This is a genomic window from Natronobeatus ordinarius, from assembly GCF_024362485.1.
Taxonomy (GTDB): Archaea; Halobacteriota; Halobacteria; order Halobacteriales; family Natrialbaceae; genus Natronobeatus; species Natronobeatus ordinarius.
This window is the reverse complement of record NZ_CP101456.1, coordinates 3,507,075-3,564,745: the sequence shown is the minus strand read 5'-3', so window position 1 is coordinate 3,564,745 and position 57,671 is coordinate 3,507,075. Positions and strand designations below refer to the sequence as shown.

The 57,671-nt window shown below is 55.2% G+C and carries 48 protein-coding genes and 7 pseudogenes (2 of these 55 cut by a window edge); 32 read left to right on the top strand and 23 right to left on the bottom strand.

Features of this window, described 5'->3' with window-relative positions; all coding sequences use genetic code 11:
- Nucleotides 1-913: the 3' portion of a cytochrome ubiquinol oxidase subunit I gene (locus tag NMQ09_RS17990; RefSeq protein WP_255191957.1), read on the top strand. It extends 515 nt beyond the left edge of the window; the window shows 913 of its 1,428 coding nt (coding positions 516-1,428); its start codon lies beyond the left edge, outside the window; it ends in the stop codon at nt 911-913.
- Nucleotides 914-917: 4 nt separating this feature from the next.
- The gene (locus tag NMQ09_RS17985) at nt 918-1,985 is read left to right on the top strand and encodes a cytochrome d ubiquinol oxidase subunit II (RefSeq protein WP_086887514.1); all 1,068 of its coding nucleotides are present in this window, start codon (nt 918-920) and stop codon (nt 1,983-1,985) included.
- A 439-nt stretch (nt 1,986-2,424) separates the two neighbouring features.
- On the opposite strand, the gene NMQ09_RS17980 is transcribed toward NMQ09_RS17985, so the two are convergent.
- Nucleotides 2,425-3,105, bottom strand: coding sequence for an IS6 family transposase (locus NMQ09_RS17980; RefSeq protein ID WP_255191956.1), 681 nt, complete (start codon nt 3,103-3,105; stop codon nt 2,425-2,427).
- A gap of 117 nt (nt 3,106-3,222) precedes the next feature.
- Here NMQ09_RS17980 and NMQ09_RS17975 point away from each other — a divergent pair.
- Nucleotides 3,223-5,012, top strand: a pseudogene (locus NMQ09_RS17975) (transposase).
- Between the two features lie 317 nt (nt 5,013-5,329).
- Here NMQ09_RS17975 and NMQ09_RS17970 read toward each other — a convergent pair.
- From NMQ09_RS17970 to NMQ09_RS17960, 3 genes are all read right to left on the bottom strand, one after another.
- A complete protein-coding gene (locus NMQ09_RS17970) occupies nt 5,330-5,749 on the bottom strand; it encodes a DUF7970 domain-containing protein (RefSeq protein ID WP_255191955.1) in 420 nt (139 codons plus the stop codon).
- On the bottom strand, nt 5,746-6,636 hold the full coding sequence (locus tag NMQ09_RS17965; RefSeq protein WP_255191954.1) for a ParA family protein: 891 nt from the start codon (nt 6,634-6,636) through the stop codon (nt 5,746-5,748). The genes NMQ09_RS17970 and NMQ09_RS17965 overlap by 4 nt, the downstream gene beginning before the upstream one ends.
- Nucleotides 6,637-7,663: 1,027 nt before the next feature.
- The gene (locus tag NMQ09_RS17960; protein ID WP_255191953.1) at nt 7,664-9,310 is read right to left on the bottom strand and encodes an NAD(P)/FAD-dependent oxidoreductase; all 1,647 of its coding nucleotides are present in this window, start codon (nt 9,308-9,310) and stop codon (nt 7,664-7,666) included.
- A 338-nt stretch (nt 9,311-9,648) separates the two neighbouring features.
- Between NMQ09_RS17960 and NMQ09_RS17955 the strand changes: the two genes are divergently transcribed.
- Nucleotides 9,649-10,422 carry a helix-turn-helix transcriptional regulator gene (locus NMQ09_RS17955; RefSeq protein ID WP_255191952.1) on the top strand — a complete coding sequence of 258 codons (774 nt, stop codon included), beginning with the start codon at nt 9,649-9,651 and terminating at the stop codon, nt 10,420-10,422.
- A 221-nt stretch (nt 10,423-10,643) separates the two neighbouring features.
- Here the strand turns inward: NMQ09_RS17955 and NMQ09_RS17950 are convergent, their stop codons facing one another.
- The 3 genes from NMQ09_RS17950 to NMQ09_RS17940 form a co-directional block, all read right to left on the bottom strand.
- Nucleotides 10,644-11,858, bottom strand: coding sequence for a Cdc6/Cdc18 family protein (locus NMQ09_RS17950; RefSeq protein WP_255191951.1), 1,215 nt, complete (start codon nt 11,856-11,858; stop codon nt 10,644-10,646).
- Between the two features lie 711 nt (nt 11,859-12,569).
- Nucleotides 12,570-13,913: an ISH6 family transposase gene (locus tag NMQ09_RS17945; protein WP_255191950.1), complete on the bottom strand. Its 1,344-nt coding sequence runs from the start codon at nt 13,911-13,913 to the stop codon at nt 12,570-12,572.
- Nucleotides 13,914-14,220: 307 nt separating this feature from the next.
- Nucleotides 14,221-15,423: a Cdc6/Cdc18 family protein gene (locus tag NMQ09_RS17940; RefSeq protein WP_255191949.1), complete on the bottom strand. Its 1,203-nt coding sequence runs from the start codon at nt 15,421-15,423 to the stop codon at nt 14,221-14,223.
- A 1,467-nt stretch (nt 15,424-16,890) separates the two neighbouring features.
- On the opposite strand from NMQ09_RS17940, the gene NMQ09_RS21245 reads away from it, so the two are divergent.
- The 4 genes and pseudogenes from NMQ09_RS21245 (at nt 16,891) to NMQ09_RS21110 (ending at nt 18,888) form a co-directional block, all read left to right on the top strand.
- Nucleotides 16,891-17,325: a DUF8030 family protein gene (locus NMQ09_RS21245; RefSeq protein ID WP_486637667.1), complete on the top strand. Its 435-nt coding sequence runs from the start codon at nt 16,891-16,893 to the stop codon at nt 17,323-17,325.
- A gap of 98 nt (nt 17,326-17,423) precedes the next feature.
- Nucleotides 17,424-17,903, top strand: a complete 480-nt coding sequence (locus NMQ09_RS17935) for a DUF7342 family protein (RefSeq protein WP_255191948.1) — start codon at nt 17,424-17,426, stop codon at nt 17,901-17,903.
- Nucleotides 17,904-18,171: 268 nt separating this feature from the next.
- Nucleotides 18,172-18,375: pseudogene (locus NMQ09_RS21115) on the top strand (toxin-antitoxin system TumE family protein); the annotation flags it as partial.
- Between the two features lie 93 nt (nt 18,376-18,468).
- Nucleotides 18,469-18,888: an HVO_A0114 family putative DNA-binding protein gene (locus NMQ09_RS21110; protein WP_345781303.1), complete on the top strand. Its 420-nt coding sequence runs from the start codon at nt 18,469-18,471 to the stop codon at nt 18,886-18,888.
- 12 nt (nt 18,889-18,900) lie between these two features.
- Here NMQ09_RS21110 and NMQ09_RS17925 read toward each other — a convergent pair whose 3' ends face one another.
- Nucleotides 18,901-20,550, bottom strand: a complete 1,650-nt coding sequence (locus NMQ09_RS17925; RefSeq protein ID WP_255191946.1) for an MBL fold metallo-hydrolase — start codon at nt 20,548-20,550, stop codon at nt 18,901-18,903.
- 514 nt (nt 20,551-21,064) lie between these two features.
- Between NMQ09_RS17925 and NMQ09_RS17920 the strand changes: the two genes are divergently transcribed.
- The 17 genes and pseudogenes from NMQ09_RS17920 (at nt 21,065) to NMQ09_RS17845 (ending at nt 32,809) form a co-directional block, all read left to right on the top strand.
- The gene (locus NMQ09_RS17920; protein WP_255191945.1) at nt 21,065-22,480 is read left to right on the top strand and encodes an ATP-binding protein; all 1,416 of its coding nucleotides are present in this window, start codon (nt 21,065-21,067) and stop codon (nt 22,478-22,480) included.
- Between the two features lie 174 nt (nt 22,481-22,654).
- A complete protein-coding gene (locus tag NMQ09_RS21105) occupies nt 22,655-23,008 on the top strand; it encodes a DUF8105 family protein (RefSeq protein ID WP_345781272.1) in 354 nt (117 codons plus the stop codon).
- 6 nt (nt 23,009-23,014) lie between these two features.
- Nucleotides 23,015-23,335, top strand: a complete 321-nt coding sequence (locus NMQ09_RS17915) for a DUF8158 family protein (RefSeq protein WP_255191944.1) — start codon at nt 23,015-23,017, stop codon at nt 23,333-23,335.
- Between the two features lie 125 nt (nt 23,336-23,460).
- On the top strand, nt 23,461-23,841 hold the full coding sequence (locus NMQ09_RS17910; RefSeq protein WP_255191943.1) for a ribbon-helix-helix domain-containing protein: 381 nt from the start codon (nt 23,461-23,463) through the stop codon (nt 23,839-23,841).
- Nucleotides 23,838-24,409 (top strand): annotated as a pseudogene (locus tag NMQ09_RS17905) (hypothetical protein). The gene NMQ09_RS17910 and the pseudogene NMQ09_RS17905 overlap by 4 nt, the downstream one beginning before the upstream one ends.
- Nucleotides 24,410-24,425: 16 nt before the next feature.
- Nucleotides 24,426-24,596: a hypothetical protein gene (locus NMQ09_RS17900; RefSeq protein ID WP_255191942.1), complete on the top strand. Its 171-nt coding sequence runs from the start codon at nt 24,426-24,428 to the stop codon at nt 24,594-24,596.
- A 567-nt stretch (nt 24,597-25,163) separates the two neighbouring features.
- Nucleotides 25,164-26,012, top strand: a complete 849-nt coding sequence (locus NMQ09_RS17895; protein ID WP_255191941.1) for a DNA-binding protein — start codon at nt 25,164-25,166, stop codon at nt 26,010-26,012.
- 374 nt (nt 26,013-26,386) lie between these two features.
- The gene (locus tag NMQ09_RS17890) at nt 26,387-26,713 is read left to right on the top strand and encodes a hypothetical protein (RefSeq protein ID WP_255191940.1); all 327 of its coding nucleotides are present in this window, start codon (nt 26,387-26,389) and stop codon (nt 26,711-26,713) included.
- 275 nt (nt 26,714-26,988) lie between these two features.
- The gene (locus NMQ09_RS17885) at nt 26,989-27,279 is read left to right on the top strand and encodes a DUF8069 family protein (protein WP_255191939.1); all 291 of its coding nucleotides are present in this window, start codon (nt 26,989-26,991) and stop codon (nt 27,277-27,279) included.
- Nucleotides 27,279-27,614, top strand: coding sequence for a DUF7558 family protein (locus NMQ09_RS17880; protein WP_255191938.1), 336 nt, complete (start codon nt 27,279-27,281; stop codon nt 27,612-27,614). Before NMQ09_RS17885 ends, NMQ09_RS17880 begins: the two co-directional genes overlap by 1 nt.
- 93 nt (nt 27,615-27,707) lie before the next feature.
- Nucleotides 27,708-28,067, top strand: coding sequence for a MarR family transcriptional regulator (locus tag NMQ09_RS17875; protein WP_255191937.1), 360 nt, complete (start codon nt 27,708-27,710; stop codon nt 28,065-28,067).
- Nucleotides 28,064-28,405 (top strand): PemK-like protein, encoded by a 342-nt coding sequence (locus NMQ09_RS17870; RefSeq protein WP_255191936.1) that lies wholly within the window; start codon nt 28,064-28,066, stop codon nt 28,403-28,405. Before NMQ09_RS17875 ends, NMQ09_RS17870 begins: the two co-directional genes overlap by 4 nt.
- Before the next feature lie 170 nt (nt 28,406-28,575).
- Nucleotides 28,576-28,857: a PadR family transcriptional regulator gene (locus NMQ09_RS17865; protein WP_255191935.1), complete on the top strand. Its 282-nt coding sequence runs from the start codon at nt 28,576-28,578 to the stop codon at nt 28,855-28,857.
- Nucleotides 28,858-29,000: 143 nt separating this feature from the next.
- Entirely contained in the window at nt 29,001-29,939 is a 939-nt protein-coding gene (locus tag NMQ09_RS17860) for an ArdC-like ssDNA-binding domain-containing protein (RefSeq protein ID WP_255191934.1), read from the top strand.
- Nucleotides 29,940-30,014: 75 nt separating this feature from the next.
- Complete coding sequence (locus NMQ09_RS17855; RefSeq protein ID WP_255191933.1) at nt 30,015-30,536, top strand: DUF7342 family protein; 522 nt, start codon at nt 30,015-30,017, stop codon at nt 30,534-30,536.
- Nucleotides 30,533-31,096 carry a hypothetical protein gene (locus NMQ09_RS17850; RefSeq protein WP_255191932.1) on the top strand — a complete coding sequence of 188 codons (564 nt, stop codon included), beginning with the start codon at nt 30,533-30,535 and terminating at the stop codon, nt 31,094-31,096. The genes NMQ09_RS17855 and NMQ09_RS17850 overlap by 4 nt, the downstream gene beginning before the upstream one ends.
- Nucleotides 31,097-31,663: 567 nt before the next feature.
- Nucleotides 31,664-32,809: a Fic family protein gene (locus tag NMQ09_RS17845; RefSeq protein ID WP_255191931.1), complete on the top strand. Its 1,146-nt coding sequence runs from the start codon at nt 31,664-31,666 to the stop codon at nt 32,807-32,809.
- A gap of 185 nt (nt 32,810-32,994) precedes the next feature.
- On the opposite strand, the pseudogene NMQ09_RS21240 reads toward NMQ09_RS17845, so the two are convergent.
- The 3 genes and pseudogenes from NMQ09_RS21240 to NMQ09_RS17835 all read right to left on the bottom strand — a co-directional run.
- Nucleotides 32,995-33,122, bottom strand: a pseudogene (locus NMQ09_RS21240) (DUF8008 family protein); the annotation flags it as partial.
- A gap of 28 nt (nt 33,123-33,150) precedes the next feature.
- The gene (locus NMQ09_RS17840) at nt 33,151-36,093 is read right to left on the bottom strand and encodes a UvrD-helicase domain-containing protein (protein ID WP_255191930.1); all 2,943 of its coding nucleotides are present in this window, start codon (nt 36,091-36,093) and stop codon (nt 33,151-33,153) included.
- Complete coding sequence (locus NMQ09_RS17835; RefSeq protein ID WP_255191929.1) at nt 36,090-38,510, bottom strand: PD-(D/E)XK nuclease family protein; 2,421 nt, start codon at nt 38,508-38,510, stop codon at nt 36,090-36,092. Before NMQ09_RS17835 ends, NMQ09_RS17840 begins: the two co-directional genes overlap by 4 nt.
- A gap of 360 nt (nt 38,511-38,870) precedes the next feature.
- Here NMQ09_RS17835 and NMQ09_RS17830 point away from each other — a divergent pair, with 360 nt between their 5' ends.
- The 3 genes from NMQ09_RS17830 (at nt 38,871) to NMQ09_RS17820 (ending at nt 41,002) form a co-directional block, all read left to right on the top strand.
- Nucleotides 38,871-39,713 (top strand): DUF8172 family protein, encoded by an 843-nt coding sequence (locus NMQ09_RS17830; RefSeq protein ID WP_255191928.1) that lies wholly within the window; start codon nt 38,871-38,873, stop codon nt 39,711-39,713.
- A 472-nt stretch (nt 39,714-40,185) separates the two neighbouring features.
- On the top strand, nt 40,186-40,410 hold the full coding sequence (locus NMQ09_RS17825; RefSeq protein WP_255191927.1) for a HalOD1 output domain-containing protein: 225 nt from the start codon (nt 40,186-40,188) through the stop codon (nt 40,408-40,410).
- A gap of 139 nt (nt 40,411-40,549) precedes the next feature.
- On the top strand, nt 40,550-41,002 hold the full coding sequence (locus NMQ09_RS17820; protein ID WP_255191926.1) for a hypothetical protein: 453 nt from the start codon (nt 40,550-40,552) through the stop codon (nt 41,000-41,002).
- Nucleotides 41,003-41,076: 74 nt separating this feature from the next.
- Here the strand turns inward: NMQ09_RS17820 and NMQ09_RS17815 are convergent, their stop codons facing one another.
- From NMQ09_RS17815 to NMQ09_RS17795, 6 genes and pseudogenes are all read right to left on the bottom strand, one after another.
- A complete protein-coding gene (locus NMQ09_RS17815; protein ID WP_255191925.1) occupies nt 41,077-42,168 on the bottom strand; it encodes a tetratricopeptide repeat protein in 1,092 nt (363 codons plus the stop codon).
- A 97-nt stretch (nt 42,169-42,265) separates the two neighbouring features.
- Nucleotides 42,266-42,714: pseudogene (locus tag NMQ09_RS17810) on the bottom strand (HVO_A0114 family putative DNA-binding protein).
- Between the two features lie 24 nt (nt 42,715-42,738).
- A pseudogene (locus tag NMQ09_RS21100) lies at nt 42,739-43,132 on the bottom strand (toxin-antitoxin system TumE family protein).
- 357 nt (nt 43,133-43,489) lie between these two features.
- Nucleotides 43,490-44,356, bottom strand: a complete 867-nt coding sequence (locus NMQ09_RS17805) for a DUF8008 family protein (RefSeq protein ID WP_255191923.1) — start codon at nt 44,354-44,356, stop codon at nt 43,490-43,492.
- Nucleotides 44,357-44,637: 281 nt separating this feature from the next.
- Nucleotides 44,638-45,099, bottom strand: coding sequence for a hypothetical protein (locus NMQ09_RS17800; RefSeq protein WP_255191922.1), 462 nt, complete (start codon nt 45,097-45,099; stop codon nt 44,638-44,640).
- Nucleotides 45,096-45,494, bottom strand: a complete 399-nt coding sequence (locus tag NMQ09_RS17795; protein ID WP_255191921.1) for a hypothetical protein — start codon at nt 45,492-45,494, stop codon at nt 45,096-45,098. Before NMQ09_RS17795 ends, NMQ09_RS17800 begins: the two co-directional genes overlap by 4 nt.
- Nucleotides 45,495-46,230: 736 nt before the next feature.
- Here NMQ09_RS17795 and NMQ09_RS21235 point away from each other — a divergent pair.
- Together NMQ09_RS21235 and NMQ09_RS17790 are read left to right on the top strand one after the other, a co-directional pair.
- A pseudogene (locus NMQ09_RS21235) lies at nt 46,231-46,383 on the top strand (GIY-YIG domain-containing protein); the annotation flags it as partial.
- 26 nt (nt 46,384-46,409) lie between these two features.
- Nucleotides 46,410-48,251, top strand: coding sequence for a DUF262 domain-containing protein (locus NMQ09_RS17790; RefSeq protein ID WP_255191920.1), 1,842 nt, complete (start codon nt 46,410-46,412; stop codon nt 48,249-48,251).
- Between the two features lie 357 nt (nt 48,252-48,608).
- Here the strand turns inward: NMQ09_RS17790 and NMQ09_RS17785 are convergent, their stop codons facing one another.
- The 4 genes from NMQ09_RS17785 to NMQ09_RS17770 all read right to left on the bottom strand — a co-directional run bounded on the left by NMQ09_RS17785 (nt 48,609) and on the right by NMQ09_RS17770 (nt 53,713).
- Nucleotides 48,609-49,361: a hypothetical protein gene (locus NMQ09_RS17785; protein ID WP_255191919.1), complete on the bottom strand. Its 753-nt coding sequence runs from the start codon at nt 49,359-49,361 to the stop codon at nt 48,609-48,611.
- 150 nt (nt 49,362-49,511) lie between these two features.
- Complete coding sequence (locus NMQ09_RS17780) at nt 49,512-49,928, bottom strand: hypothetical protein (RefSeq protein WP_255191918.1); 417 nt, start codon at nt 49,926-49,928, stop codon at nt 49,512-49,514.
- 107 nt (nt 49,929-50,035) lie between these two features.
- Nucleotides 50,036-52,948, bottom strand: a complete 2,913-nt coding sequence (locus NMQ09_RS17775) for a helicase-related protein (protein ID WP_255191917.1) — start codon at nt 52,946-52,948, stop codon at nt 50,036-50,038.
- A 306-nt stretch (nt 52,949-53,254) separates the two neighbouring features.
- Nucleotides 53,255-53,713, bottom strand: coding sequence for a winged helix-turn-helix domain-containing protein (locus NMQ09_RS17770; protein ID WP_255191916.1), 459 nt, complete (start codon nt 53,711-53,713; stop codon nt 53,255-53,257).
- A gap of 144 nt (nt 53,714-53,857) precedes the next feature.
- Here NMQ09_RS17770 and NMQ09_RS17765 point away from each other — a divergent pair, with 144 nt between their 5' ends.
- Nucleotides 53,858-54,496 (top strand): DUF7509 family protein, encoded by a 639-nt coding sequence (locus tag NMQ09_RS17765; protein ID WP_255191915.1) that lies wholly within the window; start codon nt 53,858-53,860, stop codon nt 54,494-54,496.
- 22 nt (nt 54,497-54,518) lie between these two features.
- Here NMQ09_RS17765 and NMQ09_RS17760 read toward each other — a convergent pair whose 3' ends face one another.
- On the bottom strand, nt 54,519-55,256 hold the full coding sequence (locus NMQ09_RS17760; protein WP_255191914.1) for a hypothetical protein: 738 nt from the start codon (nt 55,254-55,256) through the stop codon (nt 54,519-54,521).
- 477 nt (nt 55,257-55,733) lie between these two features.
- Between NMQ09_RS17760 and NMQ09_RS17755 the strand changes: the two genes are divergently transcribed.
- Complete coding sequence (locus NMQ09_RS17755; protein WP_255191913.1) at nt 55,734-56,219, top strand: hypothetical protein; 486 nt, start codon at nt 55,734-55,736, stop codon at nt 56,217-56,219.
- Between the two features lie 215 nt (nt 56,220-56,434).
- Here NMQ09_RS17755 and pglZ read toward each other — a convergent pair whose 3' ends face one another.
- A protein-coding gene (gene pglZ / locus NMQ09_RS17750) for a BREX-5 system phosphatase PglZ (protein ID WP_255191912.1) crosses the window boundary here: on the bottom strand, nt 56,435-57,671 show its 3' portion. 956 nt of this gene lie beyond the right edge of the window; the window shows 1,237 of its 2,193 coding nt (coding positions 957-2,193); the start codon falls outside the window, past its right edge; it ends in the stop codon at nt 56,435-56,437.

Sequence of the window (57,671 nt, the reverse complement as noted above, 5' to 3'; positions counted from 1 at the left end):
ACTCGTACTCACCGATCCCATTGCGGCGTACTTCACCCCGCGGCTGTTCTGGATGTACGTCCACATGCAGAACGCCGCGGTGATCTCCGTGACGCTCTTCGTCGCCGGCGTCGCCGCCTACTTCGTCTGGACGAACCCCGACAGCGAACCCTGGCGCGGGACGCTCAAGCTCTCGGTCGGCGTCCTCGCGATCACCTCGATCTTCCAGGTGATCCACGGCGACATGTACACCCGTCACGTCGTCCAGACCCAGCCGATGAAGTTCGCCGCGATGGAGGCGCTGTACGAGACCAAAGAGGGCGCCCCGCTGCACCTCCTCGCGTTCCCACGGAACCTCGCGGACATCACCGACCCGCGGGCCGAGGAACTGTTCACGGTCAGTATTCCATATCTGGCGTCGTTTCTCGCCGAGGCCGATCCGACCGGGGTCGTCTACGGCCTCGAGGAGTTCGATGTGCAGAACCCGCCGGTCGCGTACGTCTTCTGGTCGTTCCGGACGATGGTGTTTCTCGGCTTCTGGTTCATCGCCCTCGGCCTGTGGGGCGTCTACCGGATGCGCAAGGGGACGCTCTTCGAGCGGGGCCGGTTCCTGAAGGCGCTGATGGCGTCGATCCCGCTCGGCTTCGTCGCGACCATCGTCGGCTGGTACGTCACCGAGATCGGCCGCCAGCCCTGGATCATCCAGGACGTCCAGCTTACGAGCGAGGGGGTCTCTCAGACGCTCACATCGACCCAGATGACGATCTCGCTTTCCGCCTTTGCGATCGCCTACGCGATCCTCGTCGTTCTGTTCATCCGGGTGATCAAATGGATCGTCGACGACGAACTCGAGCGCGTTCTCGAGGACGACTTCGAACGGGTCGAGCAAGAACGGACCGACGACCAAGCGCCGAGTGGCTCCGGTGAGGTGTGAGCGCGTGACGACCAACTTCCCGATCATGGCGGACGTGACTCGAGTCGATACCGTATTGTTCGGCCCCGTCGTTCCCGTCGACGAGTACCTGATCCCGTGGTTGCCCGAACTCTGGTTTGGTATCTTGCTGTTTACCCTCGGGATGTACGTGTTCCTCGATGGCTTCGACTTCGGGATTGGTATGCTGTACGGAACCCGCGAAGACGAAGCCGAACGCGACCTGTTGCTCTCGATTTTCGGTCCGGTCTGGGACGCAAACGAGGTGTGGCTCGTCGCGTTCGGGACGGTGCTGTTCGCCGCCTTCCCGCCGGTGTACGCCTCGCTGCTCAGCGATCACTACCTCCTCGTCTTCGCGATCGTGTTCGCGTTGATCCTGCGGGGGATCACTCCCGAGCTTCGCGAACAACGAGACGAACCAGAGTGGGTGCGTGCCTGCGACCGAGGCTTCGTGGTGGGCAGCACGCTTTCGCCGTTTTTCATCGGTACCCTCGCTGGAAGCTGGGTCTTCGGGACTGGCACGATCGCACTCCCGAGTGTCTTGACCGGTGTGGCCGTTGTCTTTCTCTCGGTGGCCAGCGGGGCGGCCTACGTCGCGATGAAGACAACCGACACGCTCCGTGAGGAGATGGTCAGATACGGACTGTACGCCGCCGCGGGCTACCTGCTCAGTGTCGTTGTGTTGCTCATTACCGTTTTCCTCACCGATCCACTCGGCGTCCGCGAGACGCTTCTTTCGACCCCGGTTCTGGCGGTCGTCCTCGTGACGGTCGTCTTCCTCGGTATCGGCGTCGTGGCAGCAACCCGGGACGCACTCGAGGTTACGTGGTGGTTTTACGCCACCGGCGGCGTCGCGTTCGCGCTGATTACGCTCGTCGCGATTTTGCTGTACCCGGATCTGTACCCCGCTACTGGAACGACGGTCCGTGAATCGATCATCTCGCCGCTGGCGCTCAACGTCCTCACAGTCGTCGTGATCCCTGTCCTGTTCCTCGTGTTAGCGTACTTCCGGTACCTGTACACGGTGTTTTCAGGGCCGGTCGAACACGAGGACGGATACGGAACCTCCGACTGATTCGATGGAAACACTGCTACGTCAAAGAGCGAGAATCAAGCATGGGGCGCACGAGACCGACGAGAGGTCTGTACCACAGAGCACGTTGCACTGAATGGTCCCAGTGCATAGGAAGCCGAACCATGGACGTTACAACCCGACTGTCGTCGGGTACGATTGTCGGGAAAGCCCGAGTAGGAGACTCTCAGGTTCGCGCACCGGCATCCTGTAGAGAAGACACTGATCAAGAAGCGGACGCCGTTGCGCTTACCTCCAGATCGTGATTGCAATCACCAATCACGAGCCAGGAGACAATTCAAGACGTGAGAAACTCAAGACATGGTCTAGATCCTATGACACACTCTAGTTACCCGATAGTCATCACTTGATTAGAGGTCGTAACAACGTCAAGGAGATCAGACATTGTTGAGATCGGATAAATATCTCCCTCGGGCACTGTCTAGTTCAGCACCTCCTCAGCTGGCGTTCGGCCATTGAGCGCTTGATTCGGTCGATCGTGGTTATAGTGGTGTCTGAAGCGTCTCAGCCAGCGTCTTGCGCTGGCCGGACTGCCCCGCCAGAAGGAGTGAAAGCGGTCGATCCGCATTGAGACAGTTTGAAACCACTTTTCGACGTGGTTTCGGTCGCTGTAGTTGAGTTGACCGCTCAATTCGTGGCGCGCGAGGGCAGTCAAATAGCCGCCAGCATCGACGAGAAACTCTGCCTCGTCGATCTCGTGTTTCTCGATGAGTCGGTGCAAGAACGCCGCCGCGGGGTCAGTCCCGCGGCGGCTGAACACGTCGATTTCGAGCAGTAGCTTCGATTCTATGTCGATCGCGGCATACAACCATTTTTTCTCGCCATCGACCTCGATCTGTTTCTCATCGACCGCGACCCGCGACGGCTGCGCCGTCGGCGGGTCGCTCTGAGCTTCTGATAATTTGTGTGTCCAGTTCCAGATTGCGCCGTGAGAGCGGTCAATACCGAGTAATTCAAGCACTGCGACGACCTCCCGAACTGACAAACCCATCGAATGCAGTCGCACCCCGAACACCCTGACGGGTGTCGGGGTGCGCTCGTTCTCCCAAACCTCATCACAATCCACGTCTAAGGTCTCTCTGAGCAGGTTGGCGAGTTGCATGAGCACTTCTCGCCACCACCTGCTCATTCCTCAAACCCTCATCTAGACAGTGCCTCGTGTAGTATTGCGTTCACAGATACATTAGATCGACATAATTGAGCGGATATATGATGTGATATGTTCGAATCATTTGTTCCCATATCTGGACCTACTGTGGCACACGAATTGACACCGACGCTGGACGACGATGCTCCCGCGGTTGCGGGAGCAATCGTCTACCACGCGAAGACACTCTGTGACCAAGTTGATACACTCTGGCGACTGCTCAACCAAGTCTCGATTCCAGTTGCTGAACTCAGCGATAGCCGCAATCAGAACAAAGCAACCTTCAGCACCGAGTCGATGGCACGGCTCTACATCTACCAGACGGTCCACGACCTCACCCAGAGCGAACTCGCAGACCGCCTCGCGAACCGCCCAGCACTTCTGAAGGGCTTCGGGATGCCCAAGCCACCGACTCAACAGAACATCTCGTACGCGTGGAGCAAGTTCAGTGCTCAAACGAAAACCACGCTTGAGGCCGCAGCACGGGGAATGCTCTTGGAAGCCCACGATCAGGGGCTCATCACCGACGTACTGCTACCACCACAACCCGACGAGAACGACATCAAAGAGACCGATGAGCAGCCAATAGCAACACGCGAGTACGTACACGACCATGGCAGCAAGGTGGTCGAACTCGCTCGCAGACACGGCTTCGCCGAGTTCAACTCTGACAGAGCCAACAACAGAGTCTACGAGGACGAACAGATCCTCGATCTGTTCACCAACGCATGCCTGACACAGGGAAGTGCCCACTCAGAAGTGAAGCAGGGTGGTTCCTCGATAAGAACGACGTCTGTGACGATTCGACGTTTCTTCGGGTGATCAAGCAGTTCTCGATGCCACCGGGTCAGGAGCTTCCAAAGCCATTTCAGGAGTACAGCATCGAGGATATTGTCGCTTTCACCGAGGAATTTCGTGAGACGTTGATGGAGTCGTTCGACGCTGCAACCGAGAACATTCTCAGCACGATTCGCCACGAAGATCCGTTCGATGACCGCAACGTAGTGGCAGCTATCGACTTCACACACGTCCCCTACCACGTTTGGCCGTGGATCGACAAGGACAAGCAAATCCCGAAGGCAGACTATCCGCCGATGGTCAGCGGGTACAAAAGTGACGGTGAAATCAAGCACGGGTATACGTTCGCGACGATTACGATCGTCGGGAACGACGTCCCGATCATTTTGGGTATTGAACCAGTCAAAGAATGCTCTGCGTGGGAACCAGAAGATGCTCCAGCCGATTCGAAGGCGGATGTGGTCGACCGATTACTGGCGACTGCCCAGCAGTACGTCGATCTCGACGAAGTGCTCCTCGATCGAGGATTCTACAGCAACGACGTGTACGCAACGATCCACGACCGTGGGTTGGTGTACATGACGCCGGTACCGAAGTACGAAAACGACTACGAGTCGATTGCGAAAATCAAGAGCAAAGACGGGGTTGACGCCGCTATTAAGCACGATGTTCCGTTCGCCATCAATGGCGAACTCCACCACACCGCTGAATTCCTGTACGTGCCAGCAACTGACGAGGAAGCAGACGGCAATTACGCCGTGTTCGTGACCAACCGTGACCATGTCGCTCCCAACGAAATCATGCACGTCACCAACAGCTACAGCCGACGCTGGGACATCGAAAACCAGTACAAGTCGGTGAAGGCGTTTCTGCCGAAGACGTCCTCGAAGGACTACCGTGTGCGGTTGTTTGGCTTTACGTTCGCAGCCCTGCTGTACAATCTCTGGCGACTCACTGATTATCTGGTGAAAGTCGGGATGGGGCGTGATATTCGCTCTCCACCAGTCGTTACTGCCAAGACGTTCGTCCGGGCGATCGGAAAATATCTTCGCGAGGGCGGCTGAAGCTGCGGTTGCGGTCCGTAGGCCGCTCTTCGAGAGCTGCAGCACTCGTACTCTCCGCAAAATCTGGCATGGGAAGCCGTTGTTTGCTAGATATCACTGGTCATCGATGAACTACACCAGCCGATCCAGATACAAATGCCTCAAATCGAGCTAACTTCTCTCTGATCTCGTTTGTAGCGGTGGTAGATCCCGAAAACGTGGAGAGAAGATAAAATAGGGAGGTCAGAGGGGTTGAAATGCGCACCTTCGGGCGAATTGCTTCACTGCAGAGTGGGCACTCTTCCCGAGAGATGAGAACAGTAGCACAACACATCCGGTTACGAACGTCGACGCGCTTCAATCAAGAGGTCTGCAACACGTTCTGGTTCTTCGACCGCGAGACGGAGTGCAGCATCGTGAAGTTCTCGTATTTCCTCGTCCCTAATCCCCTCCTTTCGGAGCGTAGGAACGATTGTGATCCCGACAGCATCCTCGAATGCATCCCACGTCTCACCACGCGCATAGAGTGGCCGTTGACGCACGTCCGCGTATTCGAATGCTGGCCCAGAGAGGTCATCGTCAGATTCAGATTCCAGCGTTGCCGCTCGAGTCGACCGTTCGGTGGATTCTGTTTCAGGAGTTTGAAATTCAGCCACCGTTTGTTCCTCGGCATCGTCGTCTACTTGGCTTTCATCACCCGTTTCACTCACTCCACTGGACTCGCCAGGCGCGAGGTCGTCGAACGGATTGTCACTCATCGTTCGACCCCACCGTTGACAACGATATCCGCGAGTTCGTCGTAGCAAACGATCTGGTCGTTTTCAGGGTCGTAATCCTGTAACGGTTGGTTGTGCTGAAGCGAGCGTGAGAGTGCACTCCGGTGACGGATTCCCGGTTTCGGCGGCCGGAGTTCCCCGGCGTCGATTTGCTCGAATTCCTCCGCGGTGATGCGCGCGAAATTCGGAATAACGTCTTGCAGTGGCTCCCCTTCGTTGACGTCCGCGGTCGCCGTATTCAGGTTCTCGAGCAATTCCCGATCTTCAGTCTGCTGGTCGATCCGGTCAGAGAGCTTGTTCGGAACAACGGCAAGCACCTCGACGTCGATGTACTTCCGGGCCGGCTCGATCAACCGTTCCATCGTACGCTTGTAGCCACCGATCGAACTCGAGCCAGGCTCGAGTGGAATAATGACGTTGCCGGTCGCGACGAGGGCGTTGTTATTGAGCATCCCCGGATACGCTGGACAGTCGAAGACCATGTACTCGTACTGCTCACCGAGCAGTGGATCGACGATGTTCGTCTTTACGCGTGCCGAACCCTGCATCGCACCGGCGAGATCCTTCTCGACGTCCTCGAGTTCGTTCGACGACGGTAAGAGATCGAATCCATACTCGGTGGGCTGTATCAGGTCACCGACAGTCACGGTACCGCCGTCGAGGAGGACGTCACCGAGGTCTTCATCAGCACGGTACGCCTCACCGAATCCAAGTCCGTTCGTCGCGTGACCGTTCGGGTCGAGGTCGGTGAAGAGCGTCGGGCCGCGCTCGGCGAGCTGCCGGGCGAGGTTCATCGAAGTCGTTGATTTGCCGACACCGCCTTTCAGGATTACCACGCTGACCGCGCGGGGTTCTGTTGTCGCTGCCATTTGTGTGACTCTGCCCGGTTCGAGCGTTCGTAGTAGGTACCTATTGTATCGTGAACGCCCGCTTCACTGGACATTCAGTACATATTTCGCGTTCGCCTTAATTCTACCGTAGGCAAGTGTAGTAGATACAATAGGTGCAATAGGTACCTTAGCTGAGATAGCTACTGCACCTATTGTAGGCACCGAAGGAATCCAAGCAGCAATATCGACAGTAGCCACTCAAGGACGAGAAAACGCATCGATAGCGGAGCCACAACTGTAGCTGAGTCCGTGACATCAAACCTCACCATTTTGACCGCAAACAGAAGTCAACACCCCAATAGTATCAACACCCCAATAGTGCTCGAAGTAGGCGATCGAGCCAGAGATAGTAGTAATAGGTGCAATAGCTACCTGAGGCACCTCAGCTATTGAAGCTAGACCAGGCAACACAGACACCTGTGGAAGGGTAGTTGTGGTAGGTGCTCTAAAATCCGGAAGATGACAGTTGCTGGGCGCAGGTACCGGTAAGCCAGGGAACCAACAATCAATAAGTGCAATAGGTGAAATAGATAAAGTAGTTATGACAGGCACAATAGGTGCAATGGGTACAATAGGCAGAATAGGTGCAATAGGTTGAACAGAGACAATAGTCACCATAGTGGCCGTTGGAACGATTTACATCCGAGCAACGCCGAGCGGCCAGCCTCGGCCTCGACACTGAGGTTGGCCACGGATGTTCGTGATCAGACGTGCAATGACGTTCAACGACTACAATTTCAGTAGTTATCAGAGCGTGAACGGCGAGACGACCGTGACGAACGTGTTGGAACCGGGCTCGAGCCGCCGACCTCTCACCGTCGAAATAGCCCGTCGACGTTCGGCTAGTCGTCTCCTTCGAAGGAACGGACCCTGTAATGAGGCGCAATTAAATTTAAACCGTTCGGGCCGTCCGAAGCCGGACACATGGTCCGGCCGACCAAGTGATCAGAAGGGATCTGTATCAGGCGTCTCCCCAACCCACCCTACCGTCCCCGCGAAGCGCCAATCACGCCATCTCCGGGACGTCGAAGTCGAACAGTCCGTTGCGGATATGTGAGGGCGCGCTGGTCTTCCCCCACTCGAGGAGCGTGCCCACCAGCTCGGGATCGGAGAAATCGACGTGGCGAGAGCGCTCGTCGCCCCACCCGTAGACGTGTTTGGGCAGCCACTCAGCTCGAGCCAGCTCGCCGTGAATTAGACTGGCCGCCTCGTCCGGGAGGAGGCTGCCGGCTGCGTAGGCACTCAGCACATCGTCGATGGCGTGGTACATCTCGTCTTTCTCGACGACGAACGGAGCTCCGGCTCCAGGACACGGTTCACCGAGCAGCCGCTCGAACTCGGCGGGCTGCTCCGACGCGAAGTACTTGAAGCAGTGACGCTGGATGTACAGATCGTGAAACAGAATTTGCCCGAGCCACGTCTGGGTCCACGCGTTCCAGACCTCGAAGTCGCCCATCGCTTTGTAGGCGTTGCTGATGAGGAAGTCGGCGTTCGTGATCTGGCGGCGGTGTAACTCGTCCAGTCGCTCGAATCGGTTTGCGGAGAAATCCCCGTCGTCGAACGCCTCCAGGAGCAGGTTCGCCCCGACGAAGATAGACTCGAACGTGTTGATCAGCCCGTTCGAGTAGAGGAGGTCCACGAAGCCGTAGGTGTTGTTAGTCAGGTAGTGGCGGTGTCCCGACGACCGGCCTAATATGCGTTGGAGGCGATCCGTACGAATCCAGGGCCGCACCGCGTCGGCCGGCTCGAGGTGGCGTTCGACGTCGGGAAACTGGGCGACGATCCGCGAGAACTCCTCCTCCGCGCTGATCGATTCGTCGAGCGGGTAGGTCTCTCGGTCGAGCACCAGCCCGACGCTGGCGTTGGTGGCGTCGGATCGATCGAAGTTGTCGAAGGGGATGATCCACAGCCAGCCGCCGTCGAACACGTGGTGTAAGGTTCCGTCGTGGAACCGTTTCGACTGGCTGGGGCGATCTGCCTCGTCGATCAGCTCGTCGAACGGATCGAGCCCTTCGACGTGCGTGAAAATGCACCGAGAATCGGTCGCCAACTCCGAGGCGTCCTCACGGTAACCCAGCTTCTCTGAGAGCACCGAGTTCCCGCCCGTAGCGTCGACGTAAAAGGCCCCGCTCGTGGTGCCCCGGTCGGTCACAACCGTCACCTCGTCGTCGGTGATCTCCACGTCGGCGATGCTGGTCTCGTCGACGTAGCTCACGCCGTAGTCGATCGCGGATCGGACCAGATAGTGGTCGATGTGTTCGCGCAGAAAGTGACTCTCGCTGTAGAACGGGAGGTTGGGCGGGATCAGTTGGTGGCCGTGCTCCCCGCTGAACGGCTCTCCTGGTTCGTGATAGGCGAACCCAACAGAGTGTTTGATTCCACAGGAGTGCGTGATCTGATCCACCACGCTGTTCGCGTCGCTCAGGTACTGAATCTCGGGAACGCCGAAGTACTCCCCCACGATCCACATCCACATGGAACTTTGTGGCAAGAGCGCCTCGCCGATCGTAAAGCGCGGGTGTGAATTCGCCTCGATCATCAACACGTCGAGATCGTTCTTCGCCAGAATTGTCGCGGTCGCCGAACCAGCCATTCCAGAGCCGCCGACGACGACATCATACCGCTCCCCCAGATCTGTATTACTATTTCGCATGACTTCGTTTCTCGTCGATGTACCGTTGTGTTTCGTCTCACCTTGGAGACAACTCTTCAACAGGTGAGAAAGAGGGTCCAACGGCTTCATCTACCATCCAGTGTCCAAATATTGTACTTATATTATGTGATCCGCATTACACGAGTTCGACGCACGAACTGCGTCTCGCTCGAGCCGTGCGTCGTGAGTGCTCCCCAAAAGGTGTCGTCAACACTCCTCCAGAGGTGTCGTGCCCGCTCCCTCAAAGGCCAAGTTGCACCTGTGAGAGACTCGAGCCAGTCGCGGTCGAACCTCTCGACGTTCACAACGTTCAATATCTGCTTGGCTGAATCACGATCATGGTGGGGAAGTCGGCGGACGACGTCGCTCGCGAAGTGGTCGAACGGGTGGGCCTGCTCGAGACGATTGCGGACCGGTCGCCGGTGACTGCGAGAGAACTCGCCGAGGAACATGGAGCGTCGGTTTCGACGATCAATCGCATCGTGGCCTCGCTCTCGGGGGAACACATCGTCGAACGGACTCCCGACGGGGTCGCGATCACCCCGTCCGGAGCGGCCCTGCTCGACACCGCCGACCAGTTCGTAGACGCGGTCGGAACCATTCGCACGCTTCAACCGGTGCTGGCGTCGCTCGAGAACGCGCCGATCCCATTCGAATTAGAATGGTTCCTCGAGGCTACCGTCTCGACGTCGACGCCGAAACACCCCTACGCTCCGTTGACCCGATACAGCGAACTGTTCGCGAGTGTCGAGCGCAAACGATTGATCGGCAACCAGTTCGTCATCCCGGAGTACGGCGTCGAGGCGGCGATGCAGGCGTTCGAAAAGGGCACGATCTGTTCGTGCGTGTGGAGTGAGCGCGCACTCGAGCGGATGGCCGAGGAGTATCCCGACATGGTAGAGTGGTCGGCGGGCCGAGACGATATCGAAGCAGCAATCTCCGAGACCGTTCCGTTCGACCTCGCGATACTGGACGACCGCCTCCTCGTGTACGGCTTCGACGAAAAGGGGATCATGTCTGTCCTGGTGGATACGGACGATCCCGCCGCCGTCGACTGGGGTCTCTCAGTATTTGAGGCCTGCTTCGAAGCCGGGGAGCTAGTTGAGTTGTAGTGATATAAAGCCGGTAACGCGAATTCGATCCCACTGGACAGTTTCACCGGAAGTCCGGTGTCTCCAGTATGGTGTGCAATTACAAATCGGATTTGACACCGGGTTTCCGGTGAAAACGTGGGGAGGATGCATTTACAAACACGAAAATTCCAAGCTTCGTTAACACGTTCTATGGGATTCCGAATCGTACGCGCACCTCGAGATAGAGGGGTGAAATCCCGTCACTCAACGGTTTCTGCCAGCACGTTTCTGACGACTTCTGGATCCTCGAGGAGCATGTGTTCGGTATAGCTCCCTTCGGCGCTGCCACCGCTATGGCGGGATTGCTCGATGACGTCGAGAAACGCGTGTTCTTTGAGGAGATCGCGGACGCGACGGAGGGACAACGAGTCCACACCCTCCTGTCGACAGATCTGTTCGTACACGTCGTAAATCCTGGTCGTTCGAAACCCCTCTTCCGGGTCGGATGATCCGTCGGGGCTATGATCGAGTGAGAGAATCGTGAGTGCCTGGAGGACGTATCGCGAATGAGGAGTCGACCCCCGAATCAGCTCCCGGAAGCGATCGATCTCGGCTTGTTCTCTCGCCTGAACGACGAATTCCTCACAGACCGTGTCCGAGCCTTCCGCCTGCGCGATCTCTCCCGCGTATCGAAGGATGTCGATGGCTTTCCGCGCATCCCCGTGTTCTCGAGCTGCGAGCGCCGCTGCTTTGGGAATAACCGCTTCCTCGAGGACCCCTTCACGGAACGCATCGCTTCGTGCTTCCATGATACTGTTGAGCTGTCCCGCGTTGTACGGTGGAAAGACGAACTCGCGCTCACAGAGGCTCGATTTTACCCGCTCGTCCATCCGATCCTTGTACTTGATCTTGTTGCTGATCCCGATGACGCCGATCTTACACTGGCTGAGTTTTCCAGCCTCGCCTGCCCGGGAGAGTTGCATCAGAATCGCGTCGTCCTCGAGTTTGTCGATCTCGTCGAGGATGATCAAGATCACATCGTATTCTCGATCGAGAATACGCCAGAGGCGCTTGTAATAGGTTGCAGTGCTGATCCCCTTGTCTGGAATGTAGATATCAGAGTCGTCGGTGTTCGCAGTGTGGGCGATCGTCTGAACAGCCTGTGTCTCGGTTGTGTCCTGTGCGCAGTCGACGTACACGTATCCCGCAGAGATTCCTTCCTCGTCGGCAGTCTCGACGAGCCGTCCTGAGACGTATTTTGCACACAGAGACTTCCCGGTACCAGTTTTCCCGTAGATCAGCACGTTGCTGGGGCTCTGACCGAAGATCGCGGGATTGACTGCGTTGGCCAGCTGGCTTATCTCTTCGTCGCGACCGACGATTCGTCCCTCGTCCGGAACGTGACTGATTTCGAGAAGCTCCTTGTTGACGAAAATCGGATCCTCCCGAATGAACAGATCGTCGGAGTCGGACATTTGCTTAAACACCGTATTTCCGGTGAATTGACTTGAGCGTTTCGCCGAGACACACACACCGCGTTTCCGGTGAAATCGGCCGAACGTGAGGATAGCTTCCACGAGAAACGGTGGTGTGGATTCACCGGAAGCATTGTCAAACACCGAGTGCTATCCGCACAAGAGCGCAGAAGAAGCGTGAGAGTCCTTGAAGCTACCTGTGAGGAAAAGTAAACAGCCGGCTGTATAACTCGATTTGCCAGGTGAAGGTTCGGTAGCAATTCCAGTGCAACAAGAAATGACTGAAGCGACTAACGTCGCTTCTAATTTCAAATGCGATCTACTTAGTGGGCTTTACGCACTCCTCTATAATAAAACTAGGTCAGACACAGGTAGGTTGGTAGAACAGATGCTGGAGAGTCTCCATTGAAATTTAGGTAGGGAGGTCTCCTCTCAGCACTTTTCACCGGAAACGTGGTGTGTGTCTCTTCACCGGAAACGTGGTGTCCTTCACAGGCGGTCGAGGCGGATGCCCCAACCCTTGAGGTCGGGGTTATTGACTATGGTTCCAGTCGATGGATTCTTATTCAACAGCTCAAGTTTCACCGGAAATCCGGTGTCTCCCAAACTCCTTGTATCCCTCACCAACACTCGCATCCCACACCGACTCGGGTCGTTAGTGGCAAACTCCTCGAGGTTGTAGTCAAGATCTTGGTCCCGTCACAAACTCGTCTAGAGTTCGCCTCTGGTAGCGTCAACTGACACCTCCATTGTGATGGCTGTTTTGGCTGATCGCTCGAGCAGTTCGTCGGCGAACGCCGCGAACTGCTCAGGATCGGCATATCTCACGAGATTAAGCCAGAGGAGCGATTCTAGGCCGGATTCTGTCCATCGCATCCACTGGTTTTTACACCGTTTCGAGATTTCTCCCATGGCTCGTTCAACCACGTTCGATGTCCACGGTATCTCTTGTCCCTCGAGCGCGAGTTCGGCGAATGTCACGGTTGCTTGTGCCCATTTTCGGAGGTACGCCGCTGCTTTTGGAGAGTCCTGTTGCTCTAAGCGCCACGCCTCCTTCGTGAGGTTTTCGAGCGTTTGGTCGATCCGCTCGCGGATCGCCAAACGCTCATTCTTCGGTGCGTGAAGCGCAACTGAGTTCTTCAGATGAAACAGGTCGTTAGTGACGTCTGAGGCGATCTCTTTCCGCTTTTCAAGTGGGAAAGTACCGTCCTTCCACAGCTTGTACTTGAGCGTTCGACCAACGTGAACAAGATCGAGCTGGTGAGATCGATAACTGGCTTCGAACGCATCAACGAGGGAGTTTTCGCTGTCACTGACGACCGCAGCGTCGTCAGTGACCGCTTCCTTTTCCTTGAGATCTTCTGCTGTCTCAGCCCACGGTTCGTCCACATTGACGTCTAAGAGCGTGGTTTCCGTGTCGTCACCCTCGGTGATCTGTCCGAGGGTGACGTTGACGTCGTGGTGCGTGCAGTGGTCCTGCTGGCTATGACACTTCGTTCCGTCAGGAACGACAGTGTCTGCGTTCGTCCCAGGAAGCCGATCACGAACGAAGTCACCGAGTTTGCTGCCGTACTCACGGACTCGGCGGTTGATCGTCGTTCTCGAAGGCATCGGAGTGAAGCCGTCGCCGTGGGCGACGGCATCACGAAAGCTGAGCGACGTAGCGAGTTCGGTACTCTGGAGCGAAATATCCTCTTGATAGATGCGCTGCCCGTCGAATTCGATGAGATCTTCGAGAGGGCGGAAGTAGGTAGGATCGTCACCGGTGGCAGCGGTGTCTTTGACGTGATGAAGGGAAAATTCGTGCTCTCCTGCGGTTGTCACAGCTGTTCGTGTTGTGGTTCCGGCGCGCTGGAAACGGCGATCGCCGTTTCCGCGCGCGTGCTTCTCCCCACAGTACGCCTCGACGAGGCGCTCGTCGAGGCTTTTGACAAGCTCCTCGAGGATCGTCGCCTCGAGGTGAAGCTCTGTGAAAGATTCAGCGAGAGTGGCAAGCGGTAGCGTTTTGTCTAAGTCGATGCTAACCGTGACTTGCGCGTCGATTGTGGCGTGCATGGGTCACTTCGGGCTGGATACCAGAGGTGACCCTGTTTCCACAGGAGTCAGTTACGACTCTAGACGAGTTTGGGACACGACCAAGATCTTTCCAGAGAGACGTCTCGAGCGACGTGGGTTCTCACCAATGGTCGCGAGGTCTACTGGTTAACTTCCTCTCACCTATTCTCGTGCCAACCCTTTCACGCGATTTCACCGGAAACGTGGTGTCGTTCCTGCTCGAGTCGACGTCATTTCATCGGAAACCCGGTGTCCCTCTCTTATTCTCGTCGGCTGAAATCCCACGACGACACGACCACGATCGGAATCAGCGACGTGACTCCTCACAGGCTACAATGATTACGTCCGGGTCGTCGACGAGCCGGTTTTCCATGTAGTTCCCCTTGCCCTTCCCCGCCCATTTACGCTCCTGCTCGATGATCGAAAGGAACTCGAGTTCCGACAGAATATCACGAACTCGCCGGAGTTTCAGGTGTGACGAGTCGTCTCGTTCACACAGGCGCTTGTAGAGATCATAGATCTCTGTCGTCTGTACGGCGCCAGTATTCCGTTCGGGCTGTTTCGCCAGGAGAGCCATCGCCTCGAGGACCAGTTTCGCGTGACTCGGCGATTTCGAAATGAGCTCTGCCAGCCGACTCGTTTCCTCGCGTTCGTGGGCCTGATCGACACAGGATTCACTCACCGTCTCGAGCCCCTCTTCCTCGGCTATTTCGCCAGCGAAACGGAGAATATCGATGGCCTTGCGCGCATCACCGTGTTCTCGCGCAGCCAGTGCTGCGACGCGGGGAATAACGCTATCTTCCAGGACGCCGTCGTGGAACGCATCCGAACGAGAGTGAAGAATTTCCTGAATTTGGGTTGCATCATACGGTGGGAACACGTATTCACGCTCACAGAGGCTGGATTTGACGCGCTCGTCTAACGACTCCTTGTAGCGGACCTTATTCGAGATCCCGATCGTGCCGATCGTGCTCGAAGAGAGTTTTTCGGATTCAACTGCTCGAGAGAGCTGCATGAGAATATCATCAGAGTCCATCTTGTCCACCTCATCGAGGATTACGAGAGCAGCGTCGAAGCGTTCGTCGATGATTCGCCACAGCCGCCGATAGTACTCCGATGTACTCAATCCTGAATGAGGGATCGAAATCCCGGTCTGATCCCTGTCATTGAGCCGATGAGCTATCGATTGAACAGCCTGCGTCTCGGTGGACTCCTGTAAGCAATCGACGTACGCGACCCCGATTGTGACGTCGTTTTCCTCAGCTCGAGAGATAGCTTGCTTGGTAATGAATTTCGAGCAGAGGGATTTCCCGGTCCCAGTCTTTCCATACACGAGGACGTTGTTCGGTGTGTTTCCTTTGAGGGCTGGCTGGATCGCCCCCGCGAGGTTGGTAAGTTCCTGTTCACGTCCGATAATTCGGTCGCCTTCGGGGAGATGAGAGACCTGCAGGAGGTCTTTATTGCGGAATATTTCGTGTTCCTGAGCGAAATAATCGTGGGCGTTCGCCATCTTCTAGTGACCGTCACACAACACTGACTTAACTCTTTACACCACAGTGCCGCTGTATAGTGCAGAACATTGGGATAGAAGCATCAGCACTGTCGATTTTGAGTGCGCATTTCCGCTGTATAGCCAGGTGCGGACCGGTCAGTGCCGCTGTATACCGACGATCTCAATAGGACTCCTGGAACTGATGGCTGATAACAGTGACCATTCCTGGAAAATTTTGCCCTACTATACTCTCTCGAGAGAATTTCTTACCCCATCAACATTTAATCATAGTGGCCCTCGGCCTTGACAAATGATGCCAATACCTATCTGGAATAACCACTCCTCGTTGCCGCTGTATAGAGTCTCCGTAGCCATCTCCCACGATCAAAGTTCACGACCGATTCATCAGCGCTCGAGGCGAATACCCCGACCCTTGAGGTCGGGGTTGTTGACACAACAGGGTGTCATAGAATACGTCTCACACCCCTATCTGGTGATTATAGGGGACTCATTCTGCACCTCACTTCCTGAAAACGCCGTCTCGGAGTTCAATTCGCAGCCTAAAGACTGGAATGATTTGCTTGAGAACTATTGTATGACACCCTCGACACAAGGAAATGTCATACTTGGCCCACAATTCTCTCGTCGTGAACACCCTCCACTGCCGCTGTATGCCGTGCGTCAGACGTATTGCCTCCCTCCGATTTCAGACACCGTATTGCCGCTGTATAGGCTGAGAGTTCCCTCATCTATTCATATTTCTGCGAATTATGGCCCCTCAGTTCCGCTGTAACAGAACACACACACACCCCGCGATGCCGCTGTATAGAATTCGGTGGTGACTCCAAGCGAACGAGAGGGTCCTCCGCTCGAGATCGAGTTTCTGGAAGGGGTCGGAGAGTGAAGCTTGGAAAACCGAAGGGTAGGATTCGTTTCGAGACAAAATTCGCGTTCGACGACGATCGAACGCAACGGCGTTCGACGAACTTAGTGGACCTTTACACAGAACTAGGACTTATATCTGCCTAGGCAGGGATTTGACTAACTATCTCGCGTACGTTTAGTCCATCCTCCGAACAACGAATATTGGAATATAGCGTTCGACACGGCTCCTATCGCAACTATACAGCGGCACTAAGGGGTGTGTCTGCCACCACTCAGTGTGTCTGCCACCACTCAGTCAAACTATCTCGGAGTTAGCTGAAAATGAGGGTGCTAAGCCCCCGTCCTCAAGGAGCGACATTCGTCTTTAGCTAAGACTGCTGGTTATACTCCGTGGCAGAATTATGCTTAATGGTATTAGTCGAACGAATCTAGCGGCTGAACCGCTGATGCGGCTGAGAGTCAACAGTACAGATAATGCAGAGACTGCTTTTTCGCCCCGCAGCGGTCGTATACTGACGAAACCCACCTCCAAAACGGTGTTATTCGGTATTACTCTGAGTATTAGCTAAAGACGGATGTCATAGACTCTCCTCACTGACTATGAGTTCAGAACCACCAACACCGAAACTGGGAGTCGGCTACAAGACGCCTCGAGAGATAACGGTCACACCACGGAAGAGTCGCCGACACCTCTCTGTTCCAAACGACCGGTGCAGAGTCTCAATCGTCTCGTACGTGGAATGGGTTCTGATCGAACTCACGCATGAAAACCTCACTGCAGAGTACCGGTCGTCACATCTCTGGGGCACCAGACGCACACAGTATACCGCAGAGAACCCTCGAGGAGAGGTCTTCTCGAAACATTTCTACGATGCTCGAGTTGGCTGGCATACCGAGACACTCGGTCGGAAGGAACTTCGAACAGAACTCGTGAACCGGTTATCGAGATCTCGTCCAGAGACATCAGATCCGGATCTCGATGCAACGTGTCGACGTGACCGTTTCGTGCTCAAACCGATCAGACAACTTCCTTAGCGAGATATACGAAATAATCCGTAAGCATACCAAACTATCAGTCCAAGGCGACTATACAGGGACCAATGAGCGATCACTCACGTGCGTGGCCACCGGAGATGGACGCTGCTGACCGCGTCAGGCATGTTGCGTTGACTCGAACAACGCCACAGAATGCTGGCTGGATTGCTGAAGAGGCAGACGTCTCGAGGGATACGGCTGCCAAATATCTCGATCGCATGGCCGATCAGGGCGACCTCGAGGTCGTCGAAACAGCTGACGGCACGTGCTACAAGCCAGACGACGTCACGCAATTCTTGCGCGAAGTCCGCACCCTCGCTGAAGAACAGTCTGTAGACGAACTCACCAACGAATTGCGTGCAATCGGTGACGAAATCGACTCGTGGAAAGCAGCGTACGATGTCGAGTCACTCGAAGAACTTCGCCGGAGTATTGGAGGTGAGGATCTGTCGTCCAGCGATCGACGTGAGCGCCTCGAGATGATCGAGGAATGGGAGTACAACATCCAGGTACGGGAAGCGCTTCAGCTTGCCATCAGCCTCCAAAGCTCCGTTAGGAGGCTCAAGTTGACCCCGTGAGAAGAGCAATGGTAGTCTGAAGTGTATAAATTAAAACAAGCGGACATGACTGGTACGGAGAGGACCTGTCCGATGGTGGAACCAATCTGTTGGATTCCTCATCGACAGAGATCATAGGGGGAAGAGACGCTCAAGCCAGCGGGGCTTGCTCAGAACACATCCTGATTCGAAATGATTGATGGTGGCCACATTGAATCTCACGCGTCCTTGGACCCTTTGTTGTTCTTAACCACATCACTCATTATGTTGTGGGCCATAACAACGACCGATGGTAGACGATGATGAGGGTGTTAACCAACTCATCGAAGTGACGAAGGATTTCGGCGAGACGTATGCCGAAGTGCAGGCGTGGGCAGTTCCGCCATCTGACCGGTATCCCGACGGCATAAAATACTCAATGCAGTATGGCACCACCGACGGTAAAACCATCATCCGATACGACAACTTCCCGGATCATCCCGGGGCAGCACCCCACCACAAACACCTGTCAAACGGTAAATCGAGGACATCGAGTTCAGCGGTCTCGAAGCACTCTACGACCGATTCAAACAGGAGGTACGTGATCATGGAGAACACTGGTAACCCAACTGACGGCGATCGAACAATGTACATCCGATTCCAGAGCGGCGATGAAGATGGGCTACGAGATGCCCTTCGAGCGCTTGATCGCGGTGAGACGCCTGAACCTCATTTTGAGGTGATCTTCGACGATCCTGACGATATCCATCGCGTCACCCGTCCGAAGAACCTGGAACTACTCCGAACGATTGTACAACATGAGCCAGAGAGTATTCGCGAGGCAGCGCGACTTGTCGACCGGGACGTCCGCCAGGTCCACACGAACCTCGAGGAACTCGAATCACTCCATCTAATCCACTTCGAGCAGGACGGGCGACGCAAGCGCCCAACTGTCTGGTACGACTCTCTCGAAGTGGATCTCCCGCTGCACTCTCCGGACGTGGCTCGGGACGAAGCGAACGCATGACCGAGTGTCGACCTACGCGTTGCGTGAATCTTCACTGACCGTTATTTCGACAATCTCCCCAGGTTCGAGTTCTACCGAATCTAGAAGCTGGAGAAATTGATCTCCTTCTGTCCCGCTCAAGACACGAGCCCTGACTGTCTCCTCAGAACGCTCGAGTTTCGCGTCAATTGCATCGAGCCGAGCGAGGAGTTCTGCCTCAAGCGACTGTTCTTCGAGTGATTCCGTTTCTGCAGGAAGCGTCTCAGTGTCAGATGCCACAGCATCGGCGTTCGTCGACGCATATGGATCTGCCGCAGTCCGTGCAAACGTTTCCTCGAGGGCGTCGAGGTTGACGCCTTCGGCCTCGAGATCGATCGGTTCGCGCCCGTTGACATCCAGTGTGGCATCAGGCTCGAGAGATTGTTCCTGTACCGCCTCCCAGTGACGTCTGCGAATCCGTCTCTCAGTCGCTTCCGCGATCCATCCAGGGGCGTTCCAACGTCCCTCTTCGTAGAGTCGGTGGATGTCTTGATCATTCGTTCCCCAGGTGAAACATCGATCGAAACGGCGTTGAAATCGGTTGAGCGTATCGCCTCTCGCGTGTTTGATCACGACCTCTATCGGAGCAAGTGAGCGGACGACGTCGTCGATAGTCTCGAGTGTTGGGTGGTTGGACAGTCGGACTGACTGTGTCGTACACTGGGTGTTCGAGATGCCGTCACCGTTGTCTGTCGCGAGCTGGATAAACAATGCTCCTGGATCGTCGTCAATAGTCTCGAAGAGTCGACGAGAACTCCCGGTCGTTGGCGACTCTGGCCCTGTGATCGTCACGCTTCCATCTTCGAGCACCTCACCAGGTCGCTCGAACACTTCGTGGGGAGTGACCGCTGGCAGATCATATTCGAGTGCGTTGTACACTTTGGCAGCTTGTCCGACGATGGTGATCGGTAACTCGCGCTCGAGTTCCATCGCAACGTGGGCGAGTACCGTCGCGTAGTGGACGCCGGTGAGCGAACTCGTTGCGACCACGACCCGTGAGCCGGCAAACGCACGCTCGAGTACCGTCTCGAGTGACTCGTTGAGTGCAGCCGTGTACGAATCATCGCTCGAGACGTTCAGCAACACACAGTCGATATCGAACGGGTAGGAGGTCTCGAGTCCTGAAAAACCGGCACACGGTCGCGTCGTGAAATCACCGGTGACGAGGAGGTGTTGCTCACCACTGAGGGGGCCGTCACTCGAGTTCTCGTCACGAAATCTAAATATAAATCCAGCTGCACCAGGTGTGTGACCGGCCGAAATCGGTCGAACCTCGAGTGTGGATAGGATCGACGTCCACTCGTCGATCGGTTCGAGGGCCTCGAGCGCAGTTGAGATGTTGCCAAGGTCGTTATCCTTCTGGGCTTCAGGTAACGCCTGCTCGAGAATCGTTGCCGTCGCGGGTGAGGTGTAAATGGGGGCGCTGTGGTGAACGTTTCCCGCGAGTGTTCGGTAGTGATCGATGTGGGCGTGGGTAAGCAAGATGGCGTTCAGATACTCGTCGTCGCAGAGCATGGATTCGACGTCGACATCATCGCCAGCATCGACAAGAACGCACGCACGCGTGCCATCCTCAGTAGTGAAGCGCAGGAGCGTTGACTCGTTGCCGCTATGAACGTTCGCATGTTGGTAGGACACACGCATATGTGAAGGACAGTTTCGATTCAGTGCCGCATGATGTTCAGTTTTGTGTTAGTTTGATTTGATATACGCACCAGCTAATGGTTCGTGTTGTAGGGATGTTACAGGACAGTTCCCAAACACCCAGTCATTTCCACTTCATCGAAAATTCAAAGCCCCGAGGCTTGACCTCGGGGAGGAAGCCAACACTACCCTTCCCAAACCACGCTCGATAGCAAGGCCGACTCCCCCAATCCAATATGTAGTTTAAGTATCTCTACCCATACTTATGAAGTCTGGAGGTTGTTCGGAACATCCAAATCAAACTCGACGTTTCCCCCGAGGACTCGGAAGTCCTCGATGAGACGTTCGAGCAGTTCCGACAAGCGACCCAACACGTCGCTAATCACGGATGGGACGCCAACCCCTACGAAATAATTGGCCCACAGGATTAGTGTTTCGACTATTATAGTCCAGACTATTATAGTCCTACCCCCAACTTCGGAACACGTATGTATCTCCCACCACGACTGGGACTATGGACCAGTTCGTCAATCGTATCGATGAACTCGATCGGTTGCAGGCCCTCTATGAGAGTGACGCTGCAGAACTCGCAATTATTTATGGGCGCCGCCAGATCGGCAAGAGCGAACTCGTCCGCCAGTCGATTGCCGACCGCGACGATGCCGTGTACTATCAGGCAGTCCAAGGAACAGCGACGACACAGCTCAGGCGATTCGTCGAGGCAGCAGCGACGACCTATCCAGACATCACGGCTGTCAAAGAGGAATGGGAACCGCTCTTAACGCACCTCACCGACAGAGACGCCATCATCGTCATCGACGAATTCCCGTACCTCATTGAATCGAACGAGGGGCTTCCATCGGTCATTCAACACCTGTGGGATACAGCTGTCGACGAGAGTCAGGCGACGCTCGTACTCACAGGCTCTGCAATTGGCATGATTCATACCCACGTCCTCGATGGCGGTGCGCCACTCTACGGCCGGGTATCCCAGACACCGAATGGCCGCCTCGAACTCACCCAGCTGCCGTTTCGTTCCATCCAAGAGTTCGTGCCGACGTACGATCCCGAAGAACGGGTGTTCGTCTATGGCGTCTTCGGCGGCACACCCCGATATCTCAGCCCTCTCGATCCATCACAGAGCCTCGGAGAGAACATCACGCGGCTGTTGTGCGACCCGGATGGTCCACTCCACGACGAGCCCGAAAACGTCCTCCAGATGGAGCTCAACGAGGTGAACACGTATTTCTCCGTCCTGGAATCGATGGCCAGCGGGAACCGCAGTCGAAACGAGATCGCCCAGGGAGCCGGCATCGAGAGCACCAACACGTCGTACTACTTCGACCGGCTGGAAACGCTCCAGATCATCGAGAAACACCATCCAGCACTCGCCGATCCGGCACGGAGCAAGCGGACGCGATACCAGATCCGGGATCCCGTGTTCCGGTTTTACTTCCGCTATCTCTACGGCCGCGGGGGACAGTACGAACTCTACGGCGAGAACGCCTACGCAGATCTCATCGAACCGGAATTGTCCGACTTCGTCAGCGAAACGTTCGAATCGCTCTGTCACCAGGCGGTGCCGACGCTCTATGCAGACTACCAGCTCACACAGGTGCCAAGCCAGTGGTGGCACAAGGGCCGGGAGGTAGATGTCGTCGCACCAACTGACAAGTCAACGCTGATCGCTGGCGAAGCGAAATTTACCAACACCCCCCTCGGTTATGACGTGCTCGCTGACCTCGAAGACGACGTGGAGCACATCGACTGGACGCCCACCACAGGCGGTGAGCCGACGTATGAACTCGCCTTATTCAGCCGATCCGGGTTCAAACGCTCGGTCGAGGAAGCTGCAGACGAGCGTGATGATCTTCGTCTCTTCGATCTATCTGATATCGTTGCTGTTCTTGAGAGTGAAACCGACCAGTAACGCCAGAGGGTAACAACTGGGAATGGTTTTTCGACCCCCAAGGGGGCGCGAGGGAATCGAACGTACACCCATAGGTGAATAAATGGAAGAAACCAATGAGACGACAGCGTCTCGAGTAACGATCGCTCTCCATAGCGCCGAACTCCCCGTCGACAGCATTCCTTTAATTAGTTTTTGGACTGTCCTGCGTGTAGTGGTCCGGTTACGCTCGAAGTCGGGCCAAACCAACCACTTTCAGCGTCACTCACCGACGTGCTCCTTGCGGCTAACGAAGACGAGTGCATCGCCATCTCACGGAACTGTTGGAATTGCGGATGGCAGGAAGATCGGCAGATTCGCGTCGAATCTATCGATACAACCGACGGGGACGAGGTCGCTGTGAAGCGGGCATCTCTTATCGAGGAGATTACTGACGAGCTCGGGGCGATTGAGCGCCTCGCTACACTCGAGGACACGCTCGCTGAGGTCCGCCGTCAGCAACGGCTGGAACCATCTACAGATAGCACGGAAGATGGCACGACGGAGTGACTAACGATGTGCGATACCGACGCTCTCTACACCGTTCGTGAATGCACAGGAAATCCTGGGCACCCATCGGTGGATGATGTGATCGAACTCATACTCAACCGAGCACAGAATCCACGGGAAGATCATCAAGACGCTCACATGGACCAAGCGATGGCGACAATCATCGACAGATATGGGGAGGAGCCAGTCCGAACTGTGATCCACCGTGTTCTCGTTGAACACTACCCGTTCCGTACTGCCACGGTTGACCTCGAGATGCGCAACATCGATGGCATTCGAATCGGAACGACAGCTGGCTGGTTTCTCGAGGAGCTAAACGTAGATTAAGACAGCTGAACCTGATGTAGAGCCCCTGAAACACTCGAATCCCGCCGACTCACCCCCTACCGATACACAAGCTATGTGCATGGCCCGAAAGCGTTATCCATCTGTGTGCAGAACTTGCACATAATATGGGCGCAAGTGACGAACCCCGGCGTGTCCATTTCCAGTCTCCAGAGTACCTCGTCGAGCGACTGGATGCTGTCGCTGACCTCTTCGATAAGGACCGTACGGATCTACTCGTGGAAGCTATTCGTGAGTATCTTGAGGACAACGCTGAGAGTGAAACGTTTCAGGACTTGGTTGCTGAACGGTACTATAACGACCAACTCGAGTTCGAGACGGTCAAACAGCTTGTCGGCGCAGAAACTGCACAGCGCCTTCGTATCCTTAAAACAGATCTGGAGAGTGAGCCGTTCGATCTTGCGCCTTCAGATGACGTCGACATCTATACTGGTGAGACCACAACGGTCGATCCCACGACCGCGTCTGACACGTCCAGCGAGCAATGAGCGGCGAGTTACGGCTTCGAACAGTAGTTGCCGATACGAGTGCACTTGTGAGTCTCGCCGTACCTCGTGCTGATGAACGATACGACACAGAGACGTCACCGGACCCACTACAGTATTTGCTTACTTCATGTGAGGTCTTCGTTCCACCAGAAGTCGTTTCAGAACTCCGTGATATTGCTCAGTATCACGATATCCATGGGGCGGCGGCGACGAACGTTCTCGCTGCTCGAGACTATTACGCTGTCGAGAACCCGTACGAGCGATCGAACACTCCTGAATCACGCCCAACGTTTGGACTCGACGATGGCGAAACCGACGGTATTGTCCTTGCGAACGCGCTCGAGGTCGATGGCTTCCTGACCGACGAGTTTGGCGGGACGAACTTCGCACTCGTACACGCCTGCTCACCGGCCCTCGGATTATCCCAACACCGAGACTCATCTGCGACTACGCCCGCAATGGCCACATGAGCCACGAAGAGGCACGAACGCTTATCGAGTCTATCAGTCCGCATCGAAGCTGGGAAAACAGTCCCTATGTAACTCAACTCTATACTCTGTTAGATTGAACTGTTTAATACACCGATGACGTCCGACAGTGGTTTCCCGGGAAAAGTCGACGAAGAAGTTCGCCAGCTGTATGAGCGATATCAGTCCGCCAAGAGTGACGAAGAACGTCACGAGATTGCCCTCGAGATGGGGAAACTCGACGGGCGCCGGCACGCGGAGATCTACGCAGCCCTCGAGTACGAGTGACTCTCTCAAACTTCCCTCTGCGGAGAGAATGAACGCCCCTGACACGCTTGAGTCTAGCGCCTGACGAGCCGTGTGCGTCTCGCTGGCCTTCGCTCACCTGTTCGTGAAGACGTCGTCGGGGTTCCTCGAGCAACGGAAGACTCTTCGCGCCTTCCGAGTATCGCGAACGCAAACGCTCGCTCAACGCGTCAGCCCCTTTCAATCCCACCCACGTGGACTATTCCGCTAGCTATCGAGAGAGGTTGTTCCCTCCTCAAAGACGGCACGTCCCGCTCGCCGCTTCTGCTCTTCACTCACTCTCGCTCTTCGGATGCCAGTATTAAGCGCGCTTTCGGTCATCGCTCACGCTCAGACGCGAAAACGGCTTAAAACTGGCCGCTCGCTCCGATTGAAGCGCCGCGCGTTACTGGTTGGATCTGTCATCGGCGCGTCTCGCTCGCGCCCTGACGGGCGCTTACGAAGGCGCGAGCGAGACGCGTGTGATGGAAAGTTGGACAGCGAGAGAGCCAGGGCTGGAGAGTCGTGGTGTCGGAAAGACGCCGAGTGAGCGCCTTTGGAAGAATTCCAATGTCTAGTAAGCAGTCGGTTAGTAAGGTCGTTTCGGTCGATGAACAAGCGTACGAGCAGGAAGCGGGTCGAGCGGAGCACGAGGACGTCGTCGACGAGACTCCGGAGTTCCGGGCCACGGTGGAGATGGAGATTCAGGCGAAGGTCGATGCAAACCACCCAGATGGAATCGTCGACACGAGCGAGGATCGGATCTACGGCGTGACCCTGGCCCAGGAAGAGCGCATTCGAGCCAGAGAGAAAGAACTCGAGCGAATCAGTGCACAGGCGGCATTCGGTCGACAGGAGGGACGAGCGGAGCGAACGAGAGCGGTGATTGAACAGGCACGACGTAATCAGCGGCCGGTCACGGAAGTCGATCCTCGAGAGAAACTTGGACAAGCGAAATTGGGCCAGGTCAATCGGCAGGCACAGCGGTTGTCAGAGAACGTCAACGGTGGGTACACGCGAGCGGTCATCGCGAAGCGGATTGCCAGTCGGGTTCTCGAGGGTGCGGATATGTTCGAGGCGGTGATGGATACGAAAGAAGAGATGCACCACGAGGCAGGGACGATCGTGCCGATCGGGGCCCTCGAGGAAATCAGGCGAGGTGAGGTCACTGTGGAAGGGCGTGTGCTCGAACTGTGGGAACCCTCGAGTCCGAGTATCCAACAGGTTGGGTTACTCGAGGACGAGACTGGTCGAACGAAGTTCACGATCTGGAAAGCGAGCCGGCAGACGATGGTGCGGGAAGGTGAGCGAGTGCGGTTCAGGGCGGCAGCGAAGAACTGGTACAATGGACGGTGTTCGATCGCGCTGACTCACTGGTCGGAAATCGTCTTCCCAGAGCGCGGTCGGTGGTGGGAGTAGCCGAACGAACTCTCTTTTTTTGCTGGTGCCCGATCACCCACTACCCACCTCCCCTCCCACCTCCACGTTCCGGGCAGCTCACGACCTACGGCCGTTTCACTGCCGGGCTTTCGCCGAATCTGCTCGATTGGAGCGTGTCATAGAACCGTTCGCAATGATCAGTAGGGATACGAACTAACCGCCAGTTCACCTACCAAATAGCGATGATGTTCTTAGGGGCGTGCAAGATATAGAGGATTAGTGCAGCACAACGACCTCGTTTGTTTCACGCCGAAAGCGGTGAACCATCCGCTCACTGCATGTGCGAACTGAGCAGGGCTCGAATAAGACAAAGCCCCTACACTATTATACAACCTTCTCCTCTAAAGCAAACAATGACCAGCGATTCAGACCGAATCTTTGGGTATCCACGCAAAACAGTGATACTTGAGATATGGCGAATATCGTATGCAATAGGGATTACTGGCGTGATAATGATAATCGCAGGATTTAGTCTCTACTGGGTTGATACAGAAGTATTAGGAAGCGCAGAATCAGCCATTGGCGTTCTACTGTTTGTGGTTTTTCCGATAATGCTTGTCCCAGGTCTGTACATTTATGACCGCCGCCACGAACGAGACTTGATTATTGCTGATGCAGTGATGCATGTGATTCGTCCCATTGCCGCATTGATTCGTCTTCTCCGAGGTGCGGGACCGTAACAACTAGAGTCTACATCACTGCTACCAGATTCTAGAGAGACAGGTAGGTCACTGTGATAACTGGCTCATCTGTATTGACCGTTCGATCTTCGCGTTGATCGCTCCTCAGTCCGTGCCACATTCGCGCCCTGTATCTTGCACGCGATTCTTAACAATAATGTGGTATACTGGCTGTGCGAGGATTTCTATGACACTCTGCGATTGTGCTTCCAGCAGCGAGTTTTTTCGCGCCATGAGGAATGAGGCGCATTCAATAGTGTGCCATGTGACTGATAATGACTGATCCGAATCCGATTGACGACACTACAGACGATTTCAGACGGTTCGAAGCAAGACTCGTTGCCCATGATCAGGATGCAACTCGCGTCGTGACAGCGGATATTGGCGACACAACTGCCCGACAGCTCGTTACTGATCTTATCGATAGCGATATAGTGACGCCGATCCCCGGCAAGCAGGTCTTTGTCCACGAACCAAGTGGGACCGCCTTTGACTCGAGTACTCAGGTTGCTGTTTTCCATCGTGGCTGGACGGCTGCTCGCAACGCCGACAAGGACGGTGAGTGATGCAGCAAACACTCGCTGGCTGCGCCTTCTGTGACGCTCCACCAGGTACCGAAGCCGGCGAGGCATATACCTGGGGAAAAGACGAACGAGTCTCTCACTCGATCTGTGTTGGCTGTGCCATCCAAACGCGGCCAGACCCTGACAAGAGTGAACACCACACCTGCGACGGGTGTGGATTGGTCGTCGACACACTTGCAGCCCTCACGCGGTTCCGGGTGGAACTCGGACATCTCGAAGGACCACTCCAGTTCTGTGTGCGCTGTAGTCCCGGAGGCCCGGCGATGTACTGGACGCGCGGCCTCGAGGAGCACCTCATCACGACGCCGACAGAGTGAATAACGGAGTTTGACCTGCCTTCTGACGTGAGTGTGCTCCCCCTGTAACAAACATCCCAAATAGCTATTTACCCACGGAACCAACAGTAATCTATGTCGCGCGGCACCATCGATATCGACGAGTTCGAGAACGCCGACGACGATGAATTCGAGGAACGAAACGACACCGAGCGGATCGTGCTGTTCCTCGATGAGAACGACGACCGGGCGTGGAAGGCGGCGACGATCGCTGACCAACTTGACCTAGATACGGACGCTGTCAGTGCCATCCTCTCGAGACTAAAGGAACGAAACCTTGTACGGCACAAGCGTCCGTACTGGGCGATCACAGACGACGAGGACCGGCTTCGAGCCGCCTACCGACTTCACCAGCACCACCAGACTGCAGACGAGCAGTACGGTGAGGAGCATCTCGAGGAGTTGAAAACTGACGAGATGGAGGAAGTGAAGTGACCGCGTTCGGTGAACTGGAACGCGGCGACATTATCTGGGGAACCGATCCGCTCTCCGACAAAGGTCGTCCGATGCTCGTTCTGGGAGCACCTCAGTTCCCGAACCACGGCGTACAGCTGATCACCGTCCTGATCTCCACGAAGACCTACCACGAGGAGTCACTCACGCTCCGCGACGACGACTACGACGGCGAACCACTCGGGGAACGAAGTCACGTCCTCCCGTGGTCGCTCGTAACCCTCAACAGTGCGTCAGAGGTAAAATTCCATATGACTTCTCTGGTCGACGAACGGACCGAGGACGTGGCCACACAGTTACTGAGCTACATTTCCTCCTGAGCGAACCGTGCTGTTGTCAGCGGCGACACCGGGCGATTGAAGCGCAACGTTGGGGCCAAGAGCACTTCTTGCCCAGTCCGAACAGTTGAGATACAGTGTTTCTAGAAATTGTGACCGACAGACGGACGTGATCCCGTGGATTTAATGTATCAACTTTCGAATGCACACCCATGTACGACCTGACCGGGTTTCAACGTGACCTCCTGTACGTGGCTGCTGGACTCGATGAGCCTCACGGACTCGCGATCAAAGATGAACTCGAGGACTACTACGAGAAGGAGATCCACCACGGCCGCCTGTATCCGAATCTTGACACCCTCGTCGATAAAGGACTGATCGAGAAAGGTGAGGCCGACCGTCGGACGAACGTCTATTCCGTGACTCGTCGAGGACGTCGGGAGATCGAAGATCGACGCCGGTGGGAGGAACAGTACGTCGAAGACACGCTGTGATTTTGGTGGAATCCGTTCCCCAAGGCTGCTGAACCTTTTCCTAACTCGTCCACCGTTTCAACGCTGACCGCACGGTAGTGTTTTTGAGACCCGCTGATGGCCAGCGGTCTTCTCGAGTTTGACTCGAGGGACCTGAAGAGAACATGGCTACGAGCAACAGCACCCGGGAAACGTTCGACGATTCGGACACCCGGCACGACGAAATGCACAGTACGATCGAAACGTGGCTCGAGGACCTCGTCTGTGAGGTCGACGATGCGGTCTCGAGCGACCAGTTCAGAGAGTGGCTCGACGTCCAGAGTGAGTTCCACGACTACTCTCCTCGAAACACACTGCTGATCAAGGTCCAGTGTCCGCATGCGACTCGAGTCGCTGGCTACAGAACGTGGCAAAACGAGTTCGATCGATGTGTGAGTAAAGGCGAGAAGGCTATCTGGATCTGGGCGCCGATCATCGCGAGGAAATGCCCCGAGTGTGGAAACTCGTCGTCGTACCACGAACGGAGTGAGTGCGGATACGACGAAACGGAACCCGACGAGTGGAACAAGGGACTCGTCGGCTTTCGACCAGCACCAGTCTTCGACATATCCCAGACTGAGGGAGAGTCACTCCCGGAACTCGAGACCGAGGCAAACGGCACTGCCGACGAACTGGTACCAGCACTCCTCGAGGCAGCGGTTGTCCTTGAGGTAGAGGTTGAGGTCGTATCCCCTCGAAAATGGTCTCACGGCAGCGCCAAAGGCGTCTGTCAGTATCGTCTGGAGAAACGGCCACTCGTCGAGGTCCGTGATCATGAAAACGAGGCTGATCTCGCCGTCACACTCGTTCACGAGTACGCTCATGCACTGCTGCACGGCGGTCTCGATACTGAAGACGAACGGGCAAAGCGTGAACTCGAGGCCGAAGCAGTCGGCCACATCGTCGGTCGGTACTTTGGGCTGGACACGAGTGGGTCAGCGTTCTACCTCGCCGCGTGGGAGAAGGAGGAACCGGAGACAATTCTTGAGCGGCTCGAGCGGATCAGTTCGGCTTCTCAGGAGATCATCGACGTCGTTGAGGAGGAGATGGACAAAACAAGCTGAAGAGAACTTGGATATGGAGATCATATATCTGCCCTCCAGGCAAGATATATGCACTATACCCTCGAAGAAGGTAGTATGACAAAACGATTAACCTTCCCAAACGATCCGTCAAAACAGTGGGATGCGGATCGGACGACGTTCCAGCGTGTCTACGACATTCTCGTCGGCACGGCGGATCCTGTTTCTGCACAACAGTTCGCAGAGTGGGCTCGCTGTTCTGAGACTGGTGCTCGTCAGGCACTCGAGCAACTTGTCGAGATGGGGATTGCAGAACGAACAGGAACCCGACAAGCTCAGTATCAGCGTAATCCATCCTACTTCCAGTGGAAACGTGTTGAAACGCTTGCACGCGAACACAGCGCAGGTGAGCTTCGTTCGCGTTTGGCAGAACTCATTGAAGCAGACCAGGATCTTCAGGAAACGTATGGGGTCCCTGATTCCGATGCTGTCGTCGTCTCTGATGATCCTGTCGAAGATCACGAAACGCTTCACGACCGGTGGGACGACCTTACAGAATGGCGGACGATTCGCCGAGACATTACGATCTTGAAACGCGCTGTTCAACGGGCCGACTCGTCAAATGAAGGTGACGAATGACGAGTATAAATGGCGGCGCTTCGAGAACAGCATCAATCATTCAGACGATCTGCGATGCTGAAGGGCTCGATGTCACCTTCCGGTTCAAAGGTCCGATCAGCGTTCCTACCGAGAAGTACGATGGCCGGTCGTATCAGAGCGACACGCTCCCGAAGGCGACGATAAACGCAACGATACAGCGTGCCGAGGTCGAACACCTCGAGGGGTTGCTAATGTGCCACGCGGCGATCAAAATGGACGAACTCGAACGCACGGGAATCAACCCGTCAGTCGTGTACACGGAACCCCTGGATGGAAATCCAGAACGCTGTGTAGTCGGAGTTCGAGCTTCAAGAGAGTGGATCGAGGAGTCCGACATCACGATGGAGGAAGCAGAAAGAGCGATCGAAGAAGGCCGCCAAGAGGAGGTGCTTCCTCCGTGGGATGGACGCCCGACAGTCGTTGTTGACGTTGAACGGACAGAAGAGGGTCTTAAGCGTTCATACAACTCCAATTTCCACATTCAGTACGACCCGCCAACTCATGAGATAGGTGAGTTAATCGACGTTCGAGTTAAATGATGGGTGATATTGTGTCTGTGTTGAGACTAACTGTGAACTGTGCGTCGATTGTGGCGTGTATTGGTCACTTCGGGCTGGATACCAGCGGTGACCCTATTTCCACAGGAGTCAGTTACGACTCTATACAAGTTTGAGACACGACCCACTTCTTGGTCCCGAAACGCTATGTGGCGGTATGACTCATCACTGAGTAATGGCTGGCTCTACAGAGAAAACAAGGCGAGTGCCTCGGGGTCGTACGGGAATCTTTGATTTCCGTGACTGAGCGAAGCGGAGCTTTGCGATGTCCGCGAAACCGTCGGTTTCGCTCGATGATGAGAATCGGAGATTCTCGAACCACTTGACCCCGAGGCGGCTCATCGAGACCGAGACACAGAATGCGAAGTGCACGATCTCGAAGACACCCTTCGTATACCTACTTATATATTGAATGCACGAAAAGAGCGTATTGAACTTCGCACGTATACTATTGCAGCCCCGTTTTCACAGCGCGATTCATTCTCGAGCCCTTCGTATACTGACTATAAAAATACCTAAATCAATGGGGGTGTAGGTACTACCACCGAGATGCCAACGAGAAAGCTTCCAGATAGCGCCCCAGGAAAATACGTACCCTACCATCCAAACCCATACTATTCACCGGAGGCGCTCCCAATAGAGCCAAAGCTCGAGATCTCTGATCAGACGCATGATCTCGTGGCCGATGCCGCGTATCAGATCGGCCGTGTTGACGGCATTAGCTCAACAGTTGACTTCTCAGCAGTTCTCTATACCTCTCTTATTCGCATTGAGGCCGTCGAATCCGCACGCATCGAAGGAGCAGATGTCGCACTTCAAGATCTCGAGGCGTATCACACACAACACACCGCTGGTGAGACAGAGACAACGGTTGAGAAAGATCTGAAAGAGGCTCTCAATTACGAGAATGCGCTAACCTATGGCCTCGATCAGATTGAGAACGGAGAGTCGATAACACTCTCGCTCATCAAGGACCTCCATTCGATATTGCTCGAGGACGTCCGTAACGATGGTGAGGTCGTTGGTGACTTTCGCGACCACATGGTGCATCTAGCGAGTCCACGGTCTGGCCAACGTCCGTTCGTCCCACCAACCCCGGAAGTGCTCGCTGGACTCATGCAGTCACTCGAGTCGTACATCCAGATGGGTGGACAGTCCCATCCGCTCATCGATGCTGCGATAATCCACTACTTCTTCGAGACAGTCCATCCATTTTCGGACGGAAACGGTCGGCTTGGTCGACTCCTGATTATCCTCTACCTGGCGAGTGAGGGATATCTCGAGAGTCCATACATTTACCCAAGCGCATACTTCAATCGGCACAAAGTCGAGTACGTCGAACGGATGCGTGCGGTGAGTGAGGAGGGGGAGTGGGAAGAATGGTTTACGTTCTTCCTCGAGGGGCTTCGAAGTCAAGCCGAGAATTCATACGGTCGAACTCATCAACTTCGTGAACTCCAAGAGCGATATGAGACGGAGTATTCAGGCACCACGAACACGGACGAATTCGCCCGACAGTTGCTCCAGTACCCCTACTTCAGAGCCCCAGATCTTCTGGAGTATCTCGATGTCTCGCGCCGGACCGCGTACAAGATCGTCGATGACCTCGAAGAGGATGGCCTCATCGAGGAAGTGACTGGAAAGCAACGCGGGAAAGAGTACAAGGCAGTCGACGTGTTCGACATTCTCGAGTGAGCTGTCAGGAAGTTTCGTTCACTGGAGGACGCGAGTAAGGCGAGACACAAGCCGGCGTTAACGCCGATGGTGGATTTGGGTGGGTCAAGTACCATCGACGAGAGCGTCGCTCGTCGACGAGGTGCACGGCGAAAATCCCTTCGTAGCTCTACCTTGTGACCAGAAGCACTTAAAGAGAAGTCAGTGTCGACGTCGTCCATTAGTAGGACTCGTCGTTCGGTGTACTCGAGGCCGTTCTTCGGCTGGACCTTCTTTGTCACTGCCAGGCGGCCTTCGAGAGCTCGAGCACCGCGTCGGCAGTCCGCGAGACGAGTCAAAAGGACATCGACGAAATTGGACAATCACTCAAGTGAAACTTCTTGCACTTCCTCAGGGAAGATCGCCTCACGCTCAATTGCGGATGTTGTCATTTCCTGTAGATCTTCGAGCGTGAGCGGCGATACTTCTACGCGCTCGTTATCGGCAGTATAGAAGACACTGATCGAGATAGTGCGGTCTGGGTACTGCTCGGCTGCAACGTGATAATAGACGCTAATCTGTTTCCTGTATTCGGCCTCTGCATGGCGGGAGAGGTCCGTCTTGTAGTCGATAATCTGGATCCGGTCTGGCGCGATTACGAGTAAATCGATAATGCCGACGAGGGTAACCTGTGGATCCAAATCCAGGGGAAGGATCGCCGTAACTTCCGGTTTGAATTTCCCGTCGAGCGTATCAAGGAGCGTCGCTACGCGTTCCTGGTCATCATTACTCGGTGAGGGGTCGTTCCCTCGTGCGTACTCCTCAGCGAATTCGTGAAGCGCGTCCCCGAACTCCGTCCCTCGTCCTTCCGTGACCTCTTCGTACACGCTATCATCCATGATGTCGTGGACGCTCATCCGCCGAGGCTTCGTTCGTTCGGGGGGCGTGATTGAAAACGGCACCTCGTCCTCTCGATATTCGGTTTCGGTGTCGACGGATGGTTCAAGTTCGATCGGCTCGAGCGGGAGTTCGGTGAAGAACGGACTTGGCGAGTCACCAGCTGTGAGGAACAGATGTCGCTTCGCTCGAGTCACCGCAACGTAGAAGAGTCGACGCTCTTCATCGTATTTCGATGGCAAACAGCCGGTGAGAAGATCGTACGGCCAGTGTTTGTGGACGTAGGGTCGACCGCTCGCCTCGCTGTAGATGGATCGTTGTCTGAGCCCGATCGGTTCCCGATACTGGATCGTACCTGACGATGGTCGCCCGTAATGCGGGAATGCTCGCCGATTCATGTTCGCACAGAATACGATCGGGTATTCCAATCCTTTCGCACTGTGTATCGTCTGAAGCGTGACGGAATCCTCGCCCGGGCTCGAATCTATTTCGATCGTGGATCCGGCCTCAAGGTGTTCCTCTATGTAGGTGATTGCCTCGCCCCGGGTTGCAAGTGTCGTCTCATGCATACCCGTGAGTTCACCGAGTAAGCCGTTTGCATACGCTCCGTCGTACCCGTATTCGTCGAAGACAATTCGGGCAAACCCGCCGATGGTCTCACACTCGCGCAAGGAGTCCCGAAACGTAACCATTGCGTCGGGATACTGTTCGGCCTCGAGGATCTCACGAGCGTGCGAGAGTGTGTATCCAGCTTCTTCCAGAACGGTCGCCCACCCTCGTTGATCGTTCGATTCGCAAATCCGAAGCCATGCTAACAGAAGCTTCGCCTGATCGGTATCGAATAACTCCACCCCACCTTCGTACGCGATCGGAATACCGTACTCGTCTGCCTTCTCGAGGAAGTCACGAGCAAACGATCGAGTTCGAGTAAAGACGGCGATATCGCTATACGATGGGGCACCGAGCCGTTCTCGTTCAGCAGCTGCTTGCTCCTCCACAGACATCTCTGCTGTCGAGGCTGGTTCGTCCCGTACCTCGACGCTGTAGTCCTCGTTTCCGACGACATGCTGTATTCGGTCGAGGAGCAGTTCGAGTTCATCTTCGTTGGTAACCGCCTGAATGTTGCTGTTATCAACGCGGCTCGTGGCCTCGAGTGGCGTGATCTCGCTCTCTATTTCCTCTGCATTCAGGGACTCACTGTTCGTTGCTGGGGTTGTCAACGTCTCCGTCGCCAGCGAGAGAATCGATTCCGTAGATCGGTAGTTCTTCTTCAGTGGTATCGTCTCGACCTCGTCGACGGCATACTGGACTCGAGTCTCGTCCCGATTCAATTCCGCCTTGTATCGCGAGATTCGCTCCTCGAAATTCTGAATGTTTTCGACCGTGGTATACTGGAATCCGTAGATACTCTGTTTCCAATCTCCGACGACGCAGATGTTATTTTCACCAGCAAGGAGCAGCGTGAGCTTGAATTGTAACTCGTTGGTATCCTGGAATTCGTCGACCATGACGTACTGGTGGCGAACCCGTTCGCGAACCGCCGCATCCTCACACAGCATCACGAACGCCATCGCGAGCATGAGTCCCTGCGTGAGGTAGTTGCGCTCGAGCGCATACTCGAGGTACTCGAAATAGACGTCGTGTACAAAGGCAAGTAAGTCCTCCCGGTCCTCGTCGAAGGCCTGCTCGACAGGTTCAGTGTGAAGCTGTGGGTACCCGACGATCTCGTCGGCTGTCGGTGCATCGGGAACGTATTCAGTTGCATCCCACCCACTTACTGACGAACGTGCATCGGATTGTGTGGGACCGTTTGCCCCCTCGTTGGGTTGATTCTCCCGTTCGACAAGATCCATGAACGCCTCCCGGTCACCGAAAAGCGGGGTGCCGGTATCTCGGTACCAGCCGTCGCGTTCAGGGATTACGCCTTTCGCAGCGAGTTCGGCGATCAACGAGCGCAGAGTACTGGGATCGTTCAGCGCTGCGAAAAGGTGCTCGTATTCGGGGTGACGGTCTTCGAAACGAGTGATAAACGTATTGAACAGCTCTCCCTCCCGAATCCCATCCTCGATCAATTCGAGTGATTGTGGAATCTGGTCGTCAATCCCGATTTCGGCCGGGATTTCGTGCCCATAGCGTCGAAGCAGCTGATAACAGTAGCCGTGAAACGTACTAATCGGGGCGTCCTGTAACTGGACGGGGTCGTATGGGGACTGGCGAGCGATCCGATCGGCCATCTCTGCAGCAGCATTCCGCGTGAAGGTGGCCAAAAGGACGTCCTCTGGTTCGATGTCCGGTTTCTCGAGGATGTTGGCATACCGGTGCGTTACGGTGAACGTCTTGCCCGTCCCCGCGCCGGCATCGACGAGATAAATCCCGTCGGTATGTTCAATCAGTGTTTCTTGCTCCCGATTTGGTGAGATTTCAGTCATCGGTCTGTGAGTATGAGGTCTCGATGATCGACGCGGTCCCAAGTCGGTCCGTCCTCCCGATAGGCTACCGGGAACCGACTGTTTCGATACTCGTTCAGGGCCTCGAGTTGCTCGTCGACGAACGCCTCGAACGCATCGAGGTCCGATTGCAGGACGTATCCGGTCGGTACATCGTCAAGATCCTCGATCACCTTCTCGCAGCCTTGACGGACGTACTTGTATTCGCCAACGCGCTCCTGGGCATAGGCGACGAACTCCTCGGTGATCGTCGCCCGTTGTTCGGGATCGTCTCCAGCTCGGGGAAGCTCGTGAGTCTCGAAAAAGTCCCTGTAGGCTTCGTACCCGAGCGGGTGCAACGCCCGACACCGCTTGTTCGAATCGGCATAATCAGTTACACTCTCGAAGGTATCTCGGCTCGCGACGAACTCGCTAAACGTCGCTGGAACGTAGGTGATCGTCGTAACAAGATCTGCTAGATCGGGCGGTGATCCCGTGAGGGCTTCATCGACCCCGTCGAGCAGATGGATGAAATGGAGTTCGAGGCGCTCATCCGGCCGTTCCTCTCGATGTTTGGCGAGATAGACGAGTGCCTGAAAATTGGGGTACTCATCGACCGGATCGATCGATGCCGCCTCGAGTATGTCCGAAGCGTCCTTTTTGTTCCCGGTCTTGTAATCGACGATCGAGGTTTCGCTCTGGACCAAATCGACGTACCCGTGAACTCCGATCGACGGCGATGCGAACCAGCGTTCTGTTAGCTGTGAGTCACACTCGACACCGAGTTCGGTAGCGAGTTCGTTTTCGTGGTCCCGGTGATCGTAGGTTTCGTAGCTTCCTTCCGCCGGCGGGTTTTCGTCCAGATACGCCGTGATCGCATCGAGTCCAACCTCCAAATACGTTCGCTGGACGGCTTGCTTCGAGTCACCTAGGTATGGGTTCAACCGCTCACACATCGCGTCAAGCACGCGACCACGCTGGTCCTCTAGTATCGATGGATCGGAAACGTAAATCTCAGCGGCCTCGTGGAGAAGCGTTCCGCGAACCATGTGAACTGACGACGGCGATTGGACCAATCGATCGAAGTACGCATCTCGAGGCGAATTTGTGAGGGCTTTCAGTCGGGATTGACTAATCGTCTCTATGCGTTGGGGTGGTGTCGGGGGATCGTCTGGTTCAGGAAACGGCGACGTCAGAGATGAGGTCGTGTGTCCGCCGTATTGTGTATGTGGAAGATCACCGAATGAGTCAAACGGCTCGTCACGGAGTCGCCGCAGATACACACACGGAGTCACGTCGCTGCCGGCCTGCGTCTCTTGGACGAAATAGTACCGTTGTGTCCCGTTCTGGAGCAATCGCTCGAATCGCTCGAGGTCGCGTTCTAAGTATGCTTCCCGGTCAATCCAGGGATAGTCTGGTGGGCTCTGTGCCCACTCCGGGCCCAGACCGACGTAGAAAACGACAGGCCGGTCAACGTATGCTGTGGACGTCGCATCTGCCAAGAGAACCCCATCAGTAGTATCTCCGTCCGTTGGAACAGTGAACGCATCGAGATAGTACCGGAAGCGCGAAACGCGATCTTCTGTTACAATATTGTTAAGTATTCCAAGGTTCTGAAGCTCGCGTCGAAGTTCAGCTAACTGGGTGCCACTGATCGACTCGTACATCGATACGACATCGCGGAACGTTCCTTCGTCGACGGCCTCCTGGAACTCAACGTAGACTCCAAGTTGATCTGGTCCAAGTGAATCCACCCGTTGTTCTTCTATATCTCTGGAAAGGTCGATTCCGGCTGTCGTGAGCACCGGCCGAATTTCTGCGACTCGCTGGTCGGATCCCGAAAATGTCGCTTCTAGGAGTCGGAAAAACGCCCGCACATCGTCATCGTCCTCGAACCCAGGTCCACCGCGATAGGGAATTTCTCTTGCCTCGAGGGCAGACTCGATCAACGCGCTATACAGACTCCCCTCGGCAAGAACGATTCCAAATCGATCCGCTGTGTCTGGATCAATCTGGTCGACGATTGCCGAGACGATTGCTGTCGCTGATGGGAAGATGTGTAGCTCGGGGAAGGGAACATGAGTCTCGCCCAGCGACGAATAGGTCTCGTACCCATCAGAAGGGAGGAGTTTTCGGTCGAGATCGGACAGATGAGCTTCGTCAATTACCGCAATCTCTTGCTCCGATGAGAGCGTCGTGCGCTCGATAGCCCGATAGCTGCTCTCGAGTTCTCCCAGCATCCCGACCACTGATTGGATAGTGAGGTTGTTGAACTCAGGATACTCGAGTATCTGTTCACGGTCGCCCGTCGCTGTCCAACAATCGATACACAGCTCGAGTGCTCTCACTGCTTGCTTCCACGAGAGATCCGTCTGTGCGACGATTTCGAAAAAGAGCGGTCGGATGTCATCGGGAAACATCTCCTGGACGGCATAGCTTCGCGGTGTAGCCGACAACCGGCCGATTCGAGGGCTTTGCACCCGGTTATCGAGTGCGAGTGCAAGGGGTGCTTCACCAGTAAGCGCAATGTCGCACTCAGCAACCCTCGAATAGAGCTGATCGATTGACCGTGCTTCTCGTAATGGCACAGTTTAAGAAGTAAGTCAGTTTACTTGAACCTAGCTAATTTTAGATATGTTAGCACGAGGTATAGGGGGTTATCGACGCCGTTGAGAAGTTGCTTTACCATGACTGTTAGCGAATTTTCATATGTCCCTTCTTTTGGTCTTCTCTGGGCCAAAAAATAGTTACTATGTTCCTCCGGAACGTTCCCGAGTTTAATGACCGGTATCGTCCACTACCACCACCCCGACGACGAGCAATATTCACTCGCGTACGTTACGCTCGATCACGACGAGATTGACCCCGACGATGGGAAAGTCGAAACCTACCAACTCGAGGAAACGGTACACGTCCTCTACACCAACTCCGGGGCGAGTGGAACGGTCGACGATATCACCGAGGATTTTGAAGCGATACTGGACGCAATGGACGAATCAGACCGGCTTGTGACGATGCGAATTCTCCAGACGTTCGAAGGTGTCCTTGAAGCCACGGAACTCGAGGAAGGAGAGAAACTCGAGATCTACAAGCAGATCGACGTTGGTCGAATTCCAACTGCACTTGAGCACGTCGATTGGTCGAGATCGGTAGCCGAGGTCGCAGGGCAGTTGATGTCATCACTCATTTTGGCCCACCCGCTTCCAAACGCCAATCATCGAACCTCGATCGCATTCGCCGAGTGGTACCTCGAGAGTGCCGAGCCGTCGTTTTCGCTCCCGAAGTTGGCGACCGAGAGCTACGACTGGCAGAAGTGGGTTGACCCGTACATCGTCGACTCGAAGCGACTGCTCACCGTTCGACGAAACACAACCCCGTTCAGACTGCTCGATGAGTGGGGCTGTGAGATCGTGTTGCGAAAAGGTGAAATTGAAATCGAGCTCTCGGAGTACAACCTCGAGCTGCCACAGTCAGAAGCCCTGTCGACGTATGCGGCACATCATATCGAACTTTGTACCGAGTTCATGATCGAGTCACTGACGCGAGCTGGAGCGTCGCATCTGCGTTCTGAGGATGGGCTCGACAAACAGGAGTTCCTCGAGTATCTGGAAACCTGCGAGTAAGACTCGAGCGTTAGTCCCGCAGCTGGGCAACGGTTCGGCCGAGTTCTCGAGCACGTTCGCTCTCGGAGATGTCATACCGTTCTTCCAGCGACCGAAGTTGTTCTTCGAATTCCATGGTGGTACGGGGGTGTGCTCCTCTGTAAATAGATAGTGCGCCGTCGAATAAGTAAGTTTTCGTGCTCAAGCGCTCACTGTGAGAACCGCCATTGTACGATCGGTGTGTGAATCGTTTCAGTTGTTACTATAGTGATAATCAGCGGTACAGGTTCTTGGGGAAACTGCCGTCATGAGAGACTTCCTGCTATAGTACTCGTTGAAACGATTTACCCCCGGTCACAGCCGAGCGGGCAGCCTCGGCCTTGTTGGCGAGGCTGCCCGCCAACGGTCGTGACTGGGTGTGCAATGACTTTCAACGGTTACTATAGTTCGACTGCGGAGGAGATCATCGACATCGTCGAGAAGGTGATAGGCGATGAGTGACGAGCACGGGCCGCTTCTGCTCGAGATCGTTCATGCGCTCGAAGCGCAGGGGCTCGCTCGTGACGAGTACCAACTGCAGCGGGTGATCGATGTTGAAGCCCTCGAGCGGATCGTAGACTCGACGAGTCCACAGACTGATCTCGAGATTCGGTTCTCGGTTGGTGAGCTCCGTGTGGTAGTGACACTATCCAATGTGACTGTAATCAGGGCGTCGTAGCGGGGACGCTCACCGGGTAGGACCTACAGTCAGTCCAATTTCTCAGTGGCCGCACGGTGCGGTTTATCTTTTAGCCATATTTATTATTCCCAAGATGTCACACCGAAAGCGTTTATGTCAGTAAGTGTGTATTACAGATATGGATCTGAATATGACTCGGAGAAAAGCTCTCATGATGATGGGTAGCGGAGGAGCAATATTGAATGCGGGTTGTCTCTCCATCACTTCTGAGCAACCCGGACCTATTGATTTCGAATTATTGAACTTCACTGAACAAACTCATTTGGTTGATGTTCTAATCCGGGATACAGAAGGGAATATTGTGTTAGAGGAAGAGTATGAAATTAGTGATCGAATTCCAGAAAAAGGAGCAAATATGATTCAAGAAAAGGGGTTCGTAGAGGCCACTAATACCGACACCTTTGATGTAATAGTCTATCTGTCTGAAGAAGCTTCAGAAGAAAGTACTTTTCAAATTTCCTGCAATAAAGAAGGCACACGGGATGTCTTTTATGCTGAAATACGAGAGACATCTAACGGACGCGATACTTATATTGAGTTTCAGCAATCGTATTGTAGTAGCGGTCAATAATTACTTAAACGGAGTGTGCTCCACTACAAACAGATGGGGCGTCGTCGAATAAGGAAGTTCTTGTGCTCAAGCGCTCACTCTGGGTTGGACGCCCCCATGTCAGATAGTCGACTCTCCACTTCCCCACAGCGCTCGGCTACTATTGACGCACCCTCCAGAGGACCGTCGGCGTCCAGTGCCGCTCGGTACAGTTCTGCAGTACGTTCCATCTCCTCTCTGGTTAGTTCGTCTGGGTCTTCGAGCCAGTAGCTATCAGCGAGCTTCTTGTACGCCCAGGGATCCTCGGGATACTCCTCGATGAGTAACCCGAGTTCGGCCCTGCTTTCGTTGGTTCTATCCAGCTCTGCGAGCGAGTCGGCGACGAAGTGGCGAAAGTCAAGGAGGAACTCGTCGGGTGCATCCGGGAACTGTTCACAAACTTCCCGACAGAACTCGAGTCGGTGCTCGTGATATGCTGGATCCTCTTGCGCGGCGGTGGCAAGGTCGCTGTCAAGCGATCGAATGAAAGCCTCGAGCGAGAGAAACGACGGCAATTTTCGGTCTGCCTCGTCAATGGTCGTGATTTCGTCAGGTGTTACGGCGACGATGTACTCCCAGGCAGTTAACCACTGATCACAAGCCTCAGCACGGTTTTCTTTCTCACGGAGGTCACGCCCCTCCTGGACGAACTCGTAGATCCGTTCTTTGTTTGGAACGTCAGGTGCCCAGCGCTCCCAGAGTACTTCTGCCGCCATCCAGATAAAGTCCTGATCGTAGCCCGTGGCGTCAACCTCGTATTCAGCTTCCCACTGCTCAGAGAGTGTCGTCGCCGAGCTGAGGTCTTCGGTTCTGTTCCGGAACGCCGTCTCGCTCGTTTCGATGCCGTGCTCAGCGAGTTTTTCCACAATTTCGTCCGTCGAGAGCGCTTCGACATCGCTGAGTTCCCACGCATCATCGGGGTAGATATCGCTTGATGTATCGGCTGTTCGTAGCTCACGTTGAGCGGGTTGACCAGCTTCCTGGTGTTCTTCGTGGTTACTCTCGTCTAATCCGTGTTCGTCGACGTATTGCTCGACACGCTTCCGGTCAATCCGACTGAGTTCGTCTCGTTCATGGGCTTTGTAGAGATGCTCACGGATTTCAGACTCCTCCGCGAAGGTTTGCTCACAGTAGCGACACTCAATCATTACTCGAGAGCTACGTGTGCGGGTAGAAAAAACAACAGGTGTGGACAGGACGTATGTGCCAGAGCAACGGGGAAGTACGTAGCCTGCGACGTCACCTTCACGGTGCGGCGGCTGCCGTGTCGCCAGCCTGTGGATCGAACGGGAGGTTGATGACGAGTTCATTGAACCAGACGACTGGACGCTTACTCTGCCCGTCTTCCTCGAAGAAGATGATGCCCAACTGGGCGAGCCGGCTGAGTTCCTCGTGGACGTTCTTGACGTCCCGGTCAACAACCCGTGCGGTCTCGTTAATGCTGGATGGCTCTTCCCGGCGGATGGCTTCGATAAGATCGAGAACGCGCGGCGTCAGCGTCTCCATGAGCTCGTCGTAGCTGGTGAACGAGAGCGTCGGCGGGGAATCCACCGCGTCGCCTCGCTCGAGCGCCTTGATTCCACGGTGACATCGTCGTGGAACTCACTGGACGACTTGACAGTCACGACGAGGGTTGATTCGGCCCGAAGCTGTTCGCGCTCCATCGGGTGCAGCGGCGGCGTAGTGTCGTTCATGGGTATCACCGTAGTGTGGTGGCCTCACTTGACCTCGAACTCGGATTTCGGGATCTCGCTCCAGAATCGTTCCCAGAGTTCGACCATTCCGGGGAACTCGATTATGTCTGGGTCAGGGTCCGGTGCGACATGCAGTTCGTGCCCTTTGGTGTCCTCGTGTGAGTTGTCGTCTCGAAACGGCTAGCCGTTTCGATGAGTCGTCGAAAATCCGGAGATTTTCGAGATACCGACGAATCGTCCCATCGTCAAGTGTTTGGGTCGGGTCCGGCTCCGTCACACCGTAGTGGAGTTTGTAGGCCCACCCAGACGAGTACGCGTCACGGTCTGTCTGCATGCAAAACACGCGGACAACGGTCCCGTCGGGATACTTCCTCACCTCACTCACACCATCGAGATCGTCGTCGGTCAGTGAGGCCATCCTCGCCTATTGGTATGTGGGCCAATGCCACAAGGGCATTGGTCGAGGGGCCAATAGTAGTTCGCTCTTGAGTAGTGGAAGAGAAGCACTGAGAAGCATTCTTGAAACTGCGCTATGACTCACTAACAGTCTTCGCCACAAGAGCGTATCATACTGTTTCCGGAGACAGCTGACGTCTTCAGACACACCTGCACTAGAGTCACTCGAGTAAGACCGACGACGACCGATCGAGTGACGTACACACAAGTAGCCGTACCGAGCAAACCACCGCTTTCGTGCAGGGTTTCAGTATGGCGTGGAGAGTGCAGCCCTTCTCAGGGGTTGTGAGTGGCTTGGAGACACCCTCGAGTGTGGACGTCAGGTGTCTCCGGTCTCGAGGCCCTCACCTGGAATATCGGCGTCGTCCATCAGCAGAACACGGCGCTCGGTGTACTCGAGGCCGTTCTTTCGTTGCCGCCTCTTTTTCACAGCCAGACGGCTCTTCGAGAGCTCGAGCAACGCGTCGATCGTCCTCGAGACCAACTTCTTCGCATAGGAATCACTGACGCCCGTCTCCTGGCGACGGATCCAGTGTTTCATATCGCCGGCACTGACGTACTCGCGAACGCCAGCGCTCCCTTTCCGCCAGGGGTTGTCACCAACCGTCGAGTCGACACGCGCCTTCCAGAGCTTTGCAGCGAGCCGTGACGGCAGTGAGGACGTCGTTGCACGGAGCATATCCTCGTCCATCTTTGCGAGTTGCTGAATCGGGAGCAGATCTGCATGCGATAGAGCGACGTTACCCCCACGCTCGAGTGGGTCGTCACTCTCGGGGAGACGGAAGTAGCGCTGCCCGTCGTCTTTGCAGATACGCTCGAGGCGGCCATCCACGACGTCGATCTCGCCTTCGTCGACGTGATCCTCGAGGAGATGCGCCCCCTTCTCGAGTTCTCGCGCCTGGAGTTCGCCGACGCGGTCTTTGTTCGCGTTGAGTTTCTTCTCGTGGGCGTCCAGGCGTGCCTCGATGGGCGTCTGGGTTTCCTCGAGGGCCTCGAGGTGTTCCTCAAGGTGTTCGTTTTCCAGTCGGGTCTCCTCGAGGGCGGTCTCGAGGTTCGCAATGCGCTCGTCTTTTTGGGTGAGGCCGGACTCAAGGGTACTGACGCGCTCACGAAGCGCCTCGAGTTCGTCGGCGAGTGTCTGGATCGTCTGTGCAGTCGGTGCGGGACAGTCTGGGTTCGTGCTCATGTAGGGTCTGGTTCGGTGGTAGGGTTGGATGACGGAGCTGGCGCTGGCTGTGATCGGAGTCGGGAACGCGGCTGCGGGCAGTAGGCCGGAGACTCGAGGGCTGCCTCGAGGATCTGCAATGGGGCACTCCCCACCATCGCCGTCAGGTCTCTGTGATCGGGACGGCTGACGTCGACTCGGTCGGGGACTGGGAGTAGGCACCTCATCTCGATCGACGAGGCGCGGTCGTGGTCTACTTCATTGGATGGCCAACGCGATCCCGAAGTGGTGTGCTGACTCAGCTATCCACTCTCGGGGTGACGTCGACAGTCATGGTTCGCGAGGTCGTCGAGGGTGTCGAACGGCCTCGAGCAGATGTCGCAGTAGTGGTTCTGGGCAGTGAGAAACGACTCACGCACGTTGCCGCCATCGGGAACGGCTGACTGGCTCCGTGGATCTGGGTCGATCTCACGGGCGGTGTGTTCCTCGAGTCGTCCTCGCACGTGGAGGTCGAACTCGGTAATCGGTTCACGGCCAGTTTCTCGCCACTCGCCAGCACGGCGTTCGTGTTCGATCCGCCAGGCTTCACCACCGGTGTCGGGGACAATCGTCACACGTCGACGGCGACCGGTGATCGACGTGTACTCGAAGACGGCCTCGAGGTCTGTGTGAGTGCTCGAGGTGGTAGTTGTACTCGTGAGTGTGGTTTCGTCGGCTGCCTCGAGGTCGGCGGGGCGGACGTCGTCGTGAGGGATGTTCGTCATCGGTGCGTGCCCTCGAGAATATCATTTCGGACAGCACCAGCGAGTGCACGCTGAAGAGCCCCCGTGATGTCTTTCGGACGTTCGGCCCAGCCACGTTTTGAATCGACGTAGGCCACCCAGTCGCTCAGGTCCTTGTCGTCGTGGAGGTTGAGGTCCTCGATGTGGTTGACGTTTCCGTAGAGGGTGATGCGGTAGATTGCACCGCCGGCCGGGAGCGTCCGTTCGTATGGCTCGTCGGTGACGTAGATCGTGTTCGTGACCTCGTCGACGTGGTGGTAGTAGCCTTCACCGTCGCGGCCGAGATAGCCGTAGTGGTAGTTCGGTCGCTCGAGGACGACGTCTTCGTTCAATGCATCTTCCGTAACGCTTTCGTTCGCGTTGGTTGTAATCGACATTGTCCTAGTCTGAGGACACGGGTCGGGTGCTGGAACACCCGGCCAAGAGTTTTCTCGGCCATCCCTGTGTCTCTATCCTGTAGTAGATACGCCGTCTTCTTATAACTTTGCTTTGCATAGTGCTCAGTATAGGGCATAGCAAAAGCTTTCACAAATGACGATCTGCTATGACCTACGATGAGTATAGTGCAACCAGACATGGTCAACGAGCGGTATTCACCGACAGAAAAAGATGAGCAGGTCCTCGAGGCGCTAAAAGACGGTCGTGAACGTGGTGACCCATGGGGACGCGCAAACCCACGGTGGCTGATGGATGAGACGGGCCTCTCGAAAAGTAATGTAGAGTTCTGTCTCCGAAGCCTTCGCAGCGCCGGTTGGGTCCGTCGACCATCGCGTGGTCTTTATGAGCTTGTTGAAGATCCTCGAGAAGATGGTGAGCCAGAGAGTACTGATCTAGATAAAATGTAGCTGTCCAGCAGAGTATCATAGAATACGTCTCACACCACCTATCTGGCATTTATGCGGGCCTCAGTTCATACTTCACTCTTCGAGTCTCCCACCTTTAGATTCTGTTTAGATCCTGAGCACCGGAATATTCTGCATGAGGGCTATTGGCTAACGTTCTCAGAGGAGATAGGTGACACAGACATCAGGAAACACCATCCAGAGATTTACTTTTAGCTCTCAACGATGGAGAACCCATGACTCACGCTCAGATAATTAGCTCGGAAATTATAGTCGAAGCAAGAAAATCCGCGGATCAGGCCTTTGGAACGTGAACCACGTCGATGAAGAATGTGACTCGATATTTCTTGGCTACTTGAGCGAGACTATCGGGAACAGAGGATTTGTGAAACCCGATCAACAGTCTTCAACAGGAGTATTTTAGTGTCTGGTCACACCAGTATCGTGACAATGAGCTTCCAATCTAAAACTATCGCCAACGCCATTCAGGAACTCAATACGGCGACCTTCGTCCCCGCTATCCAACGAGAATTCGTTTGGACCGAAGAACAAATCATCCAACTCTTCGATTCGATCCTTCGAGATTACCCAATCGGGTCTCTCCTCTTTTGGCGCGTTCGGGGTGACCTCGCCCAAGAGCAAATTAAGTACAAATTCGTTCAACATTACGTCACAGATCCGGTCCACCCGGAGAGTTTAGGGAACGTCCACCACCGTAATCCCGAGGTCGAAGACTACGAGGACGTCCCTAACGGGATTCAGCTAGTCCTCGACGGCCAACAGCGACTCACCGCGCTCTACATTGGATTACAGGGAACACTGACGACTAAGCAGAAACACCGCCATCGAACCAACCCGAACGCATGGGACCGAAAGCAGCTCTATCTCAACGTCCTCTCCGACCCTGACGAGATTAGCGACGACGACCTCAAGATGAGGTATGAGTTCGAGTTTAAAACGGATCCCGAGATGTCCGAGGCCGAATACTGGTATCGGGTCAAGGACATCCTCGAACTCAACGAATACGACGGCATCCATGATATCACTGAAGAGATTGATGCTGAACTCTCCGAGCAGGAGATCCACCATCCCACCCAGTGGAAGTTCATCAATAAGAATCTCACCTCCCTCTATCGTGCTGTTCACGAGCGTAGTCTCATCAACTACGACGAGAAAGAAGAGGACGACCTAGGGAAAGTCCTCGATATGTTCATTCGAACGAATCGTGGCGGAACCCAACTTAGTACATCCGAAGTCCTGCTCTCGATTGCGACTGCTCAATGGGCAAATGGGAGCGGAGCAGACGCCATCAACGCTCGAGAAGAGATCACGGAGTTCATTGATGACCTCAATCGTCGACGACAGGATGCCGGCTTTAGCTTCGATATCGATTTTGCCCTCCGAAATCTTCTGATGTGTTCCGACTTACCGACCTCTGAGTCTGTTCGCCATTTCAACCAGTCGAACCTACAGAAGATGAAGCAGACTTGGACGGATAACGGCAAGATGCAGCAGGCGGTACGAAATGCCGTTGACCTCGTCGTTGATTTCGGACTTGACTCCCGCAGCCTTACAAGTCGGAATGCCTTGGTTCCGATTGCGTATTTCTTCTATACCAACGACAACCCAAACCTCGAATGGAGTAGCGGTCACGAGGAAATTTCGGCTCGAGAAGAGATTCACCAGTGGCTCTGTACGTCGATTCTCAACGGGACATTTTCCGTCGGTCGAGGTGCTATCGAACGGGCGCGGTCACTGATGCAGACTGCGCCTGCTATGACGTTCCCTGGCGACGAGATCCACCGCGAACTCCGGAGCGATGGTAGAGTCTCCAGATTCGACCGCGACCTACTGGAACTGCAACTCGACAGCCTCGAATACGGGAGTCGAAAGATCTTCTCTTTCCTCTCACTGCTGTACCACCCCGGACCAGCGCGGAGCAACACTCGCCACGATGTCGACCACATCTTTCCGCAGGACCAATTCGATACAGAAACACTAGTTCAGAACTACGGGTTAGACTCCATAGAGGCAGAACGATACACCGAACTCAAGGACCGACCTGGGAATCTCCAGCTCCTAAACGAGAACGAAAACCGGTCGAAGAGTGGGCAGTCCTTCCTCGAGTGGCTTAAATCACAAGATGAATCTTACTTCGAAAAGCATCATATCCCGCAGAACGAGGACCTTCACCAATTAGAGAACTTCCCAGAGTTCATTGAGAAGCGCGAAGAACTAATCATCGAAGACCTGCTTGATAAATTCGGCCCTGAGGAGACCCAAGACGCGTAACCCTGACCGGATAGTGCCATTAATTCACTGACAGTAATTCGACTATATGTCGATTCTCGATGACTGATGCACCATTAGCATCCCCGTCAACCGATGGACGACAACAAGGGATTCGGCGAAGGAATGACTAGGGGATGTCTACCGCCACCGCCAGTACAAAGACCAATGGTAAGTGGAGACTGACGAACAAGCACTGAGCCTGAGTCGATATCTCGCTGGACTCATCCAGGAAGGTCGTTGGCAACGAATCAACGACAATTAAGACAAAGCGGTTCGTGTATTAGTTTTCTTCTGAACCAGTTAACGGGAAATCCAGTGGGGCGATTGTTCTAACCTAATAGGTGGAATAGGTACCTATTACTCAATCGAATCAACCACTTCCTGAATTCGTGGAATATCACCAAGAGCAGCCTCGAACCAGGCGTCATGCTGCGTAACGCGATCGGATGGATTTGACCGCCCTGGTGGTTCGTCCCCGTTCCGAGGAGCCGACCGCTGCCAATCGAAGATCACCCAGTGAAGATGAAATGGATCCAGCTCGGCGCTCAACTGAGGAAACTCCTCACGAATAGCTCGACATAGCCGTTCATATTCATGGATGTCTTTCGTCGACGGGTAATCGTCTAACCCGAGAACGCGAAGAGCGTTTCCATCGATACACATCTTCTGCGTATAACCAAGCATCGCGAAAATAAAGGGGGCCTTCACAGTTCCAATATACCCGAGCCGGTCCAGCGCTATTTCGTGGGCAGAGTACAGGTCATCAGCTTCAAGAGAGACCGCAATCTCGTTCCAGACAGTCTCATCGTCAAGACTTCGTCTCATATGCTTCCGTTTTTGGGTGTGATAGTTGACGCTCGCCAACGCTGTCTTGAGGTCGTAACCGGCCATGAGACGGGCCACTGCCTCGTCTTGCTTGTCAGCCGTCGTCCGAATGCTGATCACCGCATTGATGTACGAGAGTTTGAGATGGGCGATTTTCCCATCGCGATCGGTGTCCTCGAGACGTTCACGGATAGCGTCGAGCTTCGACCAGATTCTCGTATATGACTCTGTGTGAGTCCGGTAGTGCGAGCGGATATGGCGCCGGGTATTGTCGTCTACTCGCATATGTCAGCCGTATGTCTACGCACCTACCACACCGAAGGCAATATTATTAATCCACAGAAACTGTTATCTTATCCGTGAATTTAATCAATATATACTAGTCGGAACTACTGACTGTCAGTGATATAATAACAATCAACGAACGTTTGGAGGTCACGTTGTTCGCTCGAGGAACGTAGATATCGAGGCATCCCCCATCGAGCGGTCGTATTCCCCTGTAATCTCCTCGTGAGACCACGTTTCCGTTTCGTTCAGTCGAATGAGTTCCCCATCCATCCAGTGAACGAGGTGCTGGATCGTCGCTGAATCATCGTCTGGCTGGAGCGATTCGATTCTCGAGATCATCACTCCGAATCCGGGGTCTCTCACGAGTAAGTATTGCCCCGGACGGACGCTTCCATCCGGATCCTCGATGAAACGAGTTCCGTCCACCCACACTTGCAGCGAGTCGCCCTCTACCAGAACGAAGTCCGCCGCCGGGAAATAGCCGTCTGCGTCACAATTTGGTCGGTCGCATTGACTGACGATCACGCTCGGCTTCTCGACGGGCTGCTCTGTCGATCCATCCATTCGGTTCTCTGATAGCCGATCTGGGCCGACAGTAATAGGTCTTGATACCCTCGATCAGTTCGCTCCTCATAGCGCTGGCTGTGAGAACCCGGAGCAGGTGGGTGCAATCAAACAGGGAGCACCAGACAACGTGCCTCGATTTCAGGCGCGAGTGAGATGACCTGTGATTTCCGTCGCAGCTCTTCGCGCCGGGTCTCGAGTCGTTCCTCTAACTTCGAGAGGCGTTGTCGCTGTCTTCGGATCGCAATCGACATGTCAGAGCCGGCGTCGGCTCGTTGTTCGTACTCGTCGATGAACTGTTCAATCCGCATCCGTTCGGCCTCGGCATACTCACGAAGGTCGTCTAACTCTTGCTCTGTCTCTGCCTCTCGACGGCTCTGCAGCCCATTCTTGAGTGACACAACGTGTGTACTGACGTATTCGTCTGCAGCGTTACGGAGATCACCCTCCGCCTCTAGAAGCGTCTGGACTGTCCGTTCGTCCGGCGAGCCCTGGACGCTTTCTGCCTCGAGTACGCGACGACCCAGTCGTTGCTGTGGGTCGTGATAGTCCATGTCCACGAATACGGGGCGTAACTCCTCTCGAATCACTTCGCCCGTCCCATCCTCGAACCGAACCCGGTAATTGTACGTAATCCCGGGCGTCTCGACGAACGGGAGGAGTTTGAGCCCCACCTCTCCCCGATTCTCATCGAGGATCTGTTCCATGAGCCCTTGGACCAGCGCCGAATCCGGTGAGACGTATTCTATCCCTTCGTGGTCCATCGCGAACTCGCGACTGAAGGTGAACGGACCGTACTCGGGTTGTGAAACCCGTGTTCCGATCAATTCGGGCAACTCAGCACGGTACATGTTGGCTCCTGCGCTTTCGATCTCGCCCCCAAGGGTCCGCACACCGCGCTCGACGAACTCCCGAATGTCCGCCTCGGTTCCGTAGACGCCTTCGGAGTCGTCGACGACTTGTTGGATCTTTCGCCGACTCTCCTCGTCGAACGTGCTCGTGTCGATGAGGCTTCGGTCGTACCACTCCTCAAGCGTCCGCTGGCGTTCATCGATCAATGCCTTGAGTTCTGCTTTGGTTGCGCTCGCGGGTTCGTCGTTTCGGATCGAGCGCATGATGAGCGAGTCGAGGTCGATCTCATCGAGCATCCCCAACACGTCGGCCGTGTTCCCGAGTTTCCCACGGATGTTTTCGACCTTGTTCTGGAGCATCTCGAAAATCTCCCCCTCCCTCGTTTCCTCGAACGAGAAGTTCCACACCTTCACCTCCTTGTCCTGGCCATAGCGGTGGATCCGGCCGATGCGTTGCTCGAGCCTGTTCGGATTCCACGGCAGCTCGTAGTTCACCATGATGTGGCAGCTGTGCTGGAGGTCGATCCCTTCACTCGCCGCGTCGGTCGCGAAAAGCAGCCGTGACTGTCCATAGTTGAACTCGTCTTCGATCTGGGTGCGATCTTCCTTGTCCACGTCCCCATGGACGACGAGGATTTCGTCAGCCCACGGCTCGTCTTTCACGAGATCAAGGAGATACTCGAGTGTGTCCCGATACTCGGTGAACAGCAGGACCTTCTCGTTCGGTTGTTCCTCGAGCAGCTGTTGGATGAATCGGCGGACCTTCTGTGCCTTCGAGTCGACGGGGATGCGTTCGGCGAGGGTGATGAGGTCCCGAAGCGTCTCGATTTCCTCTTCGAGCTCAGCATCGCTTTCGGTGACGGTCAATCCCGCGAGTTCAGCTTCGACTCGCTGTTTATCGTCCTCGTCGAGATCCTCCCCCTCTAAGTATGCGTTCGCCTCCTCTGAGAGCGCCGTTCCCGTCGATTGCTCGGCGACGAGATTACGCAGTCGTCGACTGAGTGTTGCCCTGATGGCACCGATGCTGCTCACGAGGCGCTTTTGCATGAGCGCCATCGCGAACCCGACCGCGGGTTCGTTGAGTCGCTCAGAGCGGTTGTAGACGTATTTGACGTAGTCAGTGACAGCGCGGTAGAACGCGCGTTCTTCGTGGCTCATCTCGACCGGGACCGTCCTGACGTCTCGATCCGGGAAGATGCGCTCGCCGTCGTCGTCGTAGATGGTTTGCTTTCCACGGCGGATCATCACCCGGTCGACGGTGTCTCGAGTCAACTCCCGATCCTCGGCGACGAGGAACGGGTCGATGTACTCGACAAGCGACCGGAACGCATTGCCTTTCCCGTCGTGTGGTGTGGCACTGAGCAACAGAAGCGCATCTGAGTTCCCTGCAACCCGTTCAACCATCTTCGCCGCTTTGTTCGCTGACTCGCCACGCTTGGCGGCTTTGTGGGCTTCGTCGGCGACAACCACGTCCCAAAAGGCGTCCTCGAGTTCGGGCTGGAACTCGTCCTGACGGAGGAAGGCCATGCTTGTCACCAGTCGCTGGTGGTCCTGATTCCAGATGTTGGCTTCCTCGCCGAGACGTCGACGCTCACCCTCGACCCACTTCCGATCGGCCGGCGTGAGCTCGATGTCAAAAAAGCGGTCCATGTCACGGATCCACTTCTTCTGGAGGTGAGCGGGAACGACGAAGAGAACGCGGTCGGCGCGATTACGCGCTGTGAGTTCCTTCAGGATCAATCCCGCCTCGATGGTCTTCCCGAGACCGACGTCGTCGGCGATGAGTGCCCGCTGGCGGAGTTTCTGCATTACCCAGTTGACACACTCGAGTTGGTAGGGCTCGAGGCGAACCAGCGAGTTCGAGATGCTCAGGAGTTGTCCCTGCTCGTGGGCGATTTGTAGCTGGAGCGCCTGCGAACGGAGATCGAACCACTCAGCGGAGACGGTGTCGTGCTTGGGATGGAGGTCACCCGCTGTGTTCGGAGAGAGTGTCTCGAGGGAATCCTCCTGAGGTTCGATTTCGACGTCGTCGAGACAGACTGTTTTCACGCCGATATTCTCGACGTACGCACGCAGGTACTCGAGATCGCCGACAGTATACGTTTTAATGACCTCGGCCGGCTCACCATTGAGAAAAATTGTGTCGCCGGGACCGTATGTAGCATCCATTTTTCGTTAGTGTCCAAACCATACGTTGAACATAGTATGAATGTTCTCCACCACAACACGTACAACGGATCCCTCCTCTCAAAGGAATCCACGGTTGCGGGCTCAGGCACGATTTTGGGATCAACCAGTTCAAGCGTGACTCGTACTCTTGTCTGAACAAGATGCACAAGCCCCAATCGCCCAACCCCTAATTTCGTCCGTTCTGTTGGCGATCTCGCTTTCAGTCGCTCAAAAGAGGCTGACGCTGATCGAAGCCAAGATACTCGACTGGAAATGCGTCGGTGAGTGGAGACAGCCCACTGCTATCTACTTGGAAAAGTGTTCCCGAATTTCGCGTTCCTGGGCAGCGAGTTTCTTCACACCGTCCTCGAGGCCCTCAGTGAGCACCGTCTCACCGAGGGGCGTCAAGGTGTAGTAGGAGTACGGCTCCGTCGTACCACTTCGAGGTTCACGCTGATTTCGGATGAGCGCCGTCTGTTTGAGTTGGCGAAGGTGGTAGTGGAGATCGTTTGCATCTCGATCGACTAACTTCGAGATCTGGCCGGTGCTGAGTCGCTCATGTACCGAGAGCGCGCGCATAATCTTCGAGCGTAACGGGTCCGCAGCGATGCGGTACATCTTGTAGTAATCCTCCTCGGTGAAGAGACTATCCTCAGGGAGATCGAGGTCAAACGGTGGTCGATCGTCTCCATTAGAATCGTCATTTTGGCGTTCAGGAAATGCCAGGCCGCCGTCGGGCAGCGTTTCGGGGGGAGTCTCCGTCATACGTTTTACCTCCGTATCAGGTGATACAGCACCAAGCATCTTAACAGTCCTTACCGTAGTGGAAGTGAAGATAGTTCCATCGGTAGAACCAACTCGTCTCTTATCAAGGCTTTTATCGTCAGAATTTGAGAAGAGACTGGTGAAATGAGAGAACGACTCATCACTGAACTAGAGGACAGCCCCTATTTGGAGTCCACTGTCTCCAAGCCACACTTCCTCGTGTACCTGATGGGACCGTACAAATCCTATCCCCCATATCCCACCCCACCTACGCACGACGTGTCGAATGCGGCGACAAGCCGTCCTACACTTAACGAGATCAACGATCGTATTGAGGATGATCAAGACTTCTCTTCGAACGTCGACGATGCACTCGCACTTCTTCTCTACCTTCGCGATGAACTTCGAGAGAAAGCAGGCGTGAACGCGTTTATCGCCACAGACCCACAGATCGAGACCGATGAAATCGATGCCGCTACACAAAGTCTTGCGTTCACACGGGCAGCGAACGCCACCATTTTCGTGACACCTGCGATGGGGGACAATTTGGGTGTTGGAATCGAAACCGGCGCCATCTGCGAGAGTCTACCTGCACCTGCGCTCCTCGAGGAGGTGTTGTTCACCGAAGAACGCGACGTCGACAGCGAAATGATCCGTGCAGTCAGTGATCGATGGCACGTCACGACAGATGACTTCGCGAACTATCAGGAACTTATCCAGGCAGTGAAAGCCCACCTTCGTATTATCGCTCAGAACCAACTCTCTACTACGACGACCTACTGACTGAATCTCACCGAGTGGATCGTTATTCGATCGACAGCGTCCACTCACCACCAGCCTCTACCGTTATCCAGTTCACACCCTCGGTGTCTACGGTTGTTTCGCCTTCGAACTCACCAGTTTCGAAGAACATCGCGTCGGCGAATTCCGCCTCCTGTGGGAGCGCATCGATCTGGAAGTTGCCCTCCGCGTCGTGGGTCGCTGCGGCGACTTCGGTCCCATCCAAACGGACCGGTCCAAGGAGCGTGCTTACTTCACCCTCGAATTCGACGGGCGGTTCGATCGCATCACCCTCTTCAGCCACCGGCTGGACTATTGTTATCGTCCACTCTATCTCCGACTCGTCGAGATCGAAGTCGACGAACAGCAAGTCGATTTCGAACACGTAGGGTCCTTCCGTTGCCATCACACCACCGACGCCACGGGGACCGTCATCAGTCATCACGATCACCCGCTCCATATCCTGATCGGCTTGCGGAATAGCGTGGGCGTGAATCGAGGCATCTCCATCGTATTCCACCATGGCAATGACAGGCCCATCGTCGAGTTCAACTTCGTCAGTGACTCGCTGCCCGGCACCCTCGAACTCAAAGTCTGCTTCGAGGTCGACCTCGGTGTCGAAGTCGAGTACGTTCTCTCCCCCATCTGCTTCGTCGTTGTCTGCGCCAGCTACGCTAACCGCGCCGATGGCCGTGATGATGAGTGTACCCGCCGTTTTGAGTACACTTCGCCTGCCGTAAGTAGTAATGTTCCCCCCATACATGACAGGTACCGTGCTAGCCATAATATAGCCCTATTAGCGATTCCATAGACGGTCCACGAGTCGATATTGTAATCAAAGCTGAAGTTTGATTCACATCATTATCAACTGCTGTTCAAAAATCACAGAGGAGAACGTAATGAGTGGCAGACAGCGACAATGCGATGGTCAAGCCATATCGATTTATATTCGGTTGGAACGAGGGGTTCAAAAAACATGTTCCGCTACAAGCCGCTGGATAGTCGGTCTCTGTACGGATGAGTTTGGCAGGTGAGCTTCTACTAAGGAAACCGAGTAAGATGAACGGGTTAGCTATTGAGATTAACTGGGTATTTGTGTCGCTTAGAAAAGTCGGTAATATGGCCACACCATGTGTACATCTTCACTGAACTTCCCCATTCGGACCTTAGGATCGAGCTCGACAAATGAGAATGTGAAACAATAGCACGGCTCTATAACGGGTCCCAGTGCAGAAGGATTATGGCAGGGGAGCAATCTGCGCCGGACGACCATTTTGACGAACAGGTGGAAAAGCGCGGTAGATTCCGTGCGATTGCGTGGATTCGGCTCTTTGCATCAGTGCTTATGGGCCTGGTTATTGGGGGCCTCCTCGCGTGGATGTCCTTGAATATCGGGGGCTCAGAAGTATTGTTCATCGTCGGGCTCGTTGGTTCGACTTGGTACCTGTACCGGAAGCCGTCGACGTGGCTGACGATCGGTACGGGACTCTACATCTCCGCTGGATTGTTGGTGTTGACGCCAATTCTGTTCTACATCCCAGTGATGTTCGGCGCAGGGGAAGGACTCGAGGGAGCGGGCGAATTCTTTGGCAGTCTAATAGGGCTGGTCGTCTGGGCATTTGTGTTCTTCCTAATTGCGCTCGTAATATTCGCGCTTGGATATTTCGTGAATAAGAAAGGGAGGCAAAAGGTGAGCACCCAGGAGGAAAGCCCCCAATCGAGTTAACTGACATAATCGAGACCATCGCTCGATCTCCTCGTAGTGATCGAACTCCAGGATCTTTCGGGTCACCTCGTAAAATTCGCCCTATATTGTTGGGCTTGATCTCGAGTCCCTCCTGAACAGAATTCTCGATGTGACACACATCTCTGCAACCCCGTCCCCAAGATGGTCGCGTTCTTCTTTGTTCAGTGGTGGATTCGAATGATAGTCTTCAGCGACTATTCTTGGGTGATCGTAATAAAGTTCAGTACGAACTCCTGTGGGAGGATCCCACCGTGGAAGAATCGGTTATTGGAAGGCCCCCGTTTGCTGAATCGTTGAAGGGGATCTGATAGAATACCGATCTTCGTATCCGAATCGAGGTAGCCGAGGTGGGTGTTTTCGTCCAGCAGAACGCCTGCCTTGTCGTAATCGACGTCTGAACCGGCGATCCATCGGCGTGTAACCTTCTCAGCGCCGTGAGGTGGTCTCAGCGAATCAATAGTTGGTTCTGTTGGATGGGTCACAAACCCGTGGTCCGTAAGGATGTACGCCCGATCCCACTCGCCCTGATCGATCTTCTCGCAGATAATCCGTGTAATCGTCTCGAGACGGTCGCGAAACACGTCCTCGAAGTCGGTCAGTTCGTTCTCGCCGGCTTCGTCGATGTCGTTCCAGTAGTAGACGACGCGAGTGCTACTCCAACCCGTCTCCTCGCCTCCCTGGGTGATGTAGCTCCAGCCGTCGTTCGTCAGTAGCTCTCTTCGTTGGTAGTTAGTGATTCGACGGCCGTTTCGAACGGGAACGAGATCGCCGTCTCGGAGTTCGACTTTGAAGCTGAACTTGCTCCCGGGGGTGAGCGCCGCCTTGCCGAACTCGGTGTCCGAGGGGAGCGTCCCGACCCACGGGGTTTCATCGACCTCGAGCTCCGGCAGCTCGCGGCGGATGGACTCGGCGAGCTCGTGTGCGAGGTCGAACCGCAGGGCGTCGATGATAAACAGCGCGACGCTCTGGCCGCTCTGGAGGTACTCCGACTCCTCGTCGAAGAACTGGTGGGCGTGGCGCTTGCCGACGAACGGCGCGCCGGAGTCGATCTGTTCGACGACGAGATCGCCCAGCTCCGAGAGGTACTCGAGGTAGCTGTCCTCGACGAGCGAGGTGCGCAGGTCTGCGAGCGTCGCCGTCGCGGGGTGCTCCTCGGGGAGGTCGGCCTCGGGTTCCCCGGAGATGACGAGGTTGAACACCGCGTTGTCGATCTGCCAGGTACCGTTCTCGACGTCGCCGTAGAGGTCGACGACGTCGCCGTCGTCGCGTTCCGCCCAGGACTCGAGTTCGGCGGCGAGGTCGGCGACGTCGATCGCCTGCTTCCACACGTTCGTCCACGGGACGTCGCCGAAGGTGCGCTCGAGGGCGCGATGGCGCGCTCGCGCGTGGGTGGCGCAGGTCTCGTAGTCGCTCTCCTGGAAGTGATGAATC

Bases quoted from the DNA above. Each gene is read 5' to 3' on its own strand.
- NMQ09_RS17980 (WP_255191956.1), bottom strand. From the start codon at position 3,105: ATGCAACTCGCCAACCTGCTCAGAGAGACCTTAGACGTGGATTGTGAT.
- NMQ09_RS17970 (WP_255191955.1), bottom strand. From the start codon at position 5,749: ATGAGTGACAATCCGTTCGACGACCTCGCGCCTGGCGAGTCCAGTGGA.
- NMQ09_RS17965 (WP_255191954.1), bottom strand. From the start codon at position 6,636: ATGGCAGCGACAACAGAACCCCGCGCGGTCAGCGTGGTAATCCTGAAA.
- NMQ09_RS17960 (WP_255191953.1), bottom strand. From the start codon at position 9,310: ATGCGAAATAGTAATACAGATCTGGGGGAGCGGTATGATGTCGTCGTC.
- NMQ09_RS17955 (WP_255191952.1), top strand. From the start codon at position 9,649: ATGGTGGGGAAGTCGGCGGACGACGTCGCTCGCGAAGTGGTCGAACGG.
- NMQ09_RS17950 (WP_255191951.1), bottom strand. From the start codon at position 11,858: ATGTCCGACTCCGACGATCTGTTCATTCGGGAGGATCCGATTTTCGTC.
- NMQ09_RS17945 (WP_255191950.1), bottom strand. From the start codon at position 13,913: ATGCACGCCACAATCGACGCGCAAGTCACGGTTAGCATCGACTTAGAC.
- NMQ09_RS17940 (WP_255191949.1), bottom strand. From the start codon at position 15,423: ATGGCGAACGCCCACGATTATTTCGCTCAGGAACACGAAATATTCCGC.
- NMQ09_RS21245 (WP_486637667.1), top strand. From the start codon at position 16,891: ATGAGTTCAGAACCACCAACACCGAAACTGGGAGTCGGCTACAAGACG.
- NMQ09_RS17935 (WP_255191948.1), top strand. From the start codon at position 17,424: ATGGACGCTGCTGACCGCGTCAGGCATGTTGCGTTGACTCGAACAACG.
- NMQ09_RS21110 (WP_345781303.1), top strand. From the start codon at position 18,469: ATGGAGAACACTGGTAACCCAACTGACGGCGATCGAACAATGTACATC.
- NMQ09_RS17925 (WP_255191946.1), bottom strand. From the start codon at position 20,550: ATGCGTGTGTCCTACCAACATGCGAACGTTCATAGCGGCAACGAGTCA.
- NMQ09_RS17920 (WP_255191945.1), top strand. From the start codon at position 21,065: ATGGACCAGTTCGTCAATCGTATCGATGAACTCGATCGGTTGCAGGCC.
- NMQ09_RS17915 (WP_255191944.1), top strand. From the start codon at position 23,015: ATGTGCGATACCGACGCTCTCTACACCGTTCGTGAATGCACAGGAAAT.
- NMQ09_RS17910 (WP_255191943.1), top strand. From the start codon at position 23,461: ATGGGCGCAAGTGACGAACCCCGGCGTGTCCATTTCCAGTCTCCAGAG.
- NMQ09_RS17900 (WP_255191942.1), top strand. From the start codon at position 24,426: ATGACGTCCGACAGTGGTTTCCCGGGAAAAGTCGACGAAGAAGTTCGC.
- NMQ09_RS17895 (WP_255191941.1), top strand. From the start codon at position 25,164: ATGTCTAGTAAGCAGTCGGTTAGTAAGGTCGTTTCGGTCGATGAACAA.
- NMQ09_RS17890 (WP_255191940.1), top strand. From the start codon at position 26,387: ATGACCAGCGATTCAGACCGAATCTTTGGGTATCCACGCAAAACAGTG.
- NMQ09_RS17885 (WP_255191939.1), top strand. From the start codon at position 26,989: ATGACTGATCCGAATCCGATTGACGACACTACAGACGATTTCAGACGG.
- NMQ09_RS17880 (WP_255191938.1), top strand. From the start codon at position 27,279: ATGCAGCAAACACTCGCTGGCTGCGCCTTCTGTGACGCTCCACCAGGT.
- NMQ09_RS17875 (WP_255191937.1), top strand. From the start codon at position 27,708: ATGTCGCGCGGCACCATCGATATCGACGAGTTCGAGAACGCCGACGAC.
- NMQ09_RS17865 (WP_255191935.1), top strand. From the start codon at position 28,576: ATGTACGACCTGACCGGGTTTCAACGTGACCTCCTGTACGTGGCTGCT.
- NMQ09_RS17860 (WP_255191934.1), top strand. From the start codon at position 29,001: ATGGCTACGAGCAACAGCACCCGGGAAACGTTCGACGATTCGGACACC.
- NMQ09_RS17855 (WP_255191933.1), top strand. From the start codon at position 30,015: ATGACAAAACGATTAACCTTCCCAAACGATCCGTCAAAACAGTGGGAT.
- NMQ09_RS17850 (WP_255191932.1), top strand. From the start codon at position 30,533: ATGACGAGTATAAATGGCGGCGCTTCGAGAACAGCATCAATCATTCAG.
- NMQ09_RS17845 (WP_255191931.1), top strand. From the start codon at position 31,664: ATGCCAACGAGAAAGCTTCCAGATAGCGCCCCAGGAAAATACGTACCC.
- NMQ09_RS17840 (WP_255191930.1), bottom strand. From the start codon at position 36,093: ATGACTGAAATCTCACCAAATCGGGAGCAAGAAACACTGATTGAACAT.
- NMQ09_RS17835 (WP_255191929.1), bottom strand. From the start codon at position 38,510: ATGTTTCCCGATGACATCCGACCGCTCTTTTTCGAAATCGTCGCACAG.
- NMQ09_RS17830 (WP_255191928.1), top strand. From the start codon at position 38,871: ATGACCGGTATCGTCCACTACCACCACCCCGACGACGAGCAATATTCA.
- NMQ09_RS17825 (WP_255191927.1), top strand. From the start codon at position 40,186: ATGAGTGACGAGCACGGGCCGCTTCTGCTCGAGATCGTTCATGCGCTC.
- NMQ09_RS17820 (WP_255191926.1), top strand. From the start codon at position 40,550: ATGGATCTGAATATGACTCGGAGAAAAGCTCTCATGATGATGGGTAGC.
- NMQ09_RS17815 (WP_255191925.1), bottom strand. From the start codon at position 42,168: ATGATTGAGTGTCGCTACTGTGAGCAAACCTTCGCGGAGGAGTCTGAA.
- NMQ09_RS17805 (WP_255191923.1), bottom strand. From the start codon at position 44,356: ATGAGCACGAACCCAGACTGTCCCGCACCGACTGCACAGACGATCCAG.
- NMQ09_RS17800 (WP_255191922.1), bottom strand. From the start codon at position 45,099: ATGACGAACATCCCTCACGACGACGTCCGCCCCGCCGACCTCGAGGCA.
- NMQ09_RS17795 (WP_255191921.1), bottom strand. From the start codon at position 45,494: ATGTCGATTACAACCAACGCGAACGAAAGCGTTACGGAAGATGCATTG.
- NMQ09_RS17790 (WP_255191920.1), top strand. From the start codon at position 46,410: ATGAGCTTCCAATCTAAAACTATCGCCAACGCCATTCAGGAACTCAAT.
- NMQ09_RS17785 (WP_255191919.1), bottom strand. From the start codon at position 49,361: ATGCGAGTAGACGACAATACCCGGCGCCATATCCGCTCGCACTACCGG.
- NMQ09_RS17780 (WP_255191918.1), bottom strand. From the start codon at position 49,928: ATGGATGGATCGACAGAGCAGCCCGTCGAGAAGCCGAGCGTGATCGTC.
- NMQ09_RS17775 (WP_255191917.1), bottom strand. From the start codon at position 52,948: ATGGATGCTACATACGGTCCCGGCGACACAATTTTTCTCAATGGTGAG.
- NMQ09_RS17770 (WP_255191916.1), bottom strand. From the start codon at position 53,713: ATGACGGAGACTCCCCCCGAAACGCTGCCCGACGGCGGCCTGGCATTT.
- NMQ09_RS17765 (WP_255191915.1), top strand. From the start codon at position 53,858: ATGAGAGAACGACTCATCACTGAACTAGAGGACAGCCCCTATTTGGAG.
- NMQ09_RS17760 (WP_255191914.1), bottom strand. From the start codon at position 55,256: ATGTATGGGGGGAACATTACTACTTACGGCAGGCGAAGTGTACTCAAA.
- NMQ09_RS17755 (WP_255191913.1), top strand. From the start codon at position 55,734: ATGGCAGGGGAGCAATCTGCGCCGGACGACCATTTTGACGAACAGGTG.